Raw genomic sequence first — 57671 nt, 5'->3', positions numbered from 1 at the left:
TGCACGCAAGGAAAAATGGAACCATTTGCAATCATTACATTTATCTAATTAATTCAAAAAACCGTGTTTTGGACACGGTTTTTTGTTTTGGTTTTATTGTGCATCTTCACTATGGTAAATTAAAACCAACAAAACAGGAAGGCGGGAGGTATATGGAGTTTTTGACTCATGAGCTGGCTCAGGAAATAGTGGAACGGACGATGAAAATATTAAATAGGAATATAAACGTTATGAATGCGGAGGGCATTATCATTGGGTCGGGTGATCGCGAGAGGATTAACCAAATTCATGACGGGGCAGTTTTAGTATTAAAAAAAGCTGAAAGCGTGGAAATTGATGAATCAAAGGCTTCAGAATTAAAAGGATCAAAGCCGGGAATTAACTTGCCAATCCGTTTTAATAATCAAATTGTAGGTGTTGTCGGTATTACGGGAGAGCCGGAGCAGATCCGCAATTATGCAGAGCTTGTAAAAATGGCGGCAGAACTCGTGCTAGAGCAATCTTTTTTGCTGGAGAGAGTGCAATGGAAGCAGCGTCTGCAAAGTGAAATTGTCAATCAGCTGATTTCTGATGAACATATAAATGAAGTATGGATAAAAGAGCGGGCCGGCTTTCTCGGTATCGATCTTCAACAGCCCAGAGCAGCGATGGTACTTAAACACTCAGGCAAACAAGAAACAACTAATCAACAGCTAATCAGCGCCATTCAATTTGAACTAGGAAAACAGGATTTAACAGGTGTAACTTTTAATGATGAAATAGTGATTCTTAAAGCGGGATCCCAATTCGAACGGAAAGCTTTCTTAAATCGGCTTGTCAAAGCAATAAAGGAAAAAACCATTGTCGGATGCGGCAGTCTGGCAGAAACCATCAAAGAAACGAAGACTTCTTTCCAGCAGGCACAAAGAGTTCTCATGCTTGGACAAAAGTTGGAGCCAGATGCCGATTTTTACCTATATGAGGATTACCGGCTGGAAGTTACGCTATCCAAACTGGCACAAACTGAGCAGGCTGGCAATGCTTTCTCTTTTTACGATCGGCTGCTTGAGCAGGATAAGAAAGGGGAATTGGCCCATACCCTGGATTTTTACATAAAAGAAGGCGGAGAGCTGAACAAAATCGCGGAAAGCTTATTTATTCATCGCAATACACTCAGATACCGTCTGGATAAAATAACGGAACTAACAGGAAAGGATCCTAGAAATATAAAGAATTTAATGGAACTGTATATAGCAAAAATATTAAATGATCTTCGCTGATTGTGCATATGCACAATTAATTGAAAATTCCATTCAGTTATTTCATCTTCATTCACAATGTAATAAGCACGGCAAACGCTTACAATAGATTCATAAGCAAACAAGCACCTTGGGAGGTTTTCATATGGATGTTACTGTAAGCGCTTTAGGGGCCATAAGTGCCTTAGTGATTGCTATTCTATTAATCTTGAAAAAAGTGCCGCCTGCGTATGGGATGGTTGCCGGTGCATTAATTGGCGGCTTGATCGGCGGTGTAGATATTACAAATACCGTGAATTTAATGATGGAAGGCGCCAAAGGAATCATTCCAGCAGTCCTGAGAATTCTCGCAGCAGGTATTCTGGCAGGTGTCCTGATTGAATCAGGTGCTGCATCCTCCATTGCTGAAACAATTGTAAAAAAATTCGGAGAGACCCGGGCACTGCTGGCATTGGCAGTAGCGACGATGATTTTAACAATGGTCGGTGTTTTCGTCGACGTAGCCGTAATCACAGTCTCACCAATCGCTCTAGCCATTGCAAAGAGAGCTAGGCTGTCAAAAATGGCAATTTTGCTTGCGATGATCGGCGGCGGTAAAGCTGGGAACATTATGTCACCGAATCCGAATGCCATTGCTGCATCAGATGCATTTGGCGTTCCGCTTACATCCGTTATGGCTGCGGGAATCATTCCGGCTGTTTTTGGACTGGCTGTTACGTACATCATTGCCAAGAAACTCGTAAATAAAGGTTCAGCCGTGATGACTGAAGATGTGGAAGTGCCAGACAATACAAAGCTCCCGTTATTCTTTACAGCTATGATCGCACCGCTGGTTACAATTATTTTACTGGCGCTGCGCCCATTATTTGATATCAATATTGACCCAATGGTAGCTCTGCCAATCGGAGGTATAGTAGGTGCCATTGCAATGAGAAAAACAAGAAAAATCAATGACTATGCTGTTTCCGGTCTAAGCAAAATGTCTGGCGTAGCCATCATGCTATTGGGAACTGGAACATTGGCAGGCATTATTGCCAACTCAGCATTAAAAGATGTCATCATTAATGCATTAAGCTCATCGGGTCTACCTGCTTATCTGCTGGCGCCTGCTTCAGGTATTTTCATGTCTGCAGCAACAGCATCAACAACTGCTGGTACTGCAGTAGCGAGCGGCGTCTTCGGCAGCACGATTTTAGGACTGGGTGTATCCGCATTGGCTGGAGCTGCCATGATCCATGCTGGTGCCACCGTACTTGACCACTTACCGCACGGAAGCTTTTTCCATGCCACTGCAGGCAGCGTCAATATGGAGATTAAAGAACGCTTAAAACTGATGCCATACGAGTCTCTGGTCGGTTTAACACTCGCAATCATTTCAACTCTCGTATTTGGAGTCTTTAAGCTTTTTGGATAAGGTGAAACTTCCCACAGTTGGATGCTTTTTCAGTCCCACAAGTGGATAATTGAACCAATCGGGTATTTACAGGCAGTAGACTCCCTGGCCAGAATTCTCTTTGAACTCTTGGGCTTTTTGAAATGGAGTCTTACTGCCTGTTAATGGGCGAAAAGAAAGGGAGATGTCTAATGATGAAAATAGTAATTGCGCCTGACTCCTTTAAAGAAAGTTTATCGGCTCTGGAGGCTGCCAATGCGATCGAAAGAGGCTTTAAAGCTATTTTTCCAAATGCCGAGTACAGGAAAATGCCGATGGCGGATGGCGGGGAGGGTACTGTCCAATCCCTTGTTGATGCTACGAATGGGACAATCGAGGAACGGACAGTGACAGGCCCGCTGGGAGAACCGGTTCAAGCATTCTTTGGTATAATGGGAGATGGAAAAACAGCTGTAATTGAAATGGCAGCTGCTTCAGGTTTGCATCTCGTCCCTGCTGAAAAAAGAAACCCCCTAATCACTTCGACAAGAGGGACAGGAGAATTAATTGCGGCTGCACTGGATCTAGGCGTTAAGCAAATTATCATCGGAATTGGCGGAAGCGCTACAAATGATGGAGGCGCCGGAATGGTCCAAGCATTGGGTGGAAGGCTGCTTGATGAAACAGGCAATGATATTGGCCCTGGCGGCGGCTCTCTCGCAAAACTGGTTTTTGTAGATTTATTAGAATTAGATGCCAGATTGAAAGACGTTCATATCGAAGTAGCCTGTGACGTGGATAACCCGTTAACCGGACCAAGAGGAGCATCTGCGATTTTCGGACCGCAAAAGGGCGCAACGCCTGAAATGGTAGAATTGCTTGATCAAAACCTGGCCCATTTTGCTGATGTGGTAGAAAAATCTCTCGGCAAATCCTTTCGCGATTTAGACGGCGCAGGTGCTGCAGGCGGACTTGGGGCAAGCCTGCTTGCCTTTCTGAATGCTGATTTAAAAAGAGGGATTGATATAGTCCTTAACGCAGTAAATTTCGACGCTGAAGTTCAAGATGCAGATTTGGTGATAACTGGTGAAGGGCGGATCGACAGCCAAACCATTTACGGTAAAACGCCAATCGGTGTGGCGAAAGCAGCTAAGAAATATGGGGTATCTGTGATCGGCCTTGCGGGTTCATTATCTGATGATAGCCACGTCGTTCATGAACATGGGATTGATGCGCTATTCAGTATTGTACCAGGCGTTATTATACTGCCTGAAGCTTTTGAACATGCTGCAGTTTACATGGAAAGGTCGGCCAGAAACATCGCTGCGATAATGAAAATGATAAAAAAGATTTAGTTGGGAAGCTGTGAAATGCAGTTTCTTTTTTTTTAGAAAAAAAGGCTTAGACGCTATCCAAAGAGAATATGTTTTTAAAGAATATTTAATTGGAGGCTATGTTGATGAAAGCAATTATTGTTCCCGAATACGGCAAGCCCGAGGTACTTACATACACGGAAATAGATATTCCAAAAATCAAATCGAATCAGATATTGATTAAAGTTGAAAAAACAAGTGTCAATTATGCTGATGTGAAAGCAAGATATGGCCAGGGAGGAAATGGCCGGTTTCCGTTTATTCCAGGATTGGATGCGGCGGGCGTAATTGTTGAAACGGGTTCTGAGATTACCAGGTTTCAAAAGGGTGATCGGGTCATTGCGTTTCCGGCAGAGGGTTCGTATGCAGAGTATATCGCTGCCGATGAAAATTTGACATTTTCGATTCCGGATGAAGTCAATTTTGAAACAGCCGCTGCCTGCCCGACGGTTTCTTTTTTATCCTATAAAATGCTGGAAGATATTGCCCGTCTGGAAAAAGGTGAAACCGTTCTGGTTCACTCTGCTGCAGGGGGCGTGGGCACCACAGCGATCCAAATGGCAAAAATCTTAGGTGCAGGAATAGTAATCGGAACAGTTGGGAGTGAAGCGAAAGTTCCTGTTGCTCTGGAAGCTGGAGCTGATCATGTCGTTGTTTATGAAAGGGAAAACTTTGCAGATAAGGTGAACAGTCTTACAGAAGGAGAGGGTGCAGATATTATTTTGGATTCATTAGCGGGCCCCATCACCCAGCAAAACTTTGGCTGCCTTGCCGATTATGGACGAATGATACAGTTTGGCAATTCAACCGGAGAAACCGGCGTGATTAAAACAAACCATCTGCATAAAAGCTGCCGCTCTGTTTTAGGCTACAGCCTTGGAACGACCCGAAAAAAACGCCCCGAAACATTGAGTGAAACGGCAAATCAGGTAATGCATTATTTAAAAGAAGGCAGGCTTAACGTACAAATAGGCCACAGGTTCCCGTTAGAAGAAGCAGCTGCTGCCCACAAGCTAATCGAAAGCAGGCATAGCACCGGAAAGATTTTATTAAATATACGATAATTTTATTATGTTAACTAACATAAAATTCAGACTCCCAAAATCATCTGATATAGGCTGTTTCTCGGTTATATCTCTAAATCGCGGATAAAGTGAAAAATTCTCGGTTATATTCAAATTTCCGCGGATAAAATGCTGTCTGCCAGTATTCTTAAGCTGATTAATAGCTGAATTTTTATAAAAACAGGCCTACTATGTTCGTTTTCAGCCCCAAAAAACTCAATTTTGCCCATTCTGCGTTTGAATACCACTTTTTAAGGAAGAAGTCTCAACGACTATCTTTAGTCTAATGACTTTAAAGCCACTAAAAAGAAGGAGTGAAGCTTATGTCGAAGGATCCAATTGAATTAACAAAAATGACTATTTATCCGGAAGACACAGCGAATAAAGTGAAAAGCGCCTACATAAGCGGTTTTCAGCAGCCTGTATACTTTGGCGTCCACGGCGGCGTCAAGCAATTTTATGGGGTCGAACCGGAAGTGGAGCATCCTTCTACACTCGACCATATTGTTGCAGCTGCTGGCGGCTGACTGGTTGGAACATTAGCAGGCGCGTCAAATTCCCATTACTAAAGATAAATTGCGGGCAGATGTTCAAGGTGTAATTGAGGCACCTGAAGGCGTCTTGAAAATAACCACTATCCGCACAAAATTCAACCTGCTTATTCCTAAAGGCAAAAGAGAAACAGCAGAGAGGGTCTTAAATGTTTTCGAAAAATCCTGCCCCGTTGCACAGACGCTTAAAGGGGCAATAAACATGGAGAACACATGGGAAATTACCGAGGAATAGATAAATAAAAAGGACTGATTCCAGTCCTTTTCTAATTTCCCCAAACCAAGATCCTGATAAAATAAGCTACCATCGTAAACAAAGCTACCGGAACTCCAAATCGCGCCCATTCTTTACTCGTAATTTGCAGCTTGCCGGCTGCTATTATATTTGGGATGTTGCCGGGAATGAGCATTCCGCCGCTAATGAGAAGTCCAAGCAGAATGGATTGAACGGTAAAATGGTCCATAGATGGACTGATTTCAGCGGCTGCCAGCGTCGCATTATCCAAAACGGCTGAAATCATATTAATCCAATACAGCAGCAATGGGTTTAGGCCAATCAAGAAATGATTGATCAGCGGTTCAAAACCGGCACCCAGCAGGGTCAGCCCCATCACAAAAAAATAGATCTTCAGTGCACGTACAAGAATCTCTTCATAGCTTTCACCGGCTGGCTTTTTGCTGAAAGAACCCTTTCCTGATACGGGCCGTTTTACAAAAAGGGCTGCCAGGATCCCGAAAAACAACAATGCTATCCCTATTTCCGTTCCCACCAATTCAAGCAAAAAGAAGAAGTCTTCATTTAATTTGCTAATAGCAATGGTAGAAAGCGGCTCTCCAATGGGGGTCAAAGCAGCTCCAAGCCCGATTGAAAAACAAGCCAGGACCGTAAGACGGATTTCAGACGCCCGATCCAGCCGAAGGGCACTGACAACCAGTACCAACACTAATGCAGCGATTATGGCTGTGATGATGCTCGATATTAATCCAAGCAAAATGACGACCAGAGCTGCAAATAAGCGAAATGGCAGCCTGCTGCTCACAGAAAGTATGCAGCTTTCCAGTTTTGCCTGAAACCATTTAAAGAGTAAACCGGCTATAAATACTGCAAGTGTAATATTTATTGGGTCATAGGCTGCTTTTAAAAAGAGCGTGCTATTCATGACACCGCTCGACAATGCCGCAGACAGCCCCATCACGAACAGAAACATCTCAAGGTTTTTTTCCACATGTTCCGAAATAAACGGCAGCAGTAGGACAAGAATGAAAATAACCAGTAAACCAATAATCATCATCTATCTCCAATTGGTTATTTTCCAAGCTATGCACAAGGAATACTACAATCGTATGCTTTAAGCGGGACAAACTTTCCATAAAAAAATCCCTGCGGCTGACTGCGCAAGGGATTTTAATAAAGAAAATCAGCTATAATCATTTAAGACTGTTCCTTTTAAGTCAAATTCCGGTTCATGACTTTGCACGGCATTGGAAACGTTAGGAGTTGTCTCTGCGGTTTGCATTTCTTCATTAACAGAAGATAATGGGGTAGTTTCGCTGCGTTCTTTTTTTTCTGAATAGCTCGACAAGTTCATCAACTCCTTTACAATATTAGTTTTTTAATTCCTATTTATTACATATATTCAAACATGCAATTTTTGGAAGTTGTTTAAGGGAGATAATTATATCTTTTCCAAAGAAGAAAATTTTATGTATATAATGTATAAGTTTATATTGTACAGCCCAAATAATTTTAGAGTATATAAGTGTGCAAATACGGACAAAATTTAATAAAATGTTAGATTATAGAAGCCTGAATTCAAATTTCCCCCTTAAAAAGACGATACAAAATTTAATTAAATGCCCGTATGTAATCAAAAATGCTCAATGTTTCAAGCTTACCTTGCGCAGACGATCGCCTTAGACTATTTAAATACAATAAATAAAGCATACCAAAGGGTGAGATTTTGGTTATTTTTCGACTATTCAATCCTTTGAGCATATCCCTTTCAGTATGTTAAGATGTTATTTTATTTAAAACCTTATTGATATTAAAATAGATTTCTAGAGAGGAAGTTCAGCTTGGATAAACGCATCTATTTATTGGCGATCATTTCGTTTGTTGTTGGAATGGTGGAACTTATTATAGGGGGTCTGCTGGATCTTGTAGCAAATGATCTTGGTGTCAGCCTTGGACAGGCCGGGCTTCTGATTACTGTCTTTTCACTTGCATTTGCAATAGCAGCGCCTATTTTGCTTACCTTAACTGTAAAAATGGAGCGCAGCGGCTTAATGATGATTTCTTTGATTGTCTTTTTAGCCGGCAATATTGTTGCAGTTTTCAGTCCATTTTACAGCTTTTTGTTAGTTGGGCGAGTTCTGGCAGCCACAAGCGGTTCGCTGCTGATTGCTTTATGTATGACAATGGCATCTTATATCGTAACTGAACAATACCGTGCACGTGCCATTGGGATTGTGTTTATGGGAATAAGCGCATCTCTTGTACTGGGTGTGCCGATCGGCCTTATGCTTGGAAATGCATTCGGTTGGCGTGCTCCATTCATGCTCATTTCTGTACTGACAGTATTATCAATGGCAGGCGTCTACTTCTTTATGGGAAAAGTGGCTCCAAAGCCTGCTGTTCCAATTGGCGTACAGCTTAGGACGCTGAAAAGCAGAAAGATCGCTCTGACGCAAATTACGTCTTTTTTATTAATGGCAGGCCATTTAACTTTTTATGGTTACTTAACACCCTTTTTGAAAATGAAGATGGGACTGGACGGCAACTGGGTCAGTATTGTTTACTTAGTCTTTGGAATTGCGGCCGTAATCGGCGGGGGAATTGGTGGATTACTGGCTGACCGCTTTGGCGCAAAGCCTGTCATCCTTATTGTAATTGCAATGTTCGGGATTACAATTTTTTCATTGCCGTTCGCAGCCTTTTCATTGCCGCTCTTCCTGATGGTTGTTATCATATGGAGCATGCTAAGCTGGGCTATCACACCGGCTATTCACAGCTACTTAATTGAAGTATCGCCGGAAACATCTGATATTCAGCAAACTTTGAACAACTCTGCCGTACACATGGGAATGGCATTCGGCAGCATGATCGGCGGAATCATGATCGAATCAACATCCGTTGAACTCAATGCTGCAGCTGGAAGTGTCTTTGTTGTTATCGCTCTTGGAACTGCTGCACTCTCCATGGCGAAAAAAGAAAGAGGCTTAACAGCCGCAGAAAGCTTTAAAAAGTAAAAAACGCCAGGCTCTCTAATAGAGTCTGGCATTTTTACTATTTACCAGAAACTTCAATAATGGTAAAATTCATACAAATTAAAGGGGGGGGTGGAGCTTTGTGCGGATTTCTATTATCATCATTACATTTCTTGCGAGTATCCCTGGGAGTTTCTTTGTTTTCCCTTTTATAGACTCACAGAATTGGCCCACATTAGCTGAAAGCCTAACATTTGGGTTGTATTTTGGCATAATTATTTATACTGTATTGAAAATTGAGGAAAAATTAAATTTACAAAATAAAAAAATCGGTGTAACTACTGGACTTTTTCTTGTAGTAGGATTGCTCTTGTTTCCCCTTTTAACTGAACTAATCATAAATGGTGATCTGCCATTTTTTCAATAAAACCTCAATCTGTGGAGATGAGATTGAGGTTTTTTAATACGAAAAAAAGACAAATTATTTAAATAATTTTTAAAATAACCGATATATATATTGATATATTTTCTCCAAGTCAACTATAATCGGAAATGCAGGCGGAAATTATAGAGAAGAAAGGTTATATATGGAAGTTCATTTTTTTAATATAATGATATGAAAAAAGGGGTCTACCTATGAGTCAATTTAGCTACATGTTTCGCACACTTGTTGTCGTGATTCCCAGCGTCCTGTTAATTGGTCTTGGTGTGGTTTTCGGCAACCAGCTTGAAGGGATCGCCTTTTGGGCTACTATCTGCAGTATGATGGTGATGGGGACATTGGTTGGTGTTCTTTCTTCCATCATTAATTACCGAAAATTCATTGCGCCAATTGCAAAAATTAATGCTTACCTCAATGAACTTGCAGATGGAAATATGTCCAGCCGATTAGATGAAAAATCGGTAGGACAGCTGGGTTCCATTGCAGCAGCACTAAACCATACAGCTGCTGCATGGCAGGAAGTGCTGAATAAAGTTGTAACCGCTTCAAATGAAGTCACACAATATGCTCAGCAGCTTTCAAGCGGTGCCGAGCAAACAAACATGGCATCAAGCCATATTGCGGAAGTGATAGAAGAAGTGGCAACAGGGGCGGACAATCAGGTGAAAGGTGTCAACACGGCATCTGATGTGATCATGCAAATGTCTGACAGCCTTGCCCAAGTGGCTGCAAACTCTGAACAGGTGACAGAGCAAATCAATGATTCTCTTGAAAAAGCAAATCATGGGTCTGAATCCATTTCAACAGCAGGCTGCCAAATGAATTCCATCCATGAAAATGTCCAGGATTTATCCAAAGTCGTTAAAGGATTAGGCCAGCGTTCACAGGAGATTGGCAAAATCATTGAAGTGATAACAGGAATTGCTGCTCAAACGAATTTACTGGCATTAAATGCAGCGATCGAAGCAGCACGTGCAGGTGAACAGGGGAAGGGCTTTGCGGTTGTAGCGAACGAGGTCCGAAACTTGGCTGAAAAATCTGCAGAATCTACTTTGCAAATTAGTCAATTGATCTTACAAATCCAAGAGGAGACAAACCAGGTTGTTCAAACGATGGATACCGTCAACCATGAGGTAACAGAAGGCATAGATGTAATGAAGGATGCAGGTGAATCCTTCAAACAAATCCAGCAATCCGTCAGCAGTGTTACCCAGCAAATGGAGGAAGTCGCAACTGCCATCCAGCAAATGTCTGCCGGCTCCCAGCAAATGGTCCAATCCATGGATGAAATCTCACATGTAGCAAACGAATCGGCCATGGCTACACAAAGCGTACTCGCTTCTACTGAAGAACAGGCCGCTTCCATGGAAGAAATCTCAACTTCAGCAGACCGGTTAACAGGCATGGCTGAGGATTTAAAAGGATTAATTAGCAGGTTTAGATTATAAAACAAAAGAGTTTAGGCCATGGAACCTAAACTCTTTTTGTTTTTATTCATTTATTTTATCTAGCATGCTGATCGTATCTACAAGATGATTATTAAAAATATGGCGCGCCACAGTAAGGAGGTCAATAATCATCGGATCTCTTAACGAATAGATGACCCGGTTGCCGTCCTTCGTACCGGTTACAATATTTTTAGTCCTGAGTACGGTTAGCTGCTGGGAAACGGCGGAGCCTTCACTGCCAACCAAACTTTGTATTTCATTTACACTTTTATCGCCCTCCGCCAGAAGCTCCAAAATTCTGATTCGGAGCGGGTGGGCAAGAGCTTTGAAAAAATCTGCTTTGAATTGCTGCATATCAAGAGTCAATGTATGATATCCTCACTTTCCTGAGTCATGGCGTTGAGATTGCTTTTTCTCCTGCTTGATAGATCGATCCGGATAGTTTTCCGCATTCCTTAAAGGCAAAATGCCTGCATCCAAGGCACTTATTTTCGTCAATTAACCTAAGTGCATGGTTGATGGCATCCCCGGTATGCTCGAAAATATGCTCTTTACCAATCATATCGTATAATCCCGTTTTCATTAAGAGGTTTTTGGGCTGCGGCTGAATGCCAGATATTAAAATAATGCCATGCTTTGAAAAATTTTGCACGATATGGTCAAAATTAGACTCGCCCGTTGTATCCATAAATGGAACCCGGCCCATTCTCAAAAGGAGAATGCCTGGCTTGTAATGAATGGTGGCCATAATGGTATGCGAAAATGTTTGGGCCGCTCCAAAAAATAATGGACCCTCAATATTGAAAATACTAATCTGCGGACAATCATGATGCTCGGAAACCATCTGCGACTGTACCTTTTTATGTTTGTTTTTCTGGTTCGGCAAAGCTTTTACGGTTACAAGATGATCACTCATTCTCTTGGTAAACAGAATGACAGCCATTAACAAACCGATTTCAACCGCAACTGTTAAATTGATAAAAACCGTTAATAAAAACGTGACGACGAGAACAAGGGAATCTTCGGTCTTTGTTTTTAAAACATGGTAAAATACTTTTCTTTCACTCATATTCCAGGCAACGACCATTAATATAGGGGCCATGCTGGCAAGCGGAATATGGGATGCATAAGGTGCAAAAAGCAGTAAAACGAGCAAAACCATTATACCGTGAATGACGCCGGAAAGAGGGGAGGCTGCCCCGTTTTTAATATTGGTGGCTGTTCTCGCAATTGCACCAGTGGCAGGAATCCCACCGAAAAGCGGGGTAATCATATTGGCGATTCCCTGTCCGGCCAGCTCCCGATTGCTGTTATGCCGTGTATTTGTCATTCCATCTGCCACAACTGCAGACAGCAATGACTCGATCCCGCCAAGGATGGCGATCACAAATGCAGGACGTAGGAGCTCAATCACTTTTTCTAAAGTAAAATCCGGAATAGCGAACTTTGGAAGTGTTTCGGGAATTTCCCCAAAAGAAGAACCAATGGTGGCTACATGATTAGGAAAAAATACAATTACGGCGACAGTTGAAAGCAGCAAACCAAACAGGGGACCCGGCACCTTCGGAAAAAGCTTTGGAGTAAGGATGATCCCTGCAAGGCATATGATTGCAGTCAGAACACTATAAAAATTGGTGGTATGAATATGGCTAGCAATCTCTCTGATATTATCGATAAAATACTCATGGCTCTCAACACCTTTGAGCCCTAAAAAATTCGCAATCTGGCCAGTGAAAATAATCACGGCAATCCCCGATGTAAAACCAATCGTAACAGGCTTCGGGATGAATTTTATCAAGGAACCAAGCCGGAAAACACCCATTAAAAAGAGCATAACACCCGCAAGGAAACCTGCAATTAATAAATTTTCATACCCATACGTCATCACTATCCCGAACAAAATCGGAATAAACGCACCAGTCGGCCCGCCAATCTGGAATTTTGAACCGCCAAGAAGGGAAATCAAAATCCCGGCAATAATCGTCGTATAAATACCATACTCAGGCTTAACACCCGATGCAATCGCAAAAGCCATACCCAATGGAATGGCAATAATCCCGACAATGATCCCAGAAAGCAAATCCCTTTGAAAACTCTGAAGTGAATACCCCGAATATCTTCCGGTAAAAAACCACTTACTTTTCATTATGAACCCTTCTTTTTGTTTTTATATTTAAATTTTAGTATATCTGATTATTTGAATATACTATGATAATTTAAAAGAGTAAAGAAGGAATTTACATATTTTAAAAGAATAAAATAAGATAAAAGGAGAGGATTTTTTTGATAGAAAAGGAAAGATGCATCCCCGAGATGATCCTTAAACTAGAAGCATTACTAAAACGCATGCCTGAAATGGAACAAGGGAAGGAGAAAGTAAGATCGGAGTTAAACAAAAGGAATGCAGGATATAAAGGAGAGCAGAAGCTGGATTACTATTTAAGTTTTTTGGATGAAAAGGAATATAGGATTTACCACGGGCTGCGGCTTACGAACGGGAAGCATTATTTCCAAATTGATACCCTGCTTGTCACCAGGAAGATGGCATTCATTCTGGAAGTAAAAAACTGGAACGGAACAATCATCTTTGACCCTGAATTTCATCAGTTAATTCGCGTTCAAAACGATAAACAAGAAGCTTTCCACGACCCCATTTCACAAGCAGAACACCAAAGCCGCCAATTAAGAAAATGGCTGCAGGACCGTGGATTCACCTACATCCCCATTGAATTTGCCGTTATCATCAGCAGTCCTTCCACAATAATCAAATCCCCAACAAATCAGATTTCCAATAGGGTCATTCATGCACACCGCTTAATCCATAAAATTACATCTATAGAAAAAACACATACTGCTGAGAGATTGACAGAAAAAGAATTAAAGAAGTTGAGTAGGATACTATTAAAGAAACACGTTTTGCAAGAAATCGATATATTGGAGTATTTTAATATAAAATTGGATACTATTCTAACGGGAGTCTACTGTCCCAAATGCTCTGCACTGCCCATGATCTTCCATTGGGGAAAATGGCGCTGCCCAACCTGCAAAACATCATCCGCCATAGCTCACCACCAGGCGATAAAAGATTACTTCCTCTTAATCAATCCCACAATTACAAATGCTGAATTTCGGAGGTTCACCCACATAACATCTGTTTATACTGCTTCTAAATTACTTGCCCAAATGGACCTTGAGCAAGGGGGAGAAAAGAAGAATAGAGTATATAAAAAACCAGCGAATTAGGAGGGATTTTCTAAAAATGTGAACTTTGCAAAAAAATTAAGAAAACTAGCAAATAAATTATGATTTTTAGCAAAGAAATTTTTCAAACTAACTAACAAAATCAATATTTAGCAAACAATTCATCTAAACTAGCAAATAAATTTTTTCAACCAATGTTTCATGTATGAAATCAGCACGTTCTTTGAATCTTATAAAAGATTAAAAACAAAAAAAGCCATCAACAATGGCTTTTTCCTATAATTACACAATTCCTGCCTTCAATAGCATCCCATCCAACGGCCGTTCCATGACTGTTTCCATCCACTTTGCTGTTTCCAGTATTGAAGCAAGGTCAGTATCCGTATCAATCCCCATTCCATGGAACATATTGATCATATCTTCGGTACACACATTCCCAACGGCTTTCGGCGCAAACGGGCAGCCGCCAAGTCCGGCAATAGAAGAATCAAATCTCCTGACGCCAGCCTGATAACCAGCTAAAACATTTGCTAATCCCAAACCGCGTGTATTATGAAAGTGGAGTCCGAGTGAAAGATCCTTGCCAAATGTATCCAAGAATGAATTTACTACTTCTTGTACCTGATTTGGATTTGCCATTCCCGTTGTATCAGCCAGTGTAATTTCCGTGCAGCCAGCTTCCAAAAACTTCTCTGCAACTTTCAACACATTTTCTAAAGGAACTTCACCTTCAAATGGGCAGCCAAATGCCGTTCCCAATACACCAGCCACACCTTTACCAGATGCAGTTCCTTCATTAATAACCAATGAGAGCTCGCCAACAGCCTGGTCAACTGTTCTTTTAGCATTTCTTAAATTAAATGAATCGCTCGTAGTCGTTACAACATGGAGAAAATCCACATTGGTTTTCAGTGCCCGTTCAAGTCCGGATCGGCTCAAAACCAAGCCTCCAAACCGAACATCATCTCTTTTAGGAAGCGATTTCAAAACTTCTTCCGCATCAGCCATTGGAGGAACAACCTTTGGGTTAACAAAAGAAACAGCTTCGATATTGCGAATCCCAGCTTCAATTAATTTATTAATCAGCTCAACCTTTTGTGCTGTTGGCACAATTTTACATTCATTTTGCAAGCCATCTCTTGGACCTACTTCACAGATTTCAATCATTTTCCTTCCTCCTTTAATAGATGAATGTTTTTGATTTGTTCCAGGTGCTTAAGCACATGGTCACGGCCCTGGTAAATATGTTCGTGCATAGCGATTCTGGCCCGTTCCGATTCACGGCTTTTGATTGCCTCCAAAATTGTTTTATGAACCTCAAGGGATTGTTTGAGCTGAAAGCTGTTATACCAATAAAAGGACCTAAACACGATGGGAACAACCACGACTTTAGAAATATGGAAATGGATATGTTCATTGTTTGAAGCGGCAACAATCGCCTCATGGAATTTTTGGTTTACCTCCACAATATCCTTGAGGCTGTCCATATCTGATTCCACATTACGGTTGATTGCTTCCTCATATAATACATTGGCTTTTTCCATTTTCAGCAAATCGTCCTCGGTTCGATGGATCGCCGCCTGGCTGGCAGCATATCCTTCTAAAAGAGTCCGCAAATCATAGATCTGGCGAATATCCTCTTTCGTAAAATGTCTTACACTTACACCTCGTTTTAAAGGGATTACAAGACCTTCAGCTTCAAGCTGTTTTATTGCTTCTCTGATAGGCGTGCGGCTAAGGTTCATTTCCTTAGCCAATGATTCTTCTGCAAGCCTCATTCCTGGAACAAACTTTCCCTCAATAATTGCGTCTTTTATAAATTCGTATGCATCCATAGTAACACCTCAATTGCATTGTATACAAAAGGGATTATCTTTTCAATAAATATTCTGAAAATTAATGATTAAATAGTGAATTATTCACATTTTCCATTTAATTTAAAAAAAAATTTAAAATAGCAATTGACTTATTGTATACAAACGCTTAAATTTGTATACAAGATTGAGAAAATTTAAATTTTCGCTAACATTCCAGAAATTACAGGAGGAAAAAACATGTCTGAAAAACAGCTTCCATTGGAAGATATAAGGGTGATCGAGCTTGGAACTCTATTAGCAGGCCCATTCTCCGGGCGTCTCCTCGGGGACTTTGGAGCAGAAATCATTAAGGTTGAACCCCCAGGAAAGTCAGATCCAATGAGGAACTGGGGAAAGTCGAAAGATGGAATCGGATTATGGTGGCCGATCCAATCCCGCAATAAGAAATCAATCACTCTCAATCTGCGGGAGGAAGAAGGACAAGAGGTTCTAAGAGAACTCATTAAAGAAGCAGATGTGGTCATTGAAAACTTCCGGCCGGGAACGATGGAAAAATGGAATCTTTCATACGAGACCCTATCAGAAATTAATCCAAGATTAATTATGGTCCGTACTTCCGGCTACGGCCAGACGGGACCTTATAAACACCGTGCAGGCTTTGGCAGTGTAGGAGAGGCAATGGGAGGGCTCAGAAATGTAACCGGTTTCCCGGACCGTCCGCCTTCAAGAATTGGTGTCTCCATTGGTGATACATTGGCAGCACTTTTTGCCACAATCGGCTGTCTGGTTGCCCTTCATGAAAGAGAGCGTTCAGGAAAGGGACAGGTTGTCGATACTGCACTATATGAATCGGTATTCTCTATCATGGAAAGCATCATTCCGGACTATTTGCTTGCCGGCTACATAAGAGAGCGAATGGGCAATATTCTGCCAGGTGTGGCTCCATCCAACATTTATTTTACACAGGATAAAACCTATATTGTAATCGGCGCCAATGCAGATGGAGTATTCCGTCGCTTATGCGAAGCAATGGAACAGCCTGAACTTGCCGATGATCCAAGGTTCGCTACCCACCACGCCAGAGGAGAAAATATGAAGCTCCTTGACTCCATGATCGAAGAATGGACGAAGACACTTCCGGCAAAAGAAGCGCTCAAAATTCTGGAAGAAAAAGGAGTGCCATCCGGTCTCATTTATTCAGCTAAAGATATTCTTGAAGATCCTCATTATAAAGAACGCGACATGATTATAAAAGTCGAACACCCGGAACTGGGAGAATTCCCGATGCCTGGAATTGTGCCAAAATTAAGCAGAACACCAGGAGAAGTGAAACATGCCGGCCCTGAGTCCATGGGCAAACATAACGAAGAAATCTATTCCGGATTGCTTGGTTTTAGCGAAGATAGATTAGAAGAATTGAAGAAAAATAATATCATTTAGGAGGGCTTCGAATGGGGAAGACCTTATATGAAAAAATTTGGAATAAGCATGTCGTACATGAAGAAGGTGATCAGCCTTCCATTTTGTATATTGACCTTCACTTAATCCATGAAGTAACGTCACCACAGGCTTTTGAAGGCTTAAGAATGAACAACCGCAAGGTGAAAAGGCCTGAATTAACAGTTGCCACTATGGATCACAGCATCCCAACAACAGATCGCACTTTGCCTTTCAGAGATGAAGTCGCGAAAAAGCAAGTAGATGCGTTAGCTCAGAACTGCAAGGATTTTGGGATACCGCTGTTTGACCTGCACAGCCCCAACCAGGGAATCGTCCATGTCATTGCTCCAGAGCTTGGCATTACCCAGCCTGGCATGACAATCGTGTGCGGGGATAGCCATACCTCAACCCACGGGGCATTTGGCGCTCTTGCATTCGGAATCGGTACAAGTGAAGTGGAACATGTCCTTGCCACGCAAACACTAAAGCAGTTCAAAGCAAAAACATTGGCAATTAATATAAACGGGGCACTTCCCCGGGGCACAACTTCCAAAGATTTGATTCTTTCGTTAATCGGAAAATACGGCCATGATTTTGCGACAGGTTACGTGGTGGAATACCGTGGGGAAGCCATCCGAAATCTATCAATGGAAGAGCGGATGACCGTTTGCAATATGAGCATTGAAATGGGGGCAAGGGCCGGACTTATTCAGCCAGACGAAAAAACATTTGCCTATTTAAAAGGCAAACAGGCAGTGCCGCAGGGCAAAGAATGGGAAGAGGCTTTGACTGAATGGAAGCAGTTTTATACAGACAAAGATGCGAATTTTGATTTATCAGTTGAATTCGATGCTTCTCATGTAACCCCTCAGGTTACGTGGGGAACGAATCCGGGACAGGTTGCAGGGATAACAGAAGCAGTTCCATTATTGGAAAACCTTCCATCAGACCAGGTTAAGCCAGCGAAAAAAGCTCTGCAATATATGGGATTGGAACCTGGTATGCCAATAACGGAAATAGAAATAAACAAAGTATTTATCGGTTCCTGTACAAACAGCCGGATTGAAGACCTGCGCAAGGCGGCAAAAATAGTAAACGATTACAAGGTGGCTGATCATGTGGAAGCGCTGGTTGTTCCTGGTTCGCAGCTTGTTAAAAAGCAGGCTGAAGCAGAGGGGATCCACCAAATTTTTATCAATGCCGGTTTCCAATGGAGAGAAGCTGGATGCAGCATGTGCCTTGGCATGAACGAAGACCTGGTTCTTCCGGAGGAGCGCTGTGCTTCTACATCAAACCGCAACTTTGAAGGCAGACAGGGCAGAAATGCCCGTACCCATTTAGTCAGCCCGGAAATGGCGGCAGCTGCTGCGATTGCAGGGCGATTTGTGGATGTGCGGGAATGGCCTGCCAGAGAAAGCAAGGAGGTCATTGTGAAATGAAGTCTTTTACAAGATTTACAGGAATCGTTGCTCCTCTTGACGCAGCCAATGTTGATACAGATGCCATCATTCCAAAGCAATTTTTAAAAAGGATTGAGAGAACGGGTTTTGGAGAATTCCTTTTTTACGAATGGAGATATGAAGATGGCAAAGAAAAAACGGATTTCGTTTTGAATAAAGAACCATACCGCCATGCGCCCATTTTATTGGCCCGCAAGAATTTTGGATGCGGTTCATCCAGAGAACATGCTCCTTGGGCAATTGCCGAATATGGAATTAGAGTAATAATTGCCCCGTCCTTTGCAGATATTTTTTACAATAATTGTTTTAAAAATGGCGTTCTGCCAGTCATTCTGCCTGAAAAAGATTTAGAATTTCTATTTGAAAAAACCAGCAAAATGCCGGGATACCAATTAGCAATCGATTTGGAGAAGCAAAGAATCGAAGACACATGGGGATATATGGCTGAGTTCGAGGTAGCCCCTTACCGGAAAAATCAATTGTTAAAAGGCCTTGATGAAATTGGATCGACCCTCCAAGCAGCTGAAAAAATAAACTCCTTTGAATCAACGCATAAAATTTTTTATAAGCTGGAGGTTTCATTTTAAACAATAGGGAGGCAGCAAAATGAAAAATGGGCAAGTCAAGGAACCTATCCACAAGAAGTGGATTTGGATCGTTCTCGCATTGATTACATTAGGAATTGTACCCTGGTATTTTCCGGCAGCGGCGACAGAGCCGTATATTCTTGGATTCCCATTATGGGCATTTATCTCGACTATTTTTTCAATCATTTTATGCGGGTATTTAAGCTGGCTTTGTGTGAATGAGTGGAATATCGTTGAAGATCAGGAAGAGGCTGATAAAGCAAAGGGGGATAAAGGATGAATGAATTAGCTTTTGCAGGCACGGATGGAATTATCATTTTATCTGTGTTTGCAATCGTCATGCTGTTAATTGGCTATCTGTCTGGCAGAGGTGAGAAAAATATTCACGAAAGCCTTTCAGGGTACTATCTGGCCGGAAGAAACCTAGGCTTTATCGCATTGTTTTTTACTCTTTATGCAACACAGTACAGCGGTAATACGATTGTCGGATATGCTCCAACAGCCTACCGGACTGGCTTCTCCTGGCTGCAGTCGATTTCCTTCATGACTATTATTATAGCGATCTATTTATTATTTGCACCTAGATTATATGTCATTGCGAAAAAGAGAAACTTCGTTACCCCAACGGATTGGATTCAGCATCGTTTTAAATCTAAGGCCGTTACTTTACTGAGTATATTCCTTATGCTTTGGGGGCTGGGGAACTATCTGTTAGAACAGCTGGTTGCGATCGGACAGGCCGTTTCTGGTATGACAGGCGGAACAATTCCTTACCAAATCGCTGTAATTGTTTTTGTTATCGTTATGCTTGCTTATGAATGGATGGGCGGTATGAAGGCAGTAGCATTCACAGATGTCATGCAGGGAATTATACTGATGATTGGAATCGTTGTCTTCCTTATTGGTGGATTATATCTGGCAGGTGGCAGTTTTGGAGATGTAACCCGTTATATCGCTGAAATGGAACCTGCCAAAACAGCTGTTCCTGCACTGGACGTAAACATTAACTGGTTCAGTATGCTCCTTCTTGTAGGTTTGGGGGCGAGCATCTATCCTCATGCCGTACAAAGGATTTATTCAGCACAAAGTGAAAAAACATTGAAAAAATCATTCTCCCGTATGGCATGGATGCCTCCTATAACAACTGGGCTTGTTTTTCTAGTTGGGATCATCGGAATTATGCTTTTCCCTGGGTTGGATAAAACAGGTTCCGAACAGCTTGTTGGACTAATGGCTAATGAAATTGCAGCAATTAATCCATTTTACTACTGGGTTATGATTATCTTCTTTGGTGGAATCGTTGCTGCGATTATTTCAACTGCTGACTCTGTTTTACTAAGCTTTTCTTCCATGTTATCGAATGATGTATATGGTAAATTTATCAATCCAGGTGCCACGGAACATAAAAAAGTTATGGTAGGTAAAGTAGGCGGGATTATTGCGATTGTACTTTTACTGTGGATCGCCTGGAATCCGCCGGGAACGCTTTATGAAATCTTTGTTTTAAAATTTGAGCTGCTTGTACAGGTATTCCCTGCTTTTGTACTCGGATTATATTGGAAGCGCTTATCAGGCAAAGCCGTTTTCTGGGGAATGCTTGCGGGTGCATTATTGGCTGGCCTTCTGACGATAACAGGATATAAAACAATCTTTGGCATTCATGGGGGAGTAATTGGATTGGCTTTAAATTTCCTCATTTGTGTAGGAGGTTCGCTATTAGCTCCGGCAGTGTCAAAAAACAAGGTTCTAGAGGAAGATTTGACTGCGCTAAATTTGAAGGCTTAAAAGCCATTAAAAGAGATGAATTGATATGAGCAATTTATTGGCAAAAAACAATGTTGTATCCTTGGCAGATCCTTGGAGAATGCTATTATTTCTTTTGCTGGCACAGCTTATGGTTGCATTTGTGGGAAGAAGCATCGGACCGCTGGGAGTGTTAATTGGGGAGGATCTTTCCTTAAGCAAGTCGCAGATCGGCATGCTCCCGGCAGCGCTCTTTTTAGGGCAGGCGATTGTTTCTGTACCGGCCGGCTTCCTTACTGATTTGGTAGGCTCCCGTAAACTATTAGTTCTGGCTTCGATTTGTATGGGTTTAGGCTTCCTGTTCATGACATTTCTTCATCAGTTTTGGCTGGTCCTTTTATTGATTATTATCGGTGGACTTGGATACGGATCCATGCACCCAATAACAAACAGAGGAATTATTTATTGGTTCCCGCTTAAGCAGCGGGGCACAGCCATGGGAATCAAGCAGACCGGAATAACCGCAGGCTCGGCTCTTGCCAGCTTGATCCTGCTTCCACTCAGCGTTGCTTTTGGCTGGAGATTTGTTCTGCTTTCTGCTTGCATACTTTTGCTGGCAGGCGGGTTTATCTCCTATCATTTTTATAGAGATCCGCCTGAATTGACACAGTCAAAGAGCAGTACAGGAATAGTCCAATTCTATAAGTCTATGTTTAAAATGTTTAAGAATAAAGCTTTAATGCTTGTAAGTTTTAGTGCATTTGGATTAAACGGCACTCAAATGTGTTTAAATACTTATATCGTTTTATTTGCCTATGAACAGCTTAAAATTTCCATCTTTTTATCCGGTATCCTTTTGGTCGTATCGGAAGTGTGCGGATCGTTAGGGAGAGTTGCCTGGGGGATGATAAGCGATCGGCTTTTCAACGGAAAACGAGTTGTCATTCTTATGATCATTACAATCATCACAGCATTGGCTAGCGGCACTGCAGCTTTAATCACTTCAGCTCCTTTTTGGGTAATGGTCCCAATTGTCGCCCTATTTGGGTTTGCCGCGTCTGGTTTTAATGGAATTTGGATGAACCTTGCCAGTGAATTGGTGCCAAGAGAACAAGCCGGCATCTCAAGCGGAATAAGCATTACACTCGGTTCAGCAGGCGCTATCATCATTCCGCCGCTATTCGGTTTAATCGTCGATCAGACAGGGAATTTTTCTTCAGGGTGGTTCTTGATTACGGGTATGATGTTCGTTGTATTTGGCCTTCTAACGAGCCTGTCTATCTTAAATAAAAAAAGAAACTATGTCATTTAGTGCCTGGAAGGAGTTTTCTAAGTGGAATTTAACCCCTCACAACTTGGCGAAAAAGAAGTATACAAATTATTGTCTGGATCAGTTGTACCAAGACCTATTGCATGGGTATCCACCTTATCGGAGGAAGGGGAACTGAATCTCGCGCCTTTCAGCTTTTTCACTGTTGCCTCAAGGAATCCTCCAATGCTGTGCATTTCAGTTGGACCTGGCGTAGGCGAACGTGAAGGAACAGAGAAGGATACACTGGTTAACATACGCTCTCAAAAGGAATTTGTTATAAATGTTGTTCCAACACCATTAGGAAATCAAATGCAAAAAAGCTCGGAAAATTTGCCAAGTGATACCAATGAGTTTAAAGCAGCGGGACTTACCCCTGTAAATAGCCGTCTGGTCAGTCCTAAAAGGGTAAAAGAAGCTCCCATTCATATGGAATGCAAGCTTGAACAAATTATCCAACTTGGAAGTGACCATCTTATTATTGGCAGAATGGTTCATTATCATATCGAAGATGATTACTATCTTGGGAACTATAAAGTGAACTTGGAAAAATTGCAGCCGCTGGGCAGATTAGCAGGGAATTACAGTGAAAGCAAAGAATTCTTCAAACTTCCAAGATAAGCAACGAAAGTGCTGAACAACATTGTTCGGCACTTTTTTATTTATATTACAGGTTTTTATGCTATCCTATCTACAAAGAAAGCTTTAAGAGGTGGTCATATGTATCACATTGGTGTAGTTGGACCAGAGCAGTCGGTGGAGAGAATTCTGGATGTTGCCAAAGAGTTTGAAAAAGAGATGAAATTTCATCCTTATACATATAAGCAGGCAGTTGAAACGAAGGAGATTACACAAGCAGCATTATACCGAATTGGGGACTCCATCTCGAATCCAATCACGCCAATGCTTCCGTATCTCGTATTGCTATTATCCTTTGCAAAAAAATACGACAAGAACATGGGCTTGGGGACCTTAATTTCAGCTCTATTCCCATACACCATCTTCTTCGGCATCTTCTGGATTATCTTGATTGTAGTTTGGTACCTGTTAGGCATCCCAGTTGGGCCAGAGGGACCGATCCATTTATAAGATTTGTTGGCACCCAGGGGAACCTGGGTGTTTTTATTTTTGCGAAAAAGGAAGGTGTTTCCAAATTTGTGAACTTGACGAATAAAGTTAGAAAACTAGCGAATAAAACATGAAATTTTACGAATAATGTATATTAATTTGCGAACAAAATTAAAATTTTACGAACAAACCTAAGAAACTAGCGAATAAATAAATATACAACAATTTTTCAGGTAAGAAACCACAAAAACATGGAAAGAACTCCACGAAATTCATGACACTTTTTCAGGTTAAGAGCAATTTACTCATTCTTTTTCAAAAAATCGCGATATCCGACCTAAAAATGTATTTCCACCCCACCAGGTGATACTATATCCTTAATAACCTAACCGATTCTGGAGGCTTTACATGAAAAATTACGCAGATTTGATTCAAAAACAGAGAAGCTTCTTTTCTAAAGGGAAGACGAAGGATGTTTCATTCAGGATGGAAGCACTCGGGCGGCTGCGAACAATTATTAAAGAGCAAGAACAGGATTTAATGGATTCGTTAAAGGCAGATCTCAATAAAAGTGAGTTTGATGCCTATTTAACGGAGATCGGCATTGTACTTGAAGAGATCCGTTTTACGATGAAGAACCTGAACAAGTGGGCAAAGCCAAGGAAGGTTAAGTCAACACTCGCTCAAGTTGGTTCTAAAAGCTACATTTATCCTGAGCCGTATGGGGTCGCACTGATCATCGCACCATGGAATTACCCTTTTCAGCTGGCTATTGCACCGCTTATCGGCGCCATCGCAGCAGGGAATTGCGCGATCCTGAAGCCATCTGAATTAACCCCGCGCACTTCGGCATTGCTGTCAAAGCTTATCAGCGAACATTTTCCAGAGGAGTTTATAGCTGTTGTTGAAGGCGGAGTCGAAACAAGCACAGCACTCCTGAACGAAAAGGTCGATTATATTTTCTTCACAGGCAGTGTGCCCGTTGGAAAAATGATTATGGAGGTTGCTTCCAAGAATCTCACGCCAGTCACGCTGGAGCTGGGCGGAAAGAGCCCGTGCATTGTACATGAAGATGCTAATCTTAAACTGACTGCGAAACGAATCGCCTGGGGAAAATTTATGAATGCCGGCCAGACCTGTGTAGCACCGGACTATATATACGCGCACAGCAGCATCAAGGAAGAATTCCTAAAAGAGCTCAAACAAGCAATCCAAGAGCTGTATAGCGGAGATCCAATCGCTGCAGGTAATTTTACAAAAATCGTCAGCGACAAGCATTTCAAGCGCTTAACCAAATTTCTAAGCAATGGAACCGCAGTCCACGGGGGCCGCCACGATGTCAGCACACTGACGATTGAACCGACTGTTCTAAAAAATATTACCTGGGAAGATGAAGTGATGGAGGACGAAATTTTTGGGCCCATCCTGCCAGTTTTGGAGTATGAAGACTTGTCCAAAATGATCAGCGAGGTTAACGCACGGCCGAAACCGCTGGCGCTTTATATTTTTTCAGAAAGTAATGCCATACAAAACGAGATTCTCAACCATATTTCCTTTGGGGGCGGCTGCATCAACGATACAGTCTTTCATCTCAGTTCTCCATATTTGCCATTCGGGGGAGTAGGGGAAAGCGGTATTGGCGCCTATCATGGGAAAGGAAGCTTTGATGTGTTCTCACATGAAAAAAGCATCCTGAAACAGACAACCAAATTTGATTTGCCGTTCCGTTATCCGACTACCAAAAATGCCCTAAAGAAAGTGAAGCTTTTTATAAAATAAAGCCGTCTTGCCAAAAGGCGGTTTTTCTTTACGCATTATTTTTCGGCAGATTTTTTCCTTTGTTCAAATCCTGGATCGCGGCTTCCGTTTTCTTGGAAAGATTTTTCGTATAGGGGGAAATGGAGAAGGTGGGGAAGTCTATATTTTTTACTTTCTTTGTCAGCTTTTTCATTTAAATCAGCCCTTTTTATAGGATGTGTTTCTTTATTATATGTCCCTGCAAAGTGAACATGAATAAAGGCGCGGAAGAAAATTCCTCCCACGCCATATAGTATGCTTATGACTTATGTTTTGTATAAACGCATATCAATCTTTTATTCTCATTTATGATCCGTTCTGTATGCGGGCTTACTTCAAAACAAGGCAGGCTGATTCGTGATTTTTTTCTAATCATTTTATTAGAGCTTTTTGTACGTATAGGGGCTTTGTCATTATTATTATCCGCTGGTTCCTTCATCGTCTTCGTCCTCCTGTTCAGCAGGGAGCATTAGATCGTATATTGATATGAGTGAAGTGAATAGCAAGTAGTCGAATTCAGTGACAAAATCATCGGAGGTTAATTTTATTACATAATAGTCTTCAAGGATGGAAAAAGGAATCAACGCCAATTTCTCGTCAGCGTCATAATATACTTCCTTGCGGTCCAAGCGGCTGTGAATTAATGCTTTATCAGCGTAGTGTTCGAGGAGATAATCCTTGTCTTCCTGAGTTGTATATTTGCATAAAGCGGTTTTCATATCCACTTTTTCCGCGTAATCGGCCAAAAGCTTTTCGATGCCGGCAATATAAGCTTCTTTATCTCCATAATAAATGTCGATCGTTTCATTTTTCAATAAATATTGAAAAGACTTCAGCTTATTCATGTGCGAGTTCAAGAGGTCGTTATTTTCTTCAAGCAATTCTCTCGTATCCGTTGCCAGTTCGTTATTGCCAACTCTTTTCAAGTAAGAGCCCAGGAAAACAAAGGCGTCAACAAGCGCAAAAATAATCGCGACAATCAGGTAATTCAGCCAGTCAGTAAAAATGGAAGCAGGCTCTTTGGTCCAATAAATGACTGCCCCAAGTACATAGATGATATACCAGGTTTTTCGGATTGCAAACATTCTTTCCTTAACTCTCTTTTCCCATCTCCAAACAGAAATAACATAAAACCCGAGACAAACGACAATCATCCAAACCGCAATCTTAAAGAAAAGGAGCAAAAGGATCGCCTCGTCAATCAATAAATTTAAAAACGGTTAGAAAATTTGCAAAATTTTCCTTATAGTTCCATTATAACAGAGATTATGTCAACAAATTGAGAATAAATTGGGCCGGAGGAAAAATATGAGGATTTACCTATTTATTTTAATTGCAGCTTTGATCATCCTTTCAGTGATCAATCACAGAAGTATTGATAAAGCAGTGGAATTGTGTGAGGAAGGGAAAGGAACGCCTCAGGTGGAGAAGGATGTTTTTGCTTTTAACTGGAGTGTTAGCTGTGAAAAGTAAACTTGAAATAAATTTGATATCATTTTAAATTATCTGATGCTGGGCCATGGGACAGCCATTTTAATAATTCCTTCATATATTAACAGTGAGTGCATAAAGAAGGGAGAGACTGGCATCGTGACATGGAAAGCAAAGGCAGAAAAATGGCTTGCATACAAGGATTTGGATAAAGAGTTAATGAAATTATTATTAAATATGGACCACCAGTCTTTAGAAGACAGTTTTTATAAAGACTTAGAGTTTGGCACAGGCGGAATCAGGGGAGAATTGGGGCCAGGCACTAACCGGATGAATATTTATACCGTCCGTAGGGCTGCAAAGGGTCTTGCAGAATATATTTGCCAAAAAGGGGAAACTGCTAAAACCCGTGGAATCGTCATTGCATATGACTGCCGACGAAAATCAGAAGAATTTGCCTTGGAGGCAGCAAAAACAGCAGGAATGCTTGGTATAAAAGTTTATCTATTTGATGAACTAAGACCCACTCCTGAGTTGTCTTTCGCCGTGCGTTACTTGAATGCTTCTGCAGGAATAGTGATTACAGCAAGCCATAACCCGCCAGAATATAACGGCTTAAAAGTATATGGAGAAGACGGGGGACAGATTACACCTTCTGCAGCTCAAAAGATTACCGGGTTTATCAAAAGGGTTGAAGATGAGCTTTCTATCCAGGTTATGGATGTAAATGAACTGCAAAATCGAGGCCTATTAACTTTTATAGGGGAAGAAATAGATAACGCTTATCTTGAAAAATTAAAAACGATTCAATTAAACAAACATATTGCCAGGGAGGATGGCAACAATGTAAAAATCGTTTTTACACCCCTTCATGGTACAGCAAAAAATCTGGTGTGCGAAGGTCTTCAAGCTTTAGGGTTTAGCAAGATAACTCTTGTAAAAGAGCAGGAAGAACCCGATTCCGAATTCAGAACCGTAGCATCCCCAAATCCGGAAGAACATTCCGCTTTTAAACTGGCTATCCAATATGGGACTGAAATAGATGCAGATATTTTAATGGCAACAGATCCCGATGCAGACAGGCTGGGGGTTGCAGTAAGAAATGGACAAGGAAAGTATGCTATATTAACCGGAAATCAGCTTGGGGCAATAATGCTTCATTATTTATTGACTCAAAAAAAGAAGCATGGGATTCTCCCAGAAAATGGTGCAGTGATCAAAACTATCGTAACCTCCGAAATTGGCAGAGCCATTGCTACAGATTTCGGCATAAAAACAATTGATACCCTGACTGGATTTAAATATATCGGCGAAAAGATCAAGGAATTTGAAGAAACTAAACAACATATTTTTCAATTCGGGTACGAAGAGAGTTATGGATATTTAATTGGTGATTTTGTCCGTGATAAAGATGCTGTACAGGCAGCCGTGTTTGCAGCTGAAGTAGCGGCTTATTATAAATCAAAAGGGAAAACTTTGTTTGATGGTTTGCATGATCTATATAGGAAGTATGGATTTTACCTGGAATCCTTGATATCCATTACCTTAAAGGGGAAGGAGGGAGCTGAGGAAATTTCAGATATTCTTAAATCATTCAGAGAAAATCCTCCCAAAAAGGTTGCAGGTATAAAAATTACTATAATTGAAGATTACCACATCGGAAAGCGCTTTAATGTTTTAACTGGGCAAGTAGAAAATATACACCTCCCAAAATCAAATGTTCTTAAACTTTATTTGCAAGATGATTCATGGATTAGCCTAAGGCCCTCTGGAACAGAACCGAAGATTAAATTATATTTTTCTGTAAAAAGCTTATCGGAAAACCAAAGTGCTAAGCTCTTGGAAAGACTTGAAAATGAGGTTATAAATAAGATTGAGAAAATCAAAGTGAAAATACTTTAAAAAAACTAAAAAGTAATCCTTCTGGCCGGCTTGGTATAACTTTGATGATCCAGAAAAAACACCCATATTATTTAAAACAAGGCATATCACCATGCGACATTCATTGTAAACACATATTATAAAATAGCTTTTTAATCAAAGTGATGAGGTGTTTATATTGAAAGTCGTAATTATGGCAGGTGGTACGGGAACAAGATTTTGGCCTTTGAGTGTAAATGAAAAGCCCAAACAATTTCTTTCTCTGATTAATAAAAAAACAATGCTTCAGCAAACCTATAACCGCTTTAGAAAGTGGCTGCCAGAAGAGAAAATATATATTGTGACATCTGAGGAATATGCAACTCTAGTAAAAGAACAATTGGCAATTCCCCATAAACAGTTAATTTTAGAGCCGTTACAAAGGGATACGGGTCCCTGTGTTACCTTAACTGCCTTAACGTTTTTGAAAGAGAATGATAATGAAGTATTCGCGGCAGTACCCTCAGACCATTATTTTCCTGATGATGATTCAATATTCGAACTCTTTAAATTAGCTGAAACCACTGCTAAATCAGACTTATCCATTGTAACTTTGGGAATAAAACCTGACCGGCCTGAAACTGGATATGGGTATATCCAAGCCGAGCAGAATAGGGATTATATGGGTCAGGTATTAAGAGTTAAGAAATTCATAGAAAAGCCTTGTAAACAAAAGGCCGAGGAATTGTTAAAAGCAGAAGATGTTTACTGGAACAGTGGAATATTTATTTGGAAGCCCTCAACAATTGCTTATTACATGAAACAACATCAGCTTCAAATCTATGAATCCATAACCAGATTTCTAAATGGATCTGTCTATGAGTATTCAAATCTTCCTAAAGTTTCTGTCGATTATGCGATAATTGAAAAGGCCGAAACGATCTTCACGATACCTGCTAATATTCACTGGGATGATGTCGGGAATTGGACAGCTTTAGAGAGGCTGTTAAAAAAAGATGACGAAATTAATGTTCTGCAGGGGAATATCCATGTCTTATCAACAGAAAATTGTATAATAAAATCAGAGGACAAAAAAACAATCGTCATTGGAGCAGAAGATTTAATTATCGCTTCTACAAAAGATGGGCTTTTAGTGTGCCATAAGTCCATGGAACAAAATATAAAAACAATTTTAAAAGAGATAGAAGATGCTAATGAATAGTAAACAACCAAACAATATTTAAAGAATTATTTACACTATTATACTTTTTTATAAGGAGAGAAGAATTTGGATATTAAGAAGGTCATTGAAGAAGGGAACTTTGATCTGCATTTGCACACAACAGCCTCAGATGGGATATATTCTCCAAGTGAAGTCGTTAAAAAGGCTGCCGAGAAAGGAATTACAACGATTGCTATAACAGACCATGACACAATTGAAGGTATAACTGAGGCGAAGCAGGCTGGTAACATATTTGGAATAACCGTTATTCCCGGTATTGAATTAAGTACAAAGTATAAAGGGAAAACAATAGATATTTTAGGGTATGGCATCAATGAAACATCCGAATTATCAAAGGTTTTGGAGAGACTAAGAGATCATAGACAAAATCGTTCAGAAATTATTATTAAAAAGTTCTGCGATCTTGGTATGACCATTACTTCTTCGGATGTCAGAAAATACAGCAAGGGAGAAGTCATTGCCCGACCGCATATTGCAAAAGCTGTGGTTGAAAAGGGGTATGCAAAAGATACTCAAGAAGTATTTGATTTGTATCTGGGAGATGGCAAGCCTTGCAGTGAAGAGAAAATGAAACTTAACCCTCTAGAAGGAATAAAGTTAATTCAAAATGCAGGGGGGCAAGCTGTACTAGCTCATCCTAAGCTTATTCATGATGATAAAATCATAGCAGAGTTAATGGAGCTGCCATTCGATGGAATAGAAGTATGGCACCGAAAACATGGGAAAAATGATACGGATCGTTATAAAAAAATAGCTGCAAAATATCGTAAATTAATTACTGGAGGATCTGATTTTCATAATGAAGAACATTCGATTGGAGATTTCGGATACGACCTATAACAAAAATATTCTCTTATAGACCTTCACGGTCGTTTTCGAAAATCATACTACGGTTAAAAAAAGAGTCACATTACAAAAGGAATGGTATTATCCCCTTCAGGTAAACAGTAAAAAAAGAGAACATGATATGATGTTCTTACTAGTCTACTTGGAGGGGATTTTTCTATGGCCAAAAAAGGACAAACCTTTAAAACATATACAGAGGGGTTATGTGCAGAACCAACCCTTTTGTAGCAGCAGGAATTGAAAAGTTCGGTATTAAAGAGTGATTACATGAAAATCCTCGTTTGATTAACTGGGCAAGGCTTGGATGTCCTTTTACTTCACCTAATGACTGAATACTGATTGTTCTACGTCACTTTCAACACCAAAAACTCCAGCACAATATTCACAAAGCCTTCAATTACCCGAAGTTTTTTTACAGCTTTATAGATTGGGTAAAAAATCTATACAAACATAATAGGGCTATCACCACCTAAAGATAAAATACTGAAAAATTGGGTCTATTTAGGAACTCTGAAATAAAGGATTTGCCCAAAATACATTTGATAAAATCCACAAAAAAACGGTCCAAATTGGGAGTTGTCTATATCATTTAAAAGTTTTTAACATATATTATTAATATAAACTATAATTTTCAAAGAAAATAAACATTGGAATTTATTCAATTAAAAAGCAGAATAAGCCCAAAATATAAATGAAAGAGAGGATTTAAATATGTTTGAAAATGATCATCAGTTAATAAAAAGATTGATAGGATACTATGTTCCTCTATACAATAAAGACTTTCCATTGATTCTTTTTTGGACTCCTAAAAGTGGTTGCACAACATTCAATAAGTGGTTTTTTTTTCAAATTGGATTAATAGAAAAAGTTCCAAATAGAAAAGGGGGGGTTCATGGTTATCGTGATCATGTATACAGAAAAGAGCCTGTATATACACAAGGTTTAACAAACAGTCTAATTAAAGGAAATAAAGATACTTATAAGCTTGTTCGTAACCCTTATAGAAGAGCAGTAAGCTCTTTTTTGCATACAATAAGTAATCAATGGCTTATAAGCAAGTTTAATAGTGATATAAACAAAGGTATTAGCTTTAAGCAATTTTTATATCATCTTAAGGATTTAGGGCCTGCTATTAATAAAGCAGATCGACATATTTCCCTCCAATATATAGAAGGAGAAGAACGTTTTATTAAAAATTATATAAAACTGGAAAAATTCGCTAATCAAATAAGAGAAATTGAAAGTAAATATGGACTATTAAAAGCTCCTTTATCCCAGCTTTCGACATCTCCCCATCACTTTTCAGAAATGATGAATAATAGAGGAGAATTTGCAGAAACGGTTATAACAAAGGAAAAATTCGAAGGCAATTTTCCTACCTTTAAAAGTTTTTACAATAATGAAACAAAAAGGCTTGTGAAAGAAATATATTCAAAGGATTTTGAAGTATATGATTATGATCAAGACAGTTTAAATATTTGAAAGAACTAATTGGTAAATTTGAATTAAAGTCAACTTCAAGCAACTCCAAAATATACGACAAAAGTTGTTTATTTTGGAGTTGCTTTTTGTTTGATTCACATTTTTTCGGTACTCTGCATCTAGACGGTAAGTTCTCGTTGACCACGTCAAGACTTTATCGATTTCTTCTTTATTGTTTAAAACGATATTTGGGAGCGTATCAAACAAATAACGAAGATAATGATAGGGAATTAAACTGTTGGTTAACTGAATTTATTTAAGTTTGTCACCAGGACTTAAACAATTAACTTTTTTAATCGGGGAATTGTTCCTGCAAATTTCTTTGTGGAACATTTTTAGCTTTAATTAGAGTTTTTGCTCTAATGCAAATGAAATAAATGATAATCGGTTAAATAAAGCAAAACCTGAATAACCTTTTATAAAAGGCCCGTTATTCGGGTAATATATATTAATAGAAGCTTTTAAAAATAATATATGACTGATAGTAAAACTCACTAGATTTAAAATGAGATATCCTTTTATTGGGGACCTTTTAATCCATTAATTAAAACTTCAATGACTTCCGGACGGCTAAATTGGGGAGGGGGAGTGATTCCATTACGCAGCATTTCCCTAACTTTTGTACCTGATAAATGCAGGTGATTTTCTTTGCTGTGCGGACAAGTTTTACTGGATGCCATATTCTCGCATTTCATACAATAGAAGCTATGTTCAAAAGGAAGAATTTCGATTCCTATTTCGTCGTGGCTAAATTGATCGAAGATTTTTTGTGCATCATATGTCCCGTAATAATCTCCGACACCGGCATGGTCTCTTCCCACAATAAAATGTGTGCAGCCATAATTTTTTCGGACTAGTGCATGGAATACAGCTTCTTTGGGTCCGGCATATCTCATTGCAGCGGGAAATACAGCCAAGAATACTCGATTATTTGGATAATAGTTTTTCAGAAGTACTTCGTAACTTTTGAGCCTAATGTGCGCTGGAATGTCATCCGATTTTGTCTCTCCGACCAATGGATTCAAAAACAAGCCATCTACTATTTCAAGGGCTGTCTTTTGGATATATTCATGTGCTCTGTGTACCGGGTTCCTTGTTTGGAAACCAACTACCGTTTTCCAATTATTCTCTTTAAATTCTTTTCTTGTTTCGAAAGGAGTTTTAGAGTAAAGGGTGAATTCTGGGTTTTTTGGAGGAATCTTCGTTAATGTAACTGGGCCAGCTGCATAAATCTCAGGACGATCAAAAAGCTTTTTGACACCTGGATGCTTTTTATCGGCTGTTTGATAGACTTTAATCGCTTCTTCCATTTTATTAGGTTTATAAACCTCCCAAAGTTCCATTACTCCATATATTTCGTTTTTATGTGTTAGTTTAACCCTATCCCCAACCGTAAGTTTCCTTGCCGCTTTTTGAGATATTGGAAGAGTAATTGGAATACTCCAAATTGTTCCATTTTCTAATCTCATCTTATCTAAAACAGTTTTGTAGTCTTTCTGTCCCATAAATCCTCTCAGAGGACTAAAAGCGCCATTAGAAATTAATTCAAGGTCAGATAAAGCCATTCCATCTATTTCAATTTCAGCATGGATATTTGAGTGGTCATAGTTCAAATTCACTTGATTAATTAATTTACCTCCATGAGGAATGCTTAGCGCCATCTTCTATCACTCCTATTCATTTATTCAAGTTGATTAAAGCACAGGTGTTTTTTTAAATATTTTGTAATTATTTTGACAGATTCATTTATTGTTAGATTATCTGAATCTATAATAATTTCGGGATTTCTTGGTTCTTCATAGGGTTGATCAATACCTGTAAATTGCTTAATCACTCCACTTCTGGCTTTTTTATAAAGGCCCTTTGGATCTCTCTTCTCACATTCCTGGAGTGAGCAATTGACGTACACTTCAATGAATTCACCCGGCTGAAATAATGATCTGGCATTTAAACGGTCTTCTTCAAAAGGCGATATAAGTGCAGCCAGAATAACTACCCCAGCATCTACAAAAAGTTTGCCTACTTCGGCTGTTCTCCTTATATTTTCTTTTCTGTCCGCCTCTGAAAAGGAGAGATTTTTATTGATCCCATGACGGAGATTATCCCCATCCAAAAGATAAACACTGATATTCTGTTTGAATAATTCATACTGCAAGGCATTAGCGATTGTTGACTTTCCGGAACCTGATAGGCCTGTAAACCAAACCATTATACTTTTGTGGCCGAATTGTTTTTGTCTGGCTTCCTTATTTATAATTGAATCATGCCAAACTACATGTTCATTTCCACCCTCATTTTTCAATTCACCTTTCCTCCTTTATTTATTAATAATTAAAGCCATTTCCAATAAGCAATAAAAATTGATAGAAACATACAAATCAAGCTCAGTGGAAGGCCTACCTTCATAAAGTCTGTAAATTTATAGCCGCCGGGACCATATACAAGCAAATTGGTTTGGTAGCCTATTGGAGTAAGAAAACTGCATGAAGCGGATATAGCGGTAAGCATGGCAAGCATTTTTGGGTCTAAACCGGAATGAAGAGATAATGTATAGCCAATTGGAAACATAATAGCCGCTGTAGCAAGATTGTTAAGGAACTCAGTCATGATTAGAGTGACGAAATAGAATAAAAATAGGATTCCTATTAAACCTGTATAAGACTGCACCTCTGTAAAAAAAGAAGCTATAAATCTTGCTAAGCCAGTTGTTTCTATTGCATTTCCTATTCCAATAGCGCTTGCCATCATTATAATAACATTCCAATTTATGGATTTAATAGCATCATTAAACGTTATGATTTTTGTTAGGACCACGATTAAAGCTGAAATTAATGCAAGGCTGAAAATGGACATAAGCTGAAAAACTGATGTAATAATGATTCCCATTAGAATCAATATGATTACAAGTTTTTCATGTTTTATATTCTTATGTTTTTTATTTATTGGGGATATAAAATAGAAATCTTCAGAATTTGTCCATGTTTTTACAAAATCATTTTTTCCTAGTAATAAAAGTGTATCTCCCTGTTTTAAAACGAAATTTCCTATACCAGAAGTTATAAATTTTCCATTTCTTTTAATGGCAACTATCGCTGCATTATACCTGGAGCGAAACTGGCTTTCTTTTATTTTTTTATTTATTAATGGAGATTTACCTGAAATTCCTACTTCTAAAAATGTTGCAGGAAGGTTTGAATGGTTGTTTCCTTTATCCCCTAAAGACAGTTTTAAGCCGAGAATATGGCTGACCTGCAATACACTATCCGGGTTTCCCGAGAACACAAGAATATCCTCTTCCTGAATGATTTCATCATTTGGTGCAGGGATAATGGCTTTGCCACTGCGGATAATTTCAATTAAAAACAAATGATTTAAGTTGCGAAGCATTGCATCTTTGATACTTTTTCCAATTAATGCAGAATTGGTTTCAACGATAAATTTATAAATAAAATGATGCTGTTCGTCCTGAAGTAACTTAATATTATGAGCTCTTTCCGGCAAAAGTCGATGACCTGCGATTACAAAGTATAAAATACCGGCAAAAGTAAGGGGAATTCCAAAATAGGCAAAGTCAAACATTTTGAACCCACTCAAGCCTTTTTCTGCCAATAATCCTTGAACAATAAGATTTGTTGAGGTCCCAATTAGTGTAATAGTTCCTCCAAGAATGGCTGCATAGGATAAAGGAATGAGCAGCTTTGAAGGTTTGATATTATTATTTATTGCCCAATTTTGAAGAGTAGGAATCAGCATCGTGACGATTGGAGTGTTATTCATAAACGCGGATATTGTACTCGTGGGAAGCATTAAACGAATTAATACATACTGAATAGATTTATTTTGGTTTAATATTTTATGAACAAAATCGTGTAGAATGCCGGTCTTAGAAACAGCTGCGCCAACAATAAAAAGGAAAGCAACTGTATGGACCCCCGGGTTGGCAAATCCTTTTAAAGCTTCTGCCGGAGTAGCAATTTTAAAAAAAATCAAAGAGGATAATGCAAGGAAAACCGTAAATTCAGGTAGTACCCATTCACTAATAAGGGCGAAAAACATGAAGGAAAGAATGATGCATAATACTATTGCATCAATACTCATAAAGATCTCTCCTGACAAATTCCAAATTGTTAATCACCCTTATACTTATGTAACTTAACTACTTCATGTACATTACATCCGCCTTATTTTCCTGACATTTATGGTTGGTTTCATTCTTTTATGAATTCCAAAATATTATAGCAACATATAAAGATTAAGAAAATTCAAAATGGGTTGTGGATGACTGCAGGATGTCCAAAAATAATCACCTTAAATTGGTAAATAGAATATAATGTAACGCATCTTTATCAAAAAAGGATGATCTCCAATTTTTAATTATTTGTCGACCTAATTTTTAGATTTTGATATTTTAAATGGTCAATAGAAAAAAGATGGAAAAAAGGAATGCCTCCCAAGTTTTACTCTTAATCTCTATTTACACATTACAATAAGAAATCCTGATAATTTTTTCTATAAGAATAAATATGAAAGGAGCTATCAAATTAATGAAAGGAATTATTCTGGCAGGTGGAACTGGAACACGTCTAACACCTTTTACCAGGATTTTAAATAAACATCTATTGCCGGTGGGTCCCTATCCAATGATCTATTGGCCGATATTTAAATTAAGGGATTCCGGAATTAAAGAGATACTTATAGTTACTAACCAAAAAGACCTTACATTTTTTAAAGAGATATTAGGGAAGGGGGAGGAGTTAAAAGTAAAGCTGTACTTTAAGACCCAAAAAACTGAAGGCGGAGGGATTGCAGATGCTCTTTTGTCAGCACGGGATTTTATAAATAATGATAAATTCACAGTCCTCCTTGGGGATAATCTTTTTGACGATTCTTTAATACCCTATATAAAAGGTTTTGAAATGCAAAAATCGGGAGCTAGGGTGCTGCTAAAAGAAGTCAGTAATCCATCAAGATATGGAGTTCCGCTTTTGGATACTGAGGGGAAGAAAATCCTTTCCATTCATGAAAAGCCAAACCAGCCACCATCTTCTTATTGCGTAACTGGTATTTACATGTATGATAAGAATGTTTTCCAGATGATTAAAAGCATTAAGCCTTCCTATCGAAACGAACTGGAAATCACAGATGTTAACAACCTTTATATTAAGCAAAATCTGCTTGAATATGAAGTCTTAAAAGGATGGTGGATTGATGCGGGAACACATCAATCGTTATTTATGGCACAAAAGCATGTTTACGAATATTTTTTAAAGGAGGGGAAAAATGACTAAGCATCTCCTTATAACAGGTGGAGCAGGATTTATTGGCTCTAACTTTTTATTTCGGATATTAAAAAAAGGAAAGTACTCTATTACAAATGCAGATTTATTGACTTATGCCGCTGATGAAAATAATATCGAACCTTTAAAAAAATTAAATAGATATCGTTTTATTAAATGCGATATTGGTAATGCTAATGAGCTATCAAAAGTTTTTGATATTGAATATGAAGCAATCATAAATTTTGCAGCTGAAACACATGTTGACAGGAGCATTACTGATGCTGCTCCATTTATTCATACAAATATAGGAGGTACATTTAATCTATTGCAAGCTGTTTTAAATGGAAAAGCTCGCAAGATGATTCAAATCTCAACCGACGAAGTATATGGATCCCTTTCCCAAACAGATTCACCATTTACAGAAGAAAATCCTCTTGCACCAAATAATCCCTATTCAGCCAGTAAAGCAAGCGCTGATTTGCTTATAAGGTCTTTCTATCATACGTACCAGCTCCCTCTTATTATTACACGATGCAGTAATAATTTTGGACCCATGCAGCATACTGAAAAATTCATCCCGAAAGTTATTTCAAATGCACTTAATAATAAGGATATACCAATATACGGTGATGGATTAAATATACGCGACTGGATATTTGTAGAAGACCATTGCAAAGGAGTTGAACTGGTTTTAGAGAAAGGGATTGCAGGAGAAATTTATAATATTGGTGGCAATGAACAGAAAACAAACCTGGAGGTTGTTAATTTAATTCTCAAACATTTAAATAAGGATACCAAGCTAATTAAGCATATAAAAGACCGTAAAGGCCATGACAAACGATATGCAATTAATTCAGCGAAAATAGAAAAGGAATTAGGCTGGAGGCCCTCCATTTCTTTCGAGGATGGCTTAAAGAAAACAATCGAGTGGCACAAAACAAGAATCCAAGAAAGAGGATGAAAAATGGATATTTTAATAACAGGCGGTGAAGGCCAGTTAGGGAAAAATCTCAAAAAGAAATTAAGCGAATGCCATTCTGTCCATAGTCTCGGAAAAGGAGAATTAGATATTACGAATAAAGAACAAGCAGATTTTGTAATATCTAATATAAAACCTCATATTATTATACATGCTGCTGCTTTCACGGCAGTGGATAAATGTGAAACAGAAATGAAGAAAGCATATGAAGTGAATAGCATCGGTACGGGCTATATTGCACAAGCAGGAAAAAAAGTAAATGCAAAAATTTTTTATATTAGCACTGATTATGTTTTTGAAGGAACAAAACGATTTCCGTACTGCGAGAAAGATAATCCCATTCCAATATCAGTATATGGCATGAGTAAATGGCTGGGTGAAAAATTAGTTTTAACATATAGTGACGCAACTGTCATCCGAACTTCATGGCTGTATGGTCATTATGGAAAGAATTTTGTTAAGACCATGTTAGATCTTGGCAATAGAAACAAGATAATAAAGGTTGTCAATGATCAAACAGGATCTCCAACATATGTGAATGATCTGACTGATACGATTATCCAATTGCTGGATAAAAAAAGCGGCATTTACCATGTATCAAATTCAGGTTCTTGTACTTGGTACGAATTTGCAAAAGCGATTTTTGAAAAAGCGGGATATGACCCAAAAAGAATATTTCCAGTTTCAACTCAAGAGTATGGTGCTCATGCCAAAAGACCATGTTATTCAGTATTGGATAATCAGTCTTTGCTTAAGGAAGGAATTAAGCCACTTAGGAATTGGAACGAAGCACTGGCTGAATTTATTCGAAAGGAGACCAAATCATGATTGACGGTGTCAGAATAAAAAAGTTAAAAAAACATTGCGACGATCGCGGGTTTTTCGCTGAGCTCGTCCGCGATGATGAGAAAGATATATTATCTAGATTTGGTCAAGCTTCATGGTCCATGAGCTATCCTGGAGTTATTAAAGCTTTTCATTACCATGAAAAACAGGATGACTTATGGTTTTTTCCTTCTGGAAATGCACAGGTTGTACTTTTTGATCTAAGAAAAGATTCTGAAACACATGGAGAAACAGATGTTTATTATATGGGCGAAGAAAATCCAATTATGCTTCTAATACCAAAAGGAATTGCACATGGATACCGGGTACTGGGCGAAAGGCCTGCTGTGATTATATATTTTACAACCCAATCTTATAATGTAGAATCCCCAGATGAAAAAAGGATCGAGTGGAATGATCAAAGAATTGGATTTGATTGGAATACGAAATTCAGGTAGTAAGAAAGGGGAACAGAAGGAGTGAAGCCAGGTGTTAATTTAATCGGATATTCAAGAGCTGAGTTTGGATTAGGAGAGGCATGCCGTTCAGCTGCAAAAGCACTGGAATCTGCACGTATCCCTTTTTGCATAATAAACTTTCCGCATTGTCCTGCCAGACAAAATGACTTATCCTGGAAACATAAGGAAGTGGCAGAACCTATTTATAATACGAATATATTTTTTATAAATGCCGACCAGCTATATTACCATTTTAAGAAAAATAACTTACCCAGAAAGTGGTTTTTAAATCGATATAATATTGGCTACTGGCATTGGGAGCTGGAAAAACTCCCTAGTTCTTGGTTAAAAGGCTTTCTTTTAATCAATGAAGTTTGGGTTCCCTCCAGTTTTACAGCTAAGTCCATTCCAAAGATAGCCCGGAAGCCGGTGATTACGATCCCCCATTCAATATCCTTAGAAGTTCCAATAAATATTACTAGAAAGGAGTTTCAACTTCCAGAAAGTAGGTTTTTATTCTTTTCAATGTTTGATATGCGGAGTACCTCAGCAAGAAAAAATCCAATAGCAGTATTGGAAGCATTTAAGAAAGCTTTTTCTCAGAATAACAATTCAGTTGCTCTCGCTATTAAAATTAATAATGGTTCACATTCTATTAAAGAGGTTAAGGTACTTAAACAAAAATCCAAGGACTATAAAAACATCATATTCATCGATAAAGTATTAAATCGTCAAGAGGTTAATGGTTTACTAAATTTATCTGACTGCTATGTTTCCCTCCATAGATCCGAGGGGTTTGGCTTGCCCTTAGCTGAGGCCATGTATTTAGGCAAGCCGGTTATTGCAACAAATTGGTCTGGAAACCTTGAATTTATGGATAAAAACAATTCCTGTTTAGTCGATTTTACTTTAAAAAGAGTAGGTAAAAATTATGGTCCTTATACAGCAAATCAGCTATGGGCTGAACCTAACATAATTCAGGCTTCTCAAATGATGGAAAAGTTGGTTTACGACCAAAAATTCGCTGAAAAGATAGGTTTACTCGGTAAAAAGACAATTGAAACTAAATTATCTTATGAAGCAATTGGTCAAAAGTACAGGTTTCGTTTAAATCAGGTAGGGATGTTACCATCAAAAAAGTGAGGATGATTCTAAACATTATATGCATATTCCGGCGCTTCTTGAGAAATTAAGTCACTGAATATCGTAACTCTTGTCCTTTTCATTCATATACTAAAAATAAGCTGGGTTAATCAGAAAATCATTTCGGGCCTTTGAGAATATATTAAGTTTTCCAGCAGTAAAACTCTTTTTGTTGAAGGGAGAATAAAATGAAAAAAGCATTGATTACAGGTATTACGGGACAGGACGGTTCTTATCTAGCCGATTTACTTTTAAGTAAAGGTTACAAAGTTTATGGACTTAAAAGAAGAACAGCAACAGAAAACTATGAAAATGTAAAACATATAAAAGATGAAATTGATTTTTTATCAGGCGATCTTCGCGATTTAACTTCCTTAACCGAAGCAGTTAAGATAGCAAAGCCGGATGAGGTCTACAATTTAGCTGCCCAATCGTATGTTGGCGACTCTTGGAAGCAGCCGATATACACTGGAGAGGTAACAGGGCTTGGGGTTACAAATATGTTGGAAGCAATTCGTTTATCCAACTTAAATGCCCGCTTTTACCAAGCTTCCAGCAGTGAAATGTTTGGCAAAGTAGTAGAAACCCCACAAACTGAAAAGACCCCGTTTTACCCCCGTAGTCCATACGGAGTGGCTAAAGTTTATGGTCATTGGATTACCGTAAATTATAGGGAAAGTTTTAATCTTTTTGCGTGCTCGGGGATTTTGTTTAATCATGAGTCACCCAGAAGAGGGATCGAATTCGTGACTCGTAAAGTAACTGATGCAGTGGCAAAAATCAAGCTGGGAATTCAAAATGAACTCCGTTTAGGGAATTTGGATGCAAAACGGGATTGGGGTTTTGCAGGAGATTATGTTGAAGCTATGTGGAAAATGCTACAGCAAGACGATCCTGATGATTATGTTATTGCTACAGGTGAAACACACACTGTTAAGGAATGGGTTCAAACTGCATTTAACTATGTCGGCCTGAAATGGGAGAATTATGTTATTGCGGATCCAAAATTTTTTCGTCCAGCTGAGGTTGACTTGTTAATAGGGAACCCTCAAAAAGCGAAAGGACAGTTGGATTGGGAACCTAAAGTAAGTTTTAAAAACTTAATTGAAATGATGGTGGAAGAAGATTTAAAAAGAAACTCCAAGAAATAGAGTTAATTTTTTATTTCCGATTTTTCTATTAGTAAAGTAAAGGGGAATTCAGCTATGAAAAAAATTCTTGTTCTTAATTTTTTCCCTGCCAAAAACCCTCCAACTACCGGAGGTGAGCTCAGGTATTTTCACTTTTATAACGAACTAAGCAAGTACTATGATGTTACTCTAATATCTTCATCTCACCCCCACCCTTCGGTAAGAGTTGTTGAACATTCTACAAGCCTTAGGGAATATTTGGTCCCAAATGATAAAAATATTCAAGGTCGCATTAACAAAGAATTACAAGGAAAAGTTGGAATTGAATATTCCGCGTTAGTAGCGACTTTGGCCTCAAATCACCCAAATAAATACCATGAAGTTTTCCTTAATTTGTACGAACAAAGTGATATTATTATTCACGAATCACCATTTACATTGGGGTATGACATCTTTTTTGGATTCGATGAGAAACCAAGAATATATAATAGCTATAACCATGAAGCAGAATTGGCAAAGCAAATGTGGGATGGAATTGAAGCAGAAAAATATATTGAGTATTTTTTTGAAGTTGAAAAAGAGATGGTATTGATGGCTGATTTGGTATTTACCGTCTCAGATGAAGACAGGAAAAGCTTTGTTAAGTCTTATGGGATAAATGAAGATAAGATTAAACTTGCTCCAAATGGGATTATACCTGAAGAGTTGAAAAATAATTTAAGAGAAAATCACAACCAAGGTCCAACAGCTTTTTTTATTGGGAGCAAGCACCCGCCAAACTATAAAGCTGTTAATTTCATTATAAATAACCTTGCAGAGAATTGCAGGGACATAAATTTTGTTATTGCAGGGGATTGCTGTAATCAATTTAAAGGCGTAAGCAAAAGGAATGTAAAACTGTTAGGAAGAATAGAAAACACTAAAAAAAAGGAACTCCTTGCCAATGCAGATATTGCTATAAATCCTATGTTTACTGGCGGGGGCACTAATTTAAAAACGGTTGAATTCCTTTCGGCAGGTTTACCTTTAATTTCAACCTCCAAAGGAGTTAGAGGACTCAGAATAACTCCTGATGAACATTATATAGAAGCTGATAAAAATAATTTTGCAGCTATCCTTAATAAAGCAATAAATGATCGTGAAAGATTAAAGAGAATCTCTTTGAACGGAAAAAAACACATTGATCAAAACTTTTCATGGAAAGAAATTGTTTTAAAATTTAAGGAGGAAATTGATAAAATCTCAAAGAGCAAAAAAAGAGAAAATATACTCGTACTAAATGATTTTAAGGTGTCTGCTGCCTTGTCAGGTGGAGAAGTCAGACTAAAACAACTTTATTCTGAACTATCGAAAAATTACAATATCATTATGCTCTGTTTTACAACTTCAAAGGTAATCGAAAAAAAACGAATTACCGACTATTTTATTGAAATAGGTATACCCAAAACAGATGAGCATGTTCAAGAAAATATGAAGGTAAAAAAACTATTCCATATAAGTGTAAGTGACATTGTAAATTCCTATATGTGTATAAAAAACAATTTATTAATGAAAATAAGCCAATTATTATATAGAAAATCAGACTTTATAATTACCGCACATCCATATATGTTTCCTTTAATTCAAGATATGGAAGGTAAACCTTTGATATATGAAAGCTTAAATGTAGAGACAAAACTTAAGGAGGAAATGTTAAAGGGTCACCCAAGATACAATTTTTTAGCTGGCCAGGTCCGGAATATAGAAAATACTGCTTTAAAAAAAAGTAAATTGGTGATAACAGTGTCTGACGAAGATAAAAACCAGTTCATCAAGTTATTCCAAAAAAACCCACAGAAATTTGTTACGATAAAGAATGGCATAAAATTAAAAGAATATAACTATTATGAAGAAGACTTTTCAAGTATAAAAGGTCTTTTTAAAGGGGCTCCCGTTATAATTTTTATAGGTAGTAATCATTTTCCAAATGTTAAGGCCCTGCAATTTATAGAGCAGGATTTAGCTTTAAAATTGAAAAATTATTATTTTTTAATTATAGGATCGGTTTGTAACTCAGTAAGCAAAGCACCTCCTCAAAATGTTTTACTTTTTAATACATTGAATGAAACTTTTAAAGATGCCCTTTTCAGAGTAGCAGATGTTGCTATAAATCCAATTATCACCGGTTCTGGTTCAAATGTTAAGCTTGCTGAATATTTTGGGAGGAAAATTCCAGTGGTTTCAACCCCCTTTGGTGCGAGAGGTTATGAAATCACCAATGGCACCCACGCAATAATATGTAGTTTAAATGAATTTGCCAATAAGATCCCCCCTTTGATTAAAAGTTCAAATCTTAAGTTAAATCTTGTAAACAATGCATTTGATTATGTGGAACAAGAGCTGACATGGAATTCACTTGCCAAACAATATCAAAATGCATTAAAAAGTGTAACTAAATAAAAAAGGAGGAAGAAAATTGTTTTGAGGATCGTACAAATTATCCAAGAGATATATAAATACGGGAGTTCACAATTTGTTAAAGAGTTATATCGGGAAATTTTAAATCGTGAACCAGACGATAAGGAGCTTAATAATTATATAGAAGCATTAAAAAAAGGGGTTAAAAAAGAGACAATACTAAGTTCCTTTTTTAGAAGCAATGAATTATTCAGCAAGTTAAACACATCTGTATGCAATGATCAGCATGTTGATTTAAGTAAAAAAGGAACGATTTTTACCCGCCTGCAACTAATTATACAAAGGAATAGAGATCCTTTTATAGAAGAAGTTTTTCAGGAATTGTTAAACCGAAAACCGAATAAAAAGGACTACTCCTTCCCTTTACTTTCTAGAATTAGGTCTAATAAAGACAAAATAGATTTGGTTATTTTCATTACAAAAAGCAGAGAGTTTACCAGTCTAATAAAATTTAATAATAAAAATGCAGCACGAAAGCCGCATAATATTAAAGAAAAAATAACCGCAGATATGGTTTTAAAGAAAATAATATCACATTACAGAAAGGATAAAAAATATGAGAAAGATAACCGGTGAGTATGAAAATCATATGCTGGAAACATCAGAGGTTGTTAATTTATTAATTGAGGCTTCACTTCAGAAAAAGCCACTTTCCTTAGCTCGATTTGGCCATAGTGAAATTAGTTTAGCATGGACCACATATCCTGACTGGGTAAAGGGCTGGAAATATAGAGAATACAATGGTGCAACAGACAATCCTCAAAAGATGCAGGAAGCAATCAGAGAGTCAATTAAATTAACGGATATAGTTGGTTTTCACCGTTCAACATCTAAGTCTGAGGAGGATAGGCGATTTGCCCAGATTACGAAAGAAATGTTAGAGGCACTTCAAATTGTGCCGAAGTATGTGTGTTCAGCCTGGATTACCCATCAATTAATAAAAAATCAGCAATTCTGGGATTGGCTATGTCAGCAAAAAGTGGTTTTGGTTGGAAGGCGTTCAAAAGATGCTTTGCCTTTATTTCAGAAAAAAGGAATAACAGTTACGAATATAATTAATTTAGAGGGTGTGGCTGATATAGAAAGGGTTTATAAATTATTATGCAGGAATCCGAACTGGGATGTGGCCCTAATTTCTGCAGGATTACCAGCTTCCATTCTTGTACCCCGAGTAGCCCGTGATAGCGGAAAAATCGCTATCGACTTTGGCCATGCTATAGATAAGATAATAGAAGGCAATAACTTTAGGTTTGGTAAAACTGCAGATGAATTCAATAAAATTAATGCAAAGAATACACCTAAAAAAAGGAAAGATTGATAGCAGGTTTTCTTAGCCTTTTTTACGAAGTCCACCCTTATCCTCAATAATAGGATTAATCCTTCATAATAAGCCCCATCCTTCAACAGTTGTGTTTAGCTGTTTTTTTTCTAGTTCAAAAAATAATTGATGTCATAAACCTAAGACCTGTGGCTAAACTAACAGGTTATTTTTTTTGGACAAAGAGGTGAATGCCCCAAACAAAAATCTTCCTTTATGAATACGATGATATTGTGATGGTATATCAATATAAGTTTACAAAAAAACAACATGCAATTTAGATATAGTAATTTACACGAAATAGTCGTTCAATCTTGTTAATAAACGGTCATAAAAAAAAACGAAAGGGTGGGTATTTAATTAAAATGAACAGTTTGTTCCTATTTATAAAAGAATATGTTATTAACTACTTCTTTCTAACCGGCATTTTTATTCTTTCCTTGATAGCTGCCGAAAGTGAAGGGTTAATATTTGAAACCATGAATATAAAAATGGTTATTGCACTAGTAGTCTATGTTTTATTAGCTCAATTGTGCCTGTACAAATTTGAGTTAACAAAACAATTAGGCAACTTTGATAAGGAGGGTTACTTACTTGTTATAAAATCGTTAACCATTGCTATCTTTCTGTTTAGTATGTATTTCTTAATTTTCTTGTATGAACAATTAAATCTATTTTTTTTATTAATCCTTTTAGCTTCATCTGCAGTACTTGTTCCTGAAGCTCCAGCAATCTCCTTCAAAAATGAAAATATATCTAAAAGAAGAACTTTAATAAATCGTCCGTTTCCTGGAGGCCATAAATTAGCTAAGAGTTTTTTGAAACGTAAAGAGAAAAAATCTAAAAGTAAAAAGAGTAAAATTAATGTAAAAGATCTTATTGGAAGAGACATCATAGAGCCTACACACAGAATAAGTAAATATATTACAAATAAATCCGTTTTGATCACTGGAGCAGGTGGCTCAATTGGAAGTGAATTGGTGAAACAGGTTGCCAAGTACAATCCAGAAAGTCTTATTTTACTTGGCCATGGTGAAAATAGTATTTTTAGTGTTTCCGCTGATTTAAAGGAAAAATTTCCTCAAACAAAAACTCATTTAGTAATAGCTGATATCCAGGATAAGTATCATATAGAACAAATTTTTCATAAGTATAAACCAAATATTGTATTTCATGCAGCTGCCCACAAACATGTTCCATTAATGGAAATAAATGAAGGTGCTGCAGTACGAAACAATATTTTTGGAACAGAAAACCTTGCTAGGGCATCATCTAAATTTAGCGTTGATCGATTTGTTTTTATATCGACTGATAAAGCTGTCGAGCCTATAAATATTATGGGTAAGACAAAAAGGATTGGAGAGCTGATTGTTCAATCGATTGCAGCAGAAAGCTTAACGAAATTTTCTATTGTAAGGTTTGGAAATGTTCTAGAAAGCCGCGGGAGTGTTATTCCTATCTTTAAGAAACAAATTGAGTCAGGGGGACCAGTTACCGTAACAGATCCTAATATGGTGAGATATTTTATGACCATACCTGAAGCAGTACAACTTGTTCTAGAAGCTGGTGCATTATCAAATGGTGGGGAAGTTTTCGTATTGGATATGGGGGAGCCAGTTAAAATTATTGACATTGCAAAAAAATTGATCTGTTTATCAGGTTATATACCGGACAAGGATATTAGAATCGAATATACAGGAATTCGTCCGGGTGAAAAATTGAATGAATCACTGTTTTATAGCAATGAAGAAATAGCTGTAACCAAGCACCCTCATGTGGTAATTGCGGTTCCCAAAATAAAAAATAATGGTAATCTGGCAGAACAATTGAAAAAACTTAAAGAAGCGACTAAGCATTTTCCTGAGGAAATAGGGGATTTACTTGACAAAATTATTCAAAATTACAATTAAAAATTATATGTATAGAACAATAAAAAACATCTTTATTTCTTTAATTAAATGACATAAACCAACCCTATTCAAGGAAAAAGGAGGACTAATGAAGTTGAAATGATTGATAAAATAAAAGAGGAATTGAAAAGTCTTACTGATCCTAATGCAATAGCTATTGCAAGCGTAGGAATGACATCTAGAGATTCAGCCTATTTTGCCGTCTTGCCAAGAAGAAAAGCACTAGGATTTGAATCGATAAATTTCTTGGTTTCTAGTAAACCTGCAGCAGAAGAATGTTTAAAGTTACTTGATGGCAAGGTCAAATATATATTAATTGATGTTGAAGCCAAAAAAAATGTAGATCTTGAAAGTATAGCCAGAAGCACTATAAAAAGTTCAATTATTAAATCATACAAGCCAAATGATGCCACTGTAGAGGCTGCAGATCTTTTTATGCTAAATTATTTTAATGGATCTCTTAAAGATAAAAAAATATTAATCTATGGTGCTGGAAACATAGGAGGGAAACTTGCTTTAAGATTGGCTGAACGAGGGGCGAATCTATATATTTTCTCTCGGAATATAAATAAAGTCAGTTTATTGGTAAATGCACTTAACACAATTCTTCCAAAGTATTCCTATAATAAAATCAAGCAAATTAATAATTTTGATGAGGTGAATAATTTTTTTGACGGTATTATTTCCTTTGTATCCTCTGAAAAAGTGATAAACCAGAGTCTTATTCATTGTTTAAAAGAAAATGCTTTGGTTTTGGACGGAGGGATAAATAACTTCACCCATGAATTTCACAAAAATGGCAAACACAAATTATTAAATTGTTTTCGGCTGGACGTTCGATTAGGGTTCTTATACACTTTAATGCCTTTGATGGATTACAGCGAACTGTTTTTTAGAAACATTCAAGGCAAATCATTCATTGAGGAAATAAAAATTGTCTCTGGGGGGGTTATAGGAGATGAAGGGGATATTATCGTTGATAATATAAATTCGCCAAAGCAAATTATTGGAATTGCCAATGGACTAGGTGGCACAAAAGAAGCAGGAAATTATAATCAGAATGATTTTAAAAATATAGATAAAATACAAAAGTATATTTCAAATAGATAAAGACTTAAATCCACTGATCAAAAAAAATTTAGTACGCACAAGAAATACTCCCCTCTAAATATAGCAACAGGAATTGTTAATCACCTTAAAAATATTCATCGTTTTCCCCCTGATAAAAATGAATTTCTAAAACTTATTTAATATAACTTCAATAATTATAGCGATTAATTTTTACCAATTAAAATATTAGTCCTGAAAATATTCTTATATAAGAGCAATGCGAAAAGCTCCTGCTTTTTGTCCACATGTATCTTTTACATTGGAATTTAGCAGGCATAAAAAAACATTGAAGGGGAATTGAAAGGAGAAATAGTTAATGGTCAGAGAAAATAAAGCGATTTGCATTTTAGGTTCAGGAAGATGTGGAACTTCAATGGTGTCCAGGGCGATAAATTTAATGGGAGTTGATGTGGGGTCACACCTATATCCAGCTGATCGGACAAATCCAAAAGGTTACTGGGAGAACAGCAGAATTGTAAAAATCCATGAAAAAATGTTTAAAATAGCCGGAAATAATATTCATCAGCCTCTATGGTGGCAACAGAAGGGTTATAGTCACTTAAAGGAAGAGTTGAAGGAGTATATAACAAGTGAATATTTAGATAAAGGGGTTTGGGGATGGAAGGATCCCAGAACTTGCCATTTTATTGAATTATGGAGCGAAGTATTGAAGGAGCTGGGCGTAACCCCCCATTTTGTAATTATGGTTCGTAATCCAGTTGATATTGTTCACTCTTTCAAAAAAGCATATAACTTTGAAGAAATTTCAGCGTTGAAACTTTGGCAGCAAAGAACATTGTTAAGTTTAAAAAAGACAAAAGGTTATAAAAGGATCATATTTGATTATAATCAATTTCTTGACAATAGTTTAGAATGCTTAAAGACTATTTCTAAGGCTTTTAATCTCAAAATCAACAAAAATGAAAATGAGTTAAAAAAGCAATTAAGTAATTTTATTGATCCTTCATTACAGCATAGCAGGGTGAGTTTGGAAAGGCTTTTAAAGGATCCAAATATTGATGATGATATTAAGGAACTCTATAATCTCTGCTATAAGGCTTGCCACTCAAAGGAGTTTTTTAAATCGGATATTTTCAGTAACAAAATTGATTTATTATATCGATCTTTTTTTAATGAGTTGACCTGACTTTGCACAAAAAGGAATAAATAATTCTTTAACCTTGACTAAAGATTAATGTTGGCAATAGGTTTAAATACATTAAAGGGTGATAAATTGTGGAAGATAAAGATAGAGAATTGCAGGAATTTTGGAGAAACAACTTAAAATTGCCTAATAAGTTAACAAAGGAAGAGATTTTGCGTTTTTGGTTATTGGAATCCAAGCCATATAGGATCCGACCAGAAACAGTAAAAAAATACTCAGAAAAATTTAATATTAATTTCTTAATAGAAACAGGTACCTATCAAGGTGCCATGGTTGAAGCGAATTTAAATAATTTCACTAAAATAATATCTATTGAATTAGAAGAAAACTTATATAAGGCAGCAAAGTTGAAGTTTTCAAACTACCCTCATGTTAAGATTGTTTATGGCGATAGTGCAAAAGTCCTGCGTGAAATTCTGAAATTTATACATGTTCCTTGTATTTTTTGGTTAGACGGCCATTATGTACCTGATTCATTAGATACTGCCAGAGGGGAGAGTGATACACCAATAATGGAAGAATTGAATCAAATCTTAAGCCATCATGTTAGGGATCATGTCATTTTAATCGATGATGCACGATGTTTTATAGGACCAAATCCAGTTTTGAATGATTACCCGACAATACAGGAGTTAAGAACCTTTGTCGGTAAGAAAAGGCCTGACTTAAAATTTCAAGTAGAGGATGACATTATTCGTATTCATCCATAGATAAAATACTACCAAAAGGTCAAAATACTGCTGTCGCTCCAAAGAATTTATTAAAAAAAGAATATACAAGCATGTATATTCGCACAAGCAGCAGACAAGCAGATTTATATAATGTAGTAAGAAGGTGAGGTGTTCATATGTGTCTTTGTAAGAAAGTTAATCAATATTATTTAGAGAATGACCCTAATCGTGGAAAAGCTGTGAAGTTAACTCCTACTAAATATCAACCACCAGTAACAGCTCGCTTTAAAAAAACAATTTATAATACGGGGAAAAAATATGTTAATGGAAAGCTGCAGATGTAAATTGCATAGTTTAATATGATGGTAAATGGCAGAAAAGCAATTAAATCTTTTTTGTGTTAATTACTTCATTTAATCACATATTTAAGGCGGTGAGTGTATGTGCTTTTGTCATGAGTTTAATAAAAAGATTGCGCCAAAAGGACTTTATCACGGAAGAGTCTTACCAGCTACAAAAGGAAATAATACAATTTTAAAATCTTCGAAGGTATATAAGGTTCCTTCATTACACACAAAAAAAATTAAGAAAAATAATTGATGTAAACATGTAATATTTCCGGTAATTGATTCTTTTATACCAGTTTTTTAACAATAACTTAAATATAGTATTTGAAGAATAGGGAGGTGTAAAAATGGGTTTAATTGATAACAAAGATGAGAGGCCTGTAAATTATAATTTCAAACAAGATAAGAGGATTTATAAAATAGTGCAGGCACCATCAATTAAAGGAAATCTTAGGAAATTAAATAAAGCAAGTGCTGCAAAATCAATTAAATCTGATAAAATGACCCCTGTAAAAAGTAGACCTACTTTAAAAATAAGCTGTATCTTAACGAGTTACAATCGGCCAATAAAAGTGCAACAAGCCATAGCTAGTGTTCAAAAACAAACATATCCTCATTGGGAATTGATTATAGTTGATGATAATTCAAACGCACAAACACAAAATATACTAAAAGAAATTGTGGAAAAAGACCCTAGAATTAAGTTAATTCAGTCAGGAGTTGCTCAAGAAGACCGGTCAAAAACAACCAGATACGCAACCTGCATAAACTTAGCGCTTCCGGTTGTGTCCGGTGAATTAGTAACCTATTTAACCGATGATGATATATATTACAAAACAAGATTTGAAAAGATGGCAGAAGTTTTTCACCAAAACCCGCATATACATGTTGTTTATGGCAAACAAAAGGTAGTTGTTTTTACTAATAATAGAATCACTAGGGCATTTATTCGGCCATTAGTTGGGGTAACAAGGTTTCCAATGGGAAAGGTAGATCATAATTCATTTATGCACCGAAAGTCCTGTTTAAATATTGTGAAAAATTGGGACGACCACCCTTCTTTATGGAAAGCTGGAGATGCAGCGTTTTTTAGAAAATTAGTAAAGCACTGGGATTTCCACCCTCTTAATATAGTAACTGATGAGCATAGAATTCATGACAAAGGTGTACAAAGAAAGCTTCAACGTGGCGCAAAGCCTTGGAATAGTGAAGATGCTGAGTAAAAATTAAATAGAATTACACATATAGGATTAATTGATTACTCCTTTTGATAACTGTTTAATTATATGTTTGAAGGATACTCAGCATCTTTTCAATTCTTTTTTCAAAGGTGTGTTCCTCTAATACCCGTTTAGCTGCATTGGCTGCAATCTCCTGCCGTTCTTCTTTGAATTTCATATAATAATTAATTTTTAGAATTAGTTCATCCTCATTTTTGAAGGAAACCATTTCTTTATCTTCAACAAAATGCTCAGGCAAATCCTCTTTAAATTCAATTAATTGAAACGCGCTGCAAGCAGCCACATCAAAGGTTCGATTATTAATACTAGTACCATGAAGCCCAATTCGATTTTTATTTTGAATTAAATTATACGGCCTGTGTGTATTTAAAACAATATTTGCCCCATTGTAGAATTGTGCTGCCAAGGATGGGTTTACCCAGTTATCGTGGACATTCAATCTGGGATTATTTCTAAAACGAAACAATTTGTTTCTCCAGTTTCCAATAACCTTAATAGTAAAGGGGGTTTTTTGCAATAAAAGCTGAACATATTTAATCCTATCTGGATATGGGTAACCAAGCAGACAAATTTCACTTTTATATTTTGGACCAACGTTATAAGGTTTAAATATGGCGGGTGATGCAGCTAAGGGCAAATGAAAGGTTTGTGTATGCCCCTTTTCTTTGTAAAAATCATTGGCTGCCGAGTCTATGGTGAAAATATAGTCATAGTACGGAGCAAGCAATTCAGTCCTATCCATATAGTATGGGTCTTCTGTGAACCAGACAGCTGTTTTCACACCATTTGTTTTTAACCATTCAATGAATTTGGGAGGACACTTGAACCCGAGAAAAACTAAAGCGGCCTTAGGCTTAAATTCTTTGGCCAAGGTTTGTAATCTGGGAAACCCAATTAAGGGATCAACTATTTTTACATTTTGCTTCTTTTTAAGCTCGTGCATTATCCATTCTTCGAAAAATTTGTAAATACCTGTGTAGCCAGAAGCAACAAATAAAATATTCATTATAAACCACCTAAAAATTAACTGATATACTGTTGAGGGCACTGAACCCATTTTTGATTTCATCACAATAAAAAAAACCTTCAACAATAGAGAATGTTTCTTCTGCATGTGAAGAAATTCTTAACTCATAGGCAAAGTTCAGATTCATCCCGGTTTCGATCAGCCGTGAATTATATGGCTTTAGCCAATGCTCTCCGGATTCCAGCGCTTTTTCCTTCCAATCGTCATCAATATAAACCCATGCCTCTGAATTGGAACCATCAATCATTAAGGCAGTATGTGATACAGAACCGATTTTTCCGCCAAGGCGAACATTTTTTGGGGGCTTTATTCGAATACAGATAATTGGATTGGATAGTGTTTCTGTACCCGTATTTCTGATTCCCAAGTTTCCAATTACAGTTATATCCTCATCTTCTTCTGCTTTGTCCGGCAGCATAAGAGAATAACTGAACCAGGCGATCCCTTCAGCCTTTAAAGGATCTTTCTTTTTCCAAAACAAATAATCACCCCTTTACAAGATACAATGATATCAATACATTCTATGTCTCAGAATAACTTTAAATGTTAAATGAGATATCTGTTTCCTCACAGCGTATGCTCCAATAAAAATAATAAGTTAAACAAAAAAGAGGAGCGGGCACTCCTCTCTAAACAGTTTGTTCAAATTGTATATTAAGCTGGTGAAGGACCAGGGCCTGGGAACACAGTCGGACATTGTGGCGGGAATGCCAGCGGCGGACAAACAAATGGCATGTCAGGACGCGGCTGACAGAAGTCCGCTGTAATTTCCAGTTTAACTAATGCCTCCATTTGAACGTTTTGGCACAGGTTAATAGAAACATCCAGCTGTTGGAATTCGAATTCACCAGGTGTTGCTGCAGCACGGCAAATCAAGTTTGCGTCACATTCAAAGTCTGTAATTTCGCATTGAAGGAATGTTCCTGGAGGTGCACATAAGAAAAATTTCTCTGAAACAGCCCAAGGAATAGGTCCAGTTGTACAAGATAGTCCATTTGGATTTGTTATACGGACAACAACAAATCCTTTCTTTAATACCTTGACTTTTTGCAGTGTAACAGTTGATCCATCAGGCAATTGGAACTGTCCGCTTGCACGGCCTTCCGGCTGTGGAATTTCTTGGCAAAGAATGGATCCAGGTGCCAGAGGGTCAACTGGTGTTCCAGTTTCATCTGTGGCAAAACATTCAACTGTGTAGTTTCCGCCTAAAACTGCACATGGATCATCACCAGGTGTGACACCGTCACAATCGAAAACTATTGTTCCTGCAGCCAAATCACTTGCATTAAATGCCAGCAGGGGTACGTCTACTTGGCGGGTTACCCAGTCATATACTTTATTTACTTTAATACATAGGGTCTCCTGTCCGCCGTTAATTGACTTAAAATCCATTAACTGATCATCCTCTCACTTATTATTAATAGGGTTAAACCTACTGTATGTTATGCTGCTTTTTCTGTGATGTGTATGGGCTGTTGCGTATATTAGGTACATCTCCTAATCGCTGCTGCCCAGGTACAGAAAATATTATACAAATTAACCCTTAACCCAATGTTAATATATTCCGATTAGGAAGCATTGTGCTCAAAATTAAAATTAAGTCAAGCCTAAATATTTGGATCCGTTTATACGTTGTGTGGACAAGCGGCCAAGCTTTTTGTTGGAAAATGAATAGAATGTAATACCATGCATTGAAAATGGGATATTTTTATCAAGGGGAGATTTAAATGAAAAGACAGGGGATGAAAGTTGTTTCCTACAAAGATATATGCAAAGTAAGGGACTTTAAAGATTTTAAAATGGGAATATTGCCAGAAAATACTCTATATATTGTAAAAAAAGCTGAAAAAACACAAGTAATACCTCCGGCAAATCCTTTTCCGGGAATAAACCTGCCTAACAAATGTATAACGGAGGATTTTTATCTGGCATGCTTAAAAGATGCTATTTGCTTAAAAAACCAAACCATCTTACACAATAACCGAATATTGCCTGATAGCTTCAGACATTACGAATATAATGCTCCCACGAGAAACCTGCAGTTCAATGAAAGGCTAAATCAGTTCACTCTAAAAGTAACCCCTGTAAAACCAATCTATCTTAAAGGTGATTATATTTATTTAAGCGGAGAGATATCCAGGGGGTTTGGACACTTTTTGTTAGAGGTTGTATCAAGATTATGGATTGCTAATTTTATGGATATCAGCAAGGTCAAATTAATTATGAATCCAGAGGACAAAGAAAGCTGGCAGCTGGAAATCCTGAAAGCAATAGGAATTAACAAAAATCAAATTGTATATTTGCATAAGCCTTTCCGCTGTGAAAGGCTGTATATCCCGGTTCAGTCCTTTGCTTTAAGAAAGTACACATCAACTTTTGCACTCCAAACCTGGAAAAGAATAGGTGATTTTTATGACAGAGGTTCAGGCTTTGAAAAAATTTATATATCCAGATCTAAATTAAGAAATAACAGAAGAAACTTAATTAATGAAAAAGCTGTTGAAAGGATTTTTTCTCAAAATGGATTTAGAATTATACATCCACAGGAGTTGAAAATTACTGAACAGATAAATTTATTTCGTAATGCAAAGGTCATAGCAGGACCCTCTGGATCTGCCATGTATAACAGTGTATTCCGAAAAAAACAGGCTAGAGTCATAGTACTGGCATCTCAAAAGTTTTTTAAAATGAGCGATATTCTTATTAACAGTTCTGTTGGCGGGAAACTGGATTATTTTATAGGAGAAACTGTAGACAAATTGACTCCGGGGATAAAAGCAGATTGGAAAATAAACATAAATCAGCTGAAGCAGTTTATAAGAAATATATAATTTTTTTGCCCTGGTAAGGAAAAAGGACTTTTAAGCGAGGGATCTGATGAAAAAAATAATTATTTTTATTCACATACCCAAAACGGCTGGCACGTCAATGAGAAAAATAATTGAAAAACAGTACAATGTAATGCAAAGACGTTATTATTATAATGGTTATCAGGATGCTTTCAACAGGCTAAAGGGAACCCCTCAACAAAAGCTTAATACAGTTAAATGGGTTCAAGGCCATTTTCAATTCGGACTGCACGAGGCCATATCAAACCCTGTTGAATATATAGCGATGCTCCGCCACCCTGTAGACCGGGTGATTTCTTATTATTACTTTTTAAGAGAAAATCCTAGACATCCCTTACACCAAAAAGCCAAGTCATTACATTTAAAAGATTTTATTATGTCAGAGGAAAACATTATTCAGGATGGTATAAATAACTTGCAAACAACATTAATCTCAGGAGAAGGAACACCTTCATTCGAAAAAGCCAAGAAAAATATCGATGAACATTTTATGATGGTGGGATTAACTGAGCGTTTCAACGAATCACTGTTCTTAATGAGAAAGAAGCTAAAATGGTATGTTCCTTATTCATCCAGACACAATGTGACTCGCTCACGGCCAAAAATGTCTCAAGTTTCAGAAGACGTCAAAAAGATTATTGAGCAGAAAAATGAATTTGATTTCCAATTGTATGAATATGGAAAGGCGATTTTTCAAAAACATTTGGAAGAATTAGATCCAGCTGCACAGCAGGAACTTCGGAAAATGACTGGTCGGACAAAATTATGATGAGTATTTGCTCAGAATACAAAAGGCTAACTCGAAACATCGATGCATTCGAAACTTTGAGCTAGCCTTTTAATATTGATCTTAAAACAATTTACGCTTTTTTTCACCTTTTGTAAAGCCGTTATTTGGTTTTTATTTTAGAGATATAAATTAAACATTATTAGCATTTGATAGCCTTTTACAAAAGTTGTTAAATTGTATTTTTGTTAATGGGACATTTGTATTGAGATTCATTACACATTTTTGATTAAGGGGAATAACCTAAGAGGTATAAGGATAGGTATTCGCCTAAAGGAGAGGTTGAAAATGTTAAGAAGGAGCCGCTTTGAGAGACTGACTTATGTCCAGATGCAGCAGAAATTAATACATCTTGAATCAGAGCTTTCTTATTTTAGGACTAACCATGAGGGAGTTGTCCAAAAATATAATGAGCAATTAAAGCAGATGAAGCAAGATAATGATTTGCTGAAAAGGGATGTGCAAAATTTAAAAAAGGAAAACGAAACACTTTTGCTAAATGACTATAACCCAAAGTTAATTGCAAAACTCGATCGTGAAAAATCTGCCAAACATATAAAAGAATTAGCAATCCTGGAAGATGAAATTAAAAGCTTAAAAAATCAGTTATCAGACCTCCGTCAGGAAAAGGAAATCAACCAACAGCTTTTACTGCGTGTAGAACAAATGCAGGAAGACCTGAATAGCTTAACAATCTCTTTAAGTGCCGCTGAAGGGGAAAAGGAACAAATTCATGAGGACCTGATAAAATTAAATGGAAATTATAATAAACTGCAAATATTGCTTGATGAACAGAAAAAAAATGCGGAGAAAGCAAAAATAAGGGAGAACTTACTTGTTTCCCAGCTTTCAAAAATATCTGATGAAAATAATCAGGTACTAAAACATAATGAAACAGCTGAAAAGGAAAAGCAAAATTTAGAAGCAGAACTAGCTGATAAGACTTCTGAGCTTGACAAATTGATCAAGGAAAAAAACCAATTAATCACACATAAC

Annotated in this window: 55 protein-coding genes and 1 pseudogene (1 of these 56 running past the window's edge); 41 read left to right on the top strand and 15 right to left on the bottom strand. The window is 37.7% G+C overall.

Annotated elements, in window-relative coordinates:
- The 7 genes from IQ19_RS00270 to IQ19_RS29205 all read left to right on the top strand — a co-directional run.
- On the top strand, positions 1 to 52 hold the 3' portion of the coding sequence (locus IQ19_RS00270) for an NAD(P)-dependent oxidoreductase (protein WP_144538771.1). It extends 566 nt beyond the left edge of the window; only the last 52 of its 618 coding nucleotides appear in the window; its start codon lies beyond the left edge, outside the window; the stop codon is at positions 50 to 52.
- A 100-nt stretch (positions 53 to 152) separates the two neighbouring features.
- Positions 153 to 1259: a sugar diacid recognition domain-containing protein gene (locus IQ19_RS00265; protein ID WP_144538769.1), complete on the top strand. Its 1107-nt coding sequence runs from the start codon at positions 153 to 155 to the stop codon at positions 1257 to 1259.
- 124 nt (positions 1260 to 1383) lie between these two features.
- A complete protein-coding gene (locus IQ19_RS00260) occupies positions 1384 to 2652 on the top strand; it encodes a GntP family permease (protein ID WP_144538767.1) in 1269 nt (422 codons plus the stop codon).
- Between the two features lie 173 nt (positions 2653 to 2825).
- Positions 2826 to 3965 carry a glycerate kinase gene (locus IQ19_RS00255; protein WP_144540008.1) on the top strand — a complete coding sequence of 380 codons (1140 nt, stop codon included), beginning with the start codon at positions 2826 to 2828 and terminating at the stop codon, positions 3963 to 3965.
- A gap of 104 nt (positions 3966 to 4069) precedes the next feature.
- Positions 4070 to 5047: a quinone oxidoreductase family protein gene (locus IQ19_RS00250; RefSeq protein ID WP_144538765.1), complete on the top strand. Its 978-nt coding sequence runs from the start codon at positions 4070 to 4072 to the stop codon at positions 5045 to 5047.
- 323 nt (positions 5048 to 5370) lie between these two features.
- Positions 5371 to 5574 carry a hypothetical protein gene (locus tag IQ19_RS00245; RefSeq protein WP_144538763.1) on the top strand — a complete coding sequence of 68 codons (204 nt, stop codon included), beginning with the start codon at positions 5371 to 5373 and terminating at the stop codon, positions 5572 to 5574.
- Between the two features lie 28 nt (positions 5575 to 5602).
- Complete coding sequence (locus IQ19_RS29205) at positions 5603 to 5833, top strand: OsmC family protein (RefSeq protein WP_144540006.1); 231 nt, start codon at positions 5603 to 5605, stop codon at positions 5831 to 5833.
- 31 nt (positions 5834 to 5864) lie between these two features.
- On the opposite strand, the gene IQ19_RS00235 is transcribed toward IQ19_RS29205, so the two are convergent.
- Both IQ19_RS00235 and IQ19_RS27935 read right to left on the bottom strand, forming a co-directional pair.
- Entirely contained in the window at positions 5865 to 6887 is a 1023-nt protein-coding gene (locus IQ19_RS00235) for a DUF1646 family protein (RefSeq protein ID WP_144540004.1), read from the bottom strand.
- A gap of 129 nt (positions 6888 to 7016) precedes the next feature.
- Positions 7017 to 7181 carry a hypothetical protein gene (locus tag IQ19_RS27935; RefSeq protein ID WP_199749375.1) on the bottom strand — a complete coding sequence of 55 codons (165 nt, stop codon included), beginning with the start codon at positions 7179 to 7181 and terminating at the stop codon, positions 7017 to 7019.
- Positions 7182 to 7674: 493 nt separating this feature from the next.
- On the opposite strand from IQ19_RS27935, the gene IQ19_RS00230 reads away from it, so the two are divergent.
- Positions 7675 to 8847 carry an MFS transporter gene (locus tag IQ19_RS00230; protein WP_144538761.1) on the top strand — a complete coding sequence of 391 codons (1173 nt, stop codon included), beginning with the start codon at positions 7675 to 7677 and terminating at the stop codon, positions 8845 to 8847.
- Positions 8848 to 9441: 594 nt separating this feature from the next.
- Positions 9442 to 10695, top strand: coding sequence for a methyl-accepting chemotaxis protein (locus IQ19_RS00225; protein WP_144538759.1), 1254 nt, complete (start codon positions 9442 to 9444; stop codon positions 10693 to 10695).
- Between the two features lie 42 nt (positions 10696 to 10737).
- On the opposite strand, the gene IQ19_RS00220 is transcribed toward IQ19_RS00225, so the two are convergent.
- Together IQ19_RS00220 and IQ19_RS00215 are read right to left on the bottom strand one after the other, a co-directional pair.
- Positions 10738 to 11061: an ArsR/SmtB family transcription factor gene (locus IQ19_RS00220; protein ID WP_144538757.1), complete on the bottom strand. Its 324-nt coding sequence runs from the start codon at positions 11059 to 11061 to the stop codon at positions 10738 to 10740.
- A 25-nt stretch (positions 11062 to 11086) separates the two neighbouring features.
- Positions 11087 to 12841, bottom strand: coding sequence for a SulP family inorganic anion transporter (locus IQ19_RS00215; protein WP_144538755.1), 1755 nt, complete (start codon positions 12839 to 12841; stop codon positions 11087 to 11089).
- Between the two features lie 137 nt (positions 12842 to 12978).
- On the opposite strand from IQ19_RS00215, the gene IQ19_RS00210 reads away from it, so the two are divergent.
- The gene (locus IQ19_RS00210; protein WP_144538753.1) at positions 12979 to 13938 is read left to right on the top strand and encodes a nuclease-related domain-containing protein; all 960 of its coding nucleotides are present in this window, start codon (positions 12979 to 12981) and stop codon (positions 13936 to 13938) included.
- Positions 13939 to 14178: 240 nt separating this feature from the next.
- On the opposite strand, the gene IQ19_RS00205 is transcribed toward IQ19_RS00210, so the two are convergent.
- On the bottom strand, positions 14179 to 15063 hold the full coding sequence (locus IQ19_RS00205; RefSeq protein ID WP_144538751.1) for a hydroxymethylglutaryl-CoA lyase: 885 nt from the start codon (positions 15061 to 15063) through the stop codon (positions 14179 to 14181).
- A complete protein-coding gene (locus IQ19_RS00200) occupies positions 15060 to 15731 on the bottom strand; it encodes a GntR family transcriptional regulator (RefSeq protein WP_144538749.1) in 672 nt (223 codons plus the stop codon). The genes IQ19_RS00205 and IQ19_RS00200 overlap by 4 nt, the downstream gene beginning before the upstream one ends.
- Positions 15732 to 15950: 219 nt before the next feature.
- Between IQ19_RS00200 and IQ19_RS00195 the strand changes: the two genes are divergently transcribed.
- The 9 genes and pseudogenes from IQ19_RS00195 (at position 15951) to IQ19_RS00155 (ending at position 25099) form a co-directional block, all read left to right on the top strand.
- A complete protein-coding gene (locus IQ19_RS00195; protein WP_144538747.1) occupies positions 15951 to 17153 on the top strand; it encodes a CaiB/BaiF CoA transferase family protein in 1203 nt (400 codons plus the stop codon).
- Positions 17154 to 17164: 11 nt separating this feature from the next.
- Complete coding sequence (gene leuC, locus IQ19_RS00190; RefSeq protein ID WP_144538745.1) at positions 17165 to 18592, top strand: 3-isopropylmalate dehydratase large subunit; 1428 nt, start codon at positions 17165 to 17167, stop codon at positions 18590 to 18592.
- A complete protein-coding gene (gene leuD / locus IQ19_RS00185; protein ID WP_144538743.1) occupies positions 18589 to 19200 on the top strand; it encodes a 3-isopropylmalate dehydratase small subunit in 612 nt (203 codons plus the stop codon). Before leuC ends, leuD begins: the two co-directional genes overlap by 4 nt.
- Before the next feature lie 19 nt (positions 19201 to 19219).
- On the top strand, positions 19220 to 19480 hold the full coding sequence (locus IQ19_RS00180) for a YhdT family protein (RefSeq protein ID WP_144538741.1): 261 nt from the start codon (positions 19220 to 19222) through the stop codon (positions 19478 to 19480).
- Positions 19477 to 20985 (top strand): sodium:solute symporter family protein, encoded by a 1509-nt coding sequence (locus tag IQ19_RS00175; protein ID WP_144538740.1) that lies wholly within the window; start codon positions 19477 to 19479, stop codon positions 20983 to 20985. Before IQ19_RS00180 ends, IQ19_RS00175 begins: the two co-directional genes overlap by 4 nt.
- Before the next feature lie 25 nt (positions 20986 to 21010).
- Positions 21011 to 22255, top strand: coding sequence for an MFS transporter (locus IQ19_RS00170; protein ID WP_144538738.1), 1245 nt, complete (start codon positions 21011 to 21013; stop codon positions 22253 to 22255).
- Positions 22256 to 22276: 21 nt separating this feature from the next.
- Positions 22277 to 22873 carry a flavin reductase family protein gene (locus IQ19_RS00165; RefSeq protein WP_144538736.1) on the top strand — a complete coding sequence of 199 codons (597 nt, stop codon included), beginning with the start codon at positions 22277 to 22279 and terminating at the stop codon, positions 22871 to 22873.
- Between the two features lie 225 nt (positions 22874 to 23098).
- A pseudogene (locus tag IQ19_RS00160) lies at positions 23099 to 23341 on the top strand (AbgT family transporter); the annotation flags it as partial.
- Between the two features lie 387 nt (positions 23342 to 23728).
- On the top strand, positions 23729 to 25099 hold the full coding sequence (locus IQ19_RS00155) for an aldehyde dehydrogenase (RefSeq protein ID WP_144538732.1): 1371 nt from the start codon (positions 23729 to 23731) through the stop codon (positions 25097 to 25099).
- Positions 25100 to 25134: 35 nt separating this feature from the next.
- Here IQ19_RS00155 and IQ19_RS00150 read toward each other — a convergent pair whose 3' ends face one another.
- Genes IQ19_RS00150 through IQ19_RS00140 form a run of 3 tightly spaced genes read right to left on the bottom strand, consistent with a single transcriptional unit; the run spans position 25135 to position 26301 of the window.
- On the bottom strand, positions 25135 to 25362 hold the full coding sequence (locus tag IQ19_RS00150; RefSeq protein ID WP_144538730.1) for a hypothetical protein: 228 nt from the start codon (positions 25360 to 25362) through the stop codon (positions 25135 to 25137).
- Positions 25363 to 25376: 14 nt separating this feature from the next.
- Positions 25377 to 25556, bottom strand: a complete 180-nt coding sequence (locus IQ19_RS00145) for a type II toxin-antitoxin system SpoIISB family antitoxin (RefSeq protein WP_144538728.1) — start codon at positions 25554 to 25556, stop codon at positions 25377 to 25379.
- Entirely contained in the window at positions 25537 to 26301 is a 765-nt protein-coding gene (locus IQ19_RS00140; protein WP_144538726.1) for a type II toxin-antitoxin system SpoIISA family toxin, read from the bottom strand. The genes IQ19_RS00145 and IQ19_RS00140 overlap by 20 nt, the downstream gene beginning before the upstream one ends.
- A 124-nt stretch (positions 26302 to 26425) precedes the next feature.
- Here IQ19_RS00140 and IQ19_RS27615 point away from each other — a divergent pair, with 124 nt between their 5' ends.
- The 5 genes from IQ19_RS27615 (at position 26426) to IQ19_RS00120 (ending at position 31979) form a co-directional block, all read left to right on the top strand.
- Positions 26426 to 26590, top strand: a complete 165-nt coding sequence (locus IQ19_RS27615) for a hypothetical protein (protein WP_158638709.1) — start codon at positions 26426 to 26428, stop codon at positions 26588 to 26590.
- A gap of 117 nt (positions 26591 to 26707) precedes the next feature.
- The gene (locus IQ19_RS00135) at positions 26708 to 28450 is read left to right on the top strand and encodes a phospho-sugar mutase (RefSeq protein ID WP_158638708.1); all 1743 of its coding nucleotides are present in this window, start codon (positions 26708 to 26710) and stop codon (positions 28448 to 28450) included.
- 172 nt (positions 28451 to 28622) lie between these two features.
- Complete coding sequence (locus IQ19_RS00130; protein WP_338422624.1) at positions 28623 to 29630, top strand: mannose-1-phosphate guanylyltransferase; 1008 nt, start codon at positions 28623 to 28625, stop codon at positions 29628 to 29630.
- 66 nt (positions 29631 to 29696) lie between these two features.
- A complete protein-coding gene (locus tag IQ19_RS00125) occupies positions 29697 to 30491 on the top strand; it encodes a PHP domain-containing protein (protein ID WP_144538722.1) in 795 nt (264 codons plus the stop codon).
- Between the two features lie 717 nt (positions 30492 to 31208).
- Positions 31209 to 31979: a sulfotransferase family 2 domain-containing protein gene (locus tag IQ19_RS00120; protein ID WP_144538720.1), complete on the top strand. Its 771-nt coding sequence runs from the start codon at positions 31209 to 31211 to the stop codon at positions 31977 to 31979.
- A 518-nt stretch (positions 31980 to 32497) separates the two neighbouring features.
- Here the strand turns inward: IQ19_RS00120 and sat are convergent.
- From sat to IQ19_RS00105, 3 genes are read right to left on the bottom strand one after another with little or no spacing between them, the layout of a single operon-like run.
- Positions 32498 to 33640, bottom strand: a complete 1143-nt coding sequence (sat, locus tag IQ19_RS00115) for a sulfate adenylyltransferase (RefSeq protein ID WP_144538718.1) — start codon at positions 33638 to 33640, stop codon at positions 32498 to 32500.
- Positions 33641 to 33660: 20 nt separating this feature from the next.
- On the bottom strand, positions 33661 to 34281 hold the full coding sequence (gene cysC, locus IQ19_RS00110) for an adenylyl-sulfate kinase (RefSeq protein WP_144538716.1): 621 nt from the start codon (positions 34279 to 34281) through the stop codon (positions 33661 to 33663).
- A 29-nt stretch (positions 34282 to 34310) separates the two neighbouring features.
- Positions 34311 to 36077: an SLC13 family permease gene (locus IQ19_RS00105; RefSeq protein WP_144538714.1), complete on the bottom strand. Its 1767-nt coding sequence runs from the start codon at positions 36075 to 36077 to the stop codon at positions 34311 to 34313.
- A gap of 446 nt (positions 36078 to 36523) precedes the next feature.
- Here IQ19_RS00105 and IQ19_RS00100 point away from each other — a divergent pair, with 446 nt between their 5' ends.
- The 14 genes from IQ19_RS00100 to IQ19_RS00035 all read left to right on the top strand — a co-directional run bounded on the left by IQ19_RS00100 (position 36524) and on the right by IQ19_RS00035 (position 51994).
- Entirely contained in the window at positions 36524 to 37267 is a 744-nt protein-coding gene (locus IQ19_RS00100; RefSeq protein ID WP_144538712.1) for a sugar phosphate nucleotidyltransferase, read from the top strand.
- Entirely contained in the window at positions 37260 to 38219 is a 960-nt protein-coding gene (gene rfbB / locus IQ19_RS00095; protein WP_144538710.1) for a dTDP-glucose 4,6-dehydratase, read from the top strand. Before IQ19_RS00100 ends, rfbB begins: the two co-directional genes overlap by 8 nt.
- A 3-nt stretch (positions 38220 to 38222) precedes the next feature.
- A complete protein-coding gene (gene rfbD, locus IQ19_RS00090) occupies positions 38223 to 39065 on the top strand; it encodes a dTDP-4-dehydrorhamnose reductase (protein ID WP_144538708.1) in 843 nt (280 codons plus the stop codon).
- Positions 39062 to 39520 (top strand): dTDP-4-dehydrorhamnose 3,5-epimerase family protein, encoded by a 459-nt coding sequence (locus IQ19_RS00085; protein WP_144538706.1) that lies wholly within the window; start codon positions 39062 to 39064, stop codon positions 39518 to 39520. Before rfbD ends, IQ19_RS00085 begins: the two co-directional genes overlap by 4 nt.
- A 21-nt stretch (positions 39521 to 39541) precedes the next feature.
- The gene (locus IQ19_RS00080) at positions 39542 to 40663 is read left to right on the top strand and encodes a glycosyltransferase family 4 protein (protein WP_144538704.1); all 1122 of its coding nucleotides are present in this window, start codon (positions 39542 to 39544) and stop codon (positions 40661 to 40663) included.
- Positions 40664 to 40851: 188 nt separating this feature from the next.
- The gene (gene gmd / locus IQ19_RS00075; RefSeq protein ID WP_144538702.1) at positions 40852 to 41814 is read left to right on the top strand and encodes a GDP-mannose 4,6-dehydratase; all 963 of its coding nucleotides are present in this window, start codon (positions 40852 to 40854) and stop codon (positions 41812 to 41814) included.
- A 54-nt stretch (positions 41815 to 41868) separates the two neighbouring features.
- The gene (locus tag IQ19_RS00070; protein ID WP_144538700.1) at positions 41869 to 44232 is read left to right on the top strand and encodes a glycosyltransferase family 4 protein; all 2364 of its coding nucleotides are present in this window, start codon (positions 41869 to 41871) and stop codon (positions 44230 to 44232) included.
- Between the two features lie 21 nt (positions 44233 to 44253).
- The gene (locus tag IQ19_RS00065) at positions 44254 to 44826 is read left to right on the top strand and encodes a DUF4214 domain-containing protein (protein WP_158638707.1); all 573 of its coding nucleotides are present in this window, start codon (positions 44254 to 44256) and stop codon (positions 44824 to 44826) included.
- Positions 44807 to 45568: a GT-D fold domain-containing protein gene (locus IQ19_RS00060; protein WP_144538696.1), complete on the top strand. Its 762-nt coding sequence runs from the start codon at positions 44807 to 44809 to the stop codon at positions 45566 to 45568. Before IQ19_RS00065 ends, IQ19_RS00060 begins: the two co-directional genes overlap by 20 nt.
- Positions 45569 to 45933: 365 nt before the next feature.
- Positions 45934 to 47478 carry a UDP-N-acetylglucosamine 4,6-dehydratase family protein gene (locus IQ19_RS28860; protein ID WP_144538694.1) on the top strand — a complete coding sequence of 515 codons (1545 nt, stop codon included), beginning with the start codon at positions 45934 to 45936 and terminating at the stop codon, positions 47476 to 47478.
- Between the two features lie 99 nt (positions 47479 to 47577).
- Positions 47578 to 48588: an NAD(P)-binding domain-containing protein gene (locus IQ19_RS00050; protein ID WP_144538692.1), complete on the top strand. Its 1011-nt coding sequence runs from the start codon at positions 47578 to 47580 to the stop codon at positions 48586 to 48588.
- Positions 48589 to 48904: 316 nt separating this feature from the next.
- On the top strand, positions 48905 to 49735 hold the full coding sequence (locus tag IQ19_RS00045) for a sulfotransferase family protein (RefSeq protein WP_144538690.1): 831 nt from the start codon (positions 48905 to 48907) through the stop codon (positions 49733 to 49735).
- Positions 49736 to 49824: 89 nt separating this feature from the next.
- Positions 49825 to 50463, top strand: coding sequence for a hypothetical protein (locus IQ19_RS00040; RefSeq protein WP_144538688.1), 639 nt, complete (start codon positions 49825 to 49827; stop codon positions 50461 to 50463).
- A 655-nt stretch (positions 50464 to 51118) separates the two neighbouring features.
- The gene (locus IQ19_RS00035; protein ID WP_144538686.1) at positions 51119 to 51994 is read left to right on the top strand and encodes a glycosyltransferase family 2 protein; all 876 of its coding nucleotides are present in this window, start codon (positions 51119 to 51121) and stop codon (positions 51992 to 51994) included.
- A 55-nt stretch (positions 51995 to 52049) separates the two neighbouring features.
- On the opposite strand, the gene IQ19_RS00030 is transcribed toward IQ19_RS00035, so the two are convergent.
- The 3 genes from IQ19_RS00030 to IQ19_RS00020 form a co-directional block, all read right to left on the bottom strand.
- Positions 52050 to 53018 (bottom strand): CgeB family protein, encoded by a 969-nt coding sequence (locus IQ19_RS00030; protein WP_158638706.1) that lies wholly within the window; start codon positions 53016 to 53018, stop codon positions 52050 to 52052.
- Between the two features lie 10 nt (positions 53019 to 53028).
- Entirely contained in the window at positions 53029 to 53520 is a 492-nt protein-coding gene (locus IQ19_RS00025) for a hypothetical protein (RefSeq protein ID WP_144538683.1), read from the bottom strand.
- Between the two features lie 173 nt (positions 53521 to 53693).
- Positions 53694 to 54431, bottom strand: a complete 738-nt coding sequence (locus IQ19_RS00020; RefSeq protein WP_144538681.1) for a BMQ_0737 family morphogenetic spore coat protein — start codon at positions 54429 to 54431, stop codon at positions 53694 to 53696.
- Between the two features lie 335 nt (positions 54432 to 54766).
- Between IQ19_RS00020 and IQ19_RS00015 the strand changes: the two genes are divergently transcribed.
- The 3 genes from IQ19_RS00015 to IQ19_RS00005 form a co-directional block, all read left to right on the top strand.
- Positions 54767 to 55870 (top strand): glycosyltransferase family 61 protein, encoded by a 1104-nt coding sequence (locus tag IQ19_RS00015; protein WP_144538678.1) that lies wholly within the window; start codon positions 54767 to 54769, stop codon positions 55868 to 55870.
- A gap of 46 nt (positions 55871 to 55916) precedes the next feature.
- Complete coding sequence (locus IQ19_RS00010) at positions 55917 to 56657, top strand: sulfotransferase family 2 domain-containing protein (protein WP_144538676.1); 741 nt, start codon at positions 55917 to 55919, stop codon at positions 56655 to 56657.
- A 306-nt stretch (positions 56658 to 56963) separates the two neighbouring features.
- A partial coding sequence (locus IQ19_RS00005) for a coiled-coil domain-containing protein (protein WP_144538674.1) occupies positions 56964 to 57671 on the top strand: 708 nt, incomplete at its 3' end.

Source organism: Cytobacillus oceanisediminis (assembly GCF_007830235.1).
Taxonomy (GTDB): domain Bacteria; phylum Bacillota; class Bacilli; order Bacillales; family Cytobacillaceae; genus Cytobacillus; species Cytobacillus oceanisediminis.
Note: the sequence above shows the minus strand (reverse complement) of the source record. Positions and strands in the feature narration are given on the sequence as shown.

Coding starts and splice junctions, on each gene's coding strand:
- IQ19_RS00265 (WP_144538769.1), top strand. CDS start 153: ATGGAGTTTTTGACTCATGAGCTGGCTCAGGAAATAGTGGAACGGACG.
- IQ19_RS27615 (WP_158638709.1), top strand. CDS start 26,426: ATGAGGATTTACCTATTTATTTTAATTGCAGCTTTGATCATCCTTTCA.
- rfbB (WP_144538710.1), top strand. CDS start 37,260: ATGACTAAGCATCTCCTTATAACAGGTGGAGCAGGATTTATTGGCTCT.
- IQ19_RS00170 (WP_144538738.1), top strand. CDS start 21,011: ATGAGCAATTTATTGGCAAAAAACAATGTTGTATCCTTGGCAGATCCT.
- leuC (WP_144538745.1), top strand. CDS start 17,165: ATGGGGAAGACCTTATATGAAAAAATTTGGAATAAGCATGTCGTACAT.
- IQ19_RS00180 (WP_144538741.1), top strand. CDS start 19,220: ATGAAAAATGGGCAAGTCAAGGAACCTATCCACAAGAAGTGGATTTGG.
- IQ19_RS00050 (WP_144538692.1), top strand. CDS start 47,578: ATGATTGATAAAATAAAAGAGGAATTGAAAAGTCTTACTGATCCTAAT.
- IQ19_RS00235 (WP_144540004.1), bottom strand. CDS start 6,887: ATGATTATTGGTTTACTGGTTATTTTCATTCTTGTCCTACTGCTGCCG.
- IQ19_RS00015 (WP_144538678.1), top strand. CDS start 54,767: ATGAAAAGACAGGGGATGAAAGTTGTTTCCTACAAAGATATATGCAAA.
- IQ19_RS00020 (WP_144538681.1), bottom strand. CDS start 54,431: ATGGATTTTAAGTCAATTAACGGCGGACAGGAGACCCTATGTATTAAA.
- IQ19_RS00060 (WP_144538696.1), top strand. CDS start 44,807: ATGAGAAAGATAACCGGTGAGTATGAAAATCATATGCTGGAAACATCA.
- IQ19_RS00255 (WP_144540008.1), top strand. CDS start 2,826: ATGAAAATAGTAATTGCGCCTGACTCCTTTAAAGAAAGTTTATCGGCT.
- IQ19_RS00105 (WP_144538714.1), bottom strand. CDS start 36,077: ATGAGTATTGATGCAATAGTATTATGCATCATTCTTTCCTTCATGTTT.
- IQ19_RS00070 (WP_144538700.1), top strand. CDS start 41,869: ATGAAAAAAATTCTTGTTCTTAATTTTTTCCCTGCCAAAAACCCTCCA.
- IQ19_RS00030 (WP_158638706.1), bottom strand. CDS start 53,018: ATGAATATTTTATTTGTTGCTTCTGGCTACACAGGTATTTACAAATTT.
- IQ19_RS00130 (WP_338422624.1), top strand. CDS start 28,623: ATGGCAGGTGGTACGGGAACAAGATTTTGGCCTTTGAGTGTAAATGAA.
- IQ19_RS00250 (WP_144538765.1), top strand. CDS start 4,070: ATGAAAGCAATTATTGTTCCCGAATACGGCAAGCCCGAGGTACTTACA.
- IQ19_RS28860 (WP_144538694.1), top strand. CDS start 45,934: ATGAACAGTTTGTTCCTATTTATAAAAGAATATGTTATTAACTACTTC.
- IQ19_RS00260 (WP_144538767.1), top strand. CDS start 1,384: ATGGATGTTACTGTAAGCGCTTTAGGGGCCATAAGTGCCTTAGTGATT.
- IQ19_RS00010 (WP_144538676.1), top strand. CDS start 55,917: ATGAAAAAAATAATTATTTTTATTCACATACCCAAAACGGCTGGCACG.
- IQ19_RS00155 (WP_144538732.1), top strand. CDS start 23,729: ATGAAAAATTACGCAGATTTGATTCAAAAACAGAGAAGCTTCTTTTCT.
- IQ19_RS00205 (WP_144538751.1), bottom strand. CDS start 15,063: ATGATTGAAATCTGTGAAGTAGGTCCAAGAGATGGCTTGCAAAATGAA.
- IQ19_RS00085 (WP_144538706.1), top strand. CDS start 39,062: ATGATTGACGGTGTCAGAATAAAAAAGTTAAAAAAACATTGCGACGAT.
- sat (WP_144538718.1), bottom strand. CDS start 33,640: ATGGCGCTAAGCATTCCTCATGGAGGTAAATTAATTAATCAAGTGAAT.
- IQ19_RS00120 (WP_144538720.1), top strand. CDS start 31,209: ATGTTTGAAAATGATCATCAGTTAATAAAAAGATTGATAGGATACTAT.
- leuD (WP_144538743.1), top strand. CDS start 18,589: ATGAAGTCTTTTACAAGATTTACAGGAATCGTTGCTCCTCTTGACGCA.
- rfbD (WP_144538708.1), top strand. CDS start 38,223: ATGGATATTTTAATAACAGGCGGTGAAGGCCAGTTAGGGAAAAATCTC.
- IQ19_RS00225 (WP_144538759.1), top strand. CDS start 9,442: ATGAGTCAATTTAGCTACATGTTTCGCACACTTGTTGTCGTGATTCCC.
- IQ19_RS00100 (WP_144538712.1), top strand. CDS start 36,524: ATGAAAGGAATTATTCTGGCAGGTGGAACTGGAACACGTCTAACACCT.
- gmd (WP_144538702.1), top strand. CDS start 40,852: ATGAAAAAAGCATTGATTACAGGTATTACGGGACAGGACGGTTCTTAT.
- IQ19_RS00200 (WP_144538749.1), bottom strand. CDS start 15,731: ATGGATGCATACGAATTTATAAAAGACGCAATTATTGAGGGAAAGTTT.
- IQ19_RS00215 (WP_144538755.1), bottom strand. CDS start 12,841: ATGAAAAGTAAGTGGTTTTTTACCGGAAGATATTCGGGGTATTCACTT.
- IQ19_RS00245 (WP_144538763.1), top strand. CDS start 5,371: ATGTCGAAGGATCCAATTGAATTAACAAAAATGACTATTTATCCGGAA.
- IQ19_RS00145 (WP_144538728.1), bottom strand. CDS start 25,556: ATGAAGGAACCAGCGGATAATAATAATGACAAAGCCCCTATACGTACA.
- IQ19_RS00195 (WP_144538747.1), top strand. CDS start 15,951: ATGTCTGAAAAACAGCTTCCATTGGAAGATATAAGGGTGATCGAGCTT.
- IQ19_RS00175 (WP_144538740.1), top strand. CDS start 19,477: ATGAATGAATTAGCTTTTGCAGGCACGGATGGAATTATCATTTTATCT.
- IQ19_RS00035 (WP_144538686.1), top strand. CDS start 51,119: ATGGGTTTAATTGATAACAAAGATGAGAGGCCTGTAAATTATAATTTC.
- IQ19_RS00045 (WP_144538690.1), top strand. CDS start 48,905: ATGGTCAGAGAAAATAAAGCGATTTGCATTTTAGGTTCAGGAAGATGT.